Annotated in this window: 24 protein-coding genes; 12 read left to right on the top strand and 12 right to left on the bottom strand. The window is 49.5% G+C overall.

Features of this window, described 5'->3' with window-relative positions; all coding sequences use genetic code 11:
* Positions 1 to 9 precede the first annotated feature (9 nt).
* A complete protein-coding gene (locus NG833_RS08875; RefSeq protein ID WP_254564934.1) occupies positions 10 to 255 on the bottom strand; it encodes a hypothetical protein in 246 nt (81 codons plus the stop codon).
* A 13-nt stretch (positions 256 to 268) separates the two neighbouring features.
* On the opposite strand from NG833_RS08875, the gene uvrB reads away from it, so the two are divergent.
* The 5 genes from uvrB (at position 269) to NG833_RS08850 (ending at position 6,317) form a co-directional block, all read left to right on the top strand.
* Entirely contained in the window at positions 269 to 2,278 is a 2,010-nt protein-coding gene (gene uvrB, locus NG833_RS08870; RefSeq protein ID WP_254564933.1) for an excinuclease ABC subunit UvrB, read from the top strand.
* Between the two features lie 114 nt (positions 2,279 to 2,392).
* Entirely contained in the window at positions 2,393 to 2,959 is a 567-nt protein-coding gene (locus tag NG833_RS08865; protein ID WP_254564932.1) for a Uma2 family endonuclease, read from the top strand.
* Between the two features lie 93 nt (positions 2,960 to 3,052).
* Positions 3,053 to 3,277: a hypothetical protein gene (locus NG833_RS08860; RefSeq protein ID WP_254564931.1), complete on the top strand. Its 225-nt coding sequence runs from the start codon at positions 3,053 to 3,055 to the stop codon at positions 3,275 to 3,277.
* A gap of 94 nt (positions 3,278 to 3,371) precedes the next feature.
* Positions 3,372 to 3,740 (top strand): DUF2237 family protein, encoded by a 369-nt coding sequence (locus NG833_RS08855; RefSeq protein WP_254564930.1) that lies wholly within the window; start codon positions 3,372 to 3,374, stop codon positions 3,738 to 3,740.
* Between the two features lie 549 nt (positions 3,741 to 4,289).
* Positions 4,290 to 6,317, top strand: coding sequence for an acylase (locus tag NG833_RS08850; protein WP_254564929.1), 2,028 nt, complete (start codon positions 4,290 to 4,292; stop codon positions 6,315 to 6,317).
* 271 nt (positions 6,318 to 6,588) lie between these two features.
* Here NG833_RS08850 and NG833_RS08845 read toward each other — a convergent pair whose 3' ends face one another.
* From NG833_RS08845 to NG833_RS08795, 11 genes are all read right to left on the bottom strand, one after another.
* The gene (locus NG833_RS08845; RefSeq protein ID WP_254564928.1) at positions 6,589 to 7,362 is read right to left on the bottom strand and encodes a thioesterase II family protein; all 774 of its coding nucleotides are present in this window, start codon (positions 7,360 to 7,362) and stop codon (positions 6,589 to 6,591) included.
* A 65-nt stretch (positions 7,363 to 7,427) separates the two neighbouring features.
* Positions 7,428 to 8,828, bottom strand: a complete 1,401-nt coding sequence (locus NG833_RS08840; protein ID WP_254564927.1) for an aspartate aminotransferase family protein — start codon at positions 8,826 to 8,828, stop codon at positions 7,428 to 7,430.
* Between the two features lie 81 nt (positions 8,829 to 8,909).
* On the bottom strand, positions 8,910 to 14,690 hold the full coding sequence (locus NG833_RS08835; protein ID WP_254564926.1) for a non-ribosomal peptide synthetase: 5,781 nt from the start codon (positions 14,688 to 14,690) through the stop codon (positions 8,910 to 8,912).
* A 432-nt stretch (positions 14,691 to 15,122) separates the two neighbouring features.
* On the bottom strand, positions 15,123 to 18,533 hold the full coding sequence (locus NG833_RS08830; RefSeq protein ID WP_254564925.1) for an amino acid adenylation domain-containing protein: 3,411 nt from the start codon (positions 18,531 to 18,533) through the stop codon (positions 15,123 to 15,125).
* A gap of 67 nt (positions 18,534 to 18,600) precedes the next feature.
* Positions 18,601 to 21,672, bottom strand: a complete 3,072-nt coding sequence (locus tag NG833_RS08825) for a type I polyketide synthase (RefSeq protein ID WP_254564924.1) — start codon at positions 21,670 to 21,672, stop codon at positions 18,601 to 18,603.
* Positions 21,673 to 21,840: 168 nt separating this feature from the next.
* Positions 21,841 to 23,460 (bottom strand): pyridoxal-dependent aspartate 1-decarboxylase PanP, encoded by a 1,620-nt coding sequence (gene panP, locus NG833_RS08820; RefSeq protein ID WP_254564923.1) that lies wholly within the window; start codon positions 23,458 to 23,460, stop codon positions 21,841 to 21,843.
* Between the two features lie 53 nt (positions 23,461 to 23,513).
* A complete protein-coding gene (locus NG833_RS08815) occupies positions 23,514 to 26,831 on the bottom strand; it encodes an amino acid adenylation domain-containing protein (RefSeq protein ID WP_254564922.1) in 3,318 nt (1,105 codons plus the stop codon).
* Between the two features lie 31 nt (positions 26,832 to 26,862).
* Complete coding sequence (locus NG833_RS08810) at positions 26,863 to 33,186, bottom strand: non-ribosomal peptide synthetase (protein WP_254564921.1); 6,324 nt, start codon at positions 33,184 to 33,186, stop codon at positions 26,863 to 26,865.
* The gene (locus NG833_RS08805; RefSeq protein ID WP_254564920.1) at positions 33,176 to 41,977 is read right to left on the bottom strand and encodes a non-ribosomal peptide synthetase; all 8,802 of its coding nucleotides are present in this window, start codon (positions 41,975 to 41,977) and stop codon (positions 33,176 to 33,178) included. The genes NG833_RS08810 and NG833_RS08805 overlap by 11 nt, the downstream gene beginning before the upstream one ends.
* 66 nt (positions 41,978 to 42,043) lie before the next feature.
* Positions 42,044 to 43,090, bottom strand: a complete 1,047-nt coding sequence (locus tag NG833_RS08800; protein ID WP_254564919.1) for a TauD/TfdA family dioxygenase — start codon at positions 43,088 to 43,090, stop codon at positions 42,044 to 42,046.
* Positions 43,091 to 43,103: 13 nt separating this feature from the next.
* Positions 43,104 to 46,841, bottom strand: a complete 3,738-nt coding sequence (locus NG833_RS08795; RefSeq protein ID WP_254564918.1) for a condensation domain-containing protein — start codon at positions 46,839 to 46,841, stop codon at positions 43,104 to 43,106.
* A gap of 461 nt (positions 46,842 to 47,302) precedes the next feature.
* Here NG833_RS08795 and NG833_RS08790 point away from each other — a divergent pair, with 461 nt between their 5' ends.
* From NG833_RS08790 to NG833_RS08760, 7 genes are all read left to right on the top strand, one after another.
* Positions 47,303 to 48,571 (top strand): MFS transporter, encoded by a 1,269-nt coding sequence (locus NG833_RS08790; protein WP_254564917.1) that lies wholly within the window; start codon positions 47,303 to 47,305, stop codon positions 48,569 to 48,571.
* Between the two features lie 430 nt (positions 48,572 to 49,001).
* A complete protein-coding gene (locus NG833_RS08785) occupies positions 49,002 to 51,566 on the top strand; it encodes a TonB-dependent receptor domain-containing protein (RefSeq protein WP_254564916.1) in 2,565 nt (854 codons plus the stop codon).
* Between the two features lie 7 nt (positions 51,567 to 51,573).
* The gene (locus tag NG833_RS08780; protein ID WP_254564915.1) at positions 51,574 to 52,572 is read left to right on the top strand and encodes an ABC transporter substrate-binding protein; all 999 of its coding nucleotides are present in this window, start codon (positions 51,574 to 51,576) and stop codon (positions 52,570 to 52,572) included.
* Complete coding sequence (locus tag NG833_RS08775) at positions 52,569 to 53,600, top strand: iron ABC transporter permease (RefSeq protein ID WP_254564914.1); 1,032 nt, start codon at positions 52,569 to 52,571, stop codon at positions 53,598 to 53,600. The genes NG833_RS08780 and NG833_RS08775 overlap by 4 nt, the downstream gene beginning before the upstream one ends.
* Positions 53,597 to 54,661, top strand: a complete 1,065-nt coding sequence (locus NG833_RS08770) for an iron ABC transporter permease (RefSeq protein WP_254564913.1) — start codon at positions 53,597 to 53,599, stop codon at positions 54,659 to 54,661. The genes NG833_RS08775 and NG833_RS08770 overlap by 4 nt, the downstream gene beginning before the upstream one ends.
* Positions 54,662 to 54,666: 5 nt before the next feature.
* Positions 54,667 to 55,497: an ABC transporter ATP-binding protein gene (locus NG833_RS08765; RefSeq protein WP_254564912.1), complete on the top strand. Its 831-nt coding sequence runs from the start codon at positions 54,667 to 54,669 to the stop codon at positions 55,495 to 55,497.
* Between the two features lie 6 nt (positions 55,498 to 55,503).
* Positions 55,504 to 56,490: a sucrase ferredoxin gene (locus NG833_RS08760; RefSeq protein WP_254564911.1), complete on the top strand. Its 987-nt coding sequence runs from the start codon at positions 55,504 to 55,506 to the stop codon at positions 56,488 to 56,490.
* Positions 56,491 to 56,561 lie beyond the last annotated feature (71 nt).

The following is a 56,561-nucleotide window of genomic DNA, read 5'->3' as shown; positions in this document are numbered from 1 at the left end:
ACAAATAAATCATCCTTGCTTTGATGCGATCGCACCTAACAAGGCTCTTTTAGCCCGCGCAGGCACCGCTTTGTCCGTGTAGCCCCAGGCTTGAGCCTGCGGGTTTTTTGAAGGTTTTATTTTTTGGAGTTCCCTTAGAGGAGTGCGTTCGCACTCCTCACCGGATCCGCGAACGCACTCCCAAAATGTACGCGAATAACTGTGGGAAACGCTATATTTCCCTCCACAACCTTCTACAATAGGAAAAGAACTCATCCTCAATCCGACTATGCAACCCTTTCGTCTGGAAGCGCCTTATCAACCGACAGGGGACCAACCCCAAGCGATCGCCAAACTGGTTCAAGGTATCCAAGGGGAAAAACCCTTCCAAACCCTCTTAGGTGCCACGGGAACCGGCAAAACCTTTACCATTGCCTCCACCATCGCACAAGTGGGGAAACCCACCCTTGTCCTGGCCCATAATAAAACCCTCGCCGCCCAACTTTGTAACGAATTGCGGCAATTTTTTCCCCATAATGCCGTTGAATACTTTATCAGCTATTACGACTACTATCAACCGGAAGCGTATATCGCCGTCACCGATACCTATATCGAAAAAACCTCCTCGATTAACGATGAAATCGATATGCTGCGCCATTCCGCCACGCGATCGCTCTTTGAACGCCGGGATGTGATTGTCGTCGCCTCGATTAGCTGCATTTACGGGTTAGGAATGCCGACGGAATACCTCAACGCCGCCATTCCCTTACAAGTCGGACAAGAACTCGAACCCCGACAACTCTTGCGCGACCTTGCTGGAATCCAATATCATCGCAATGATGTAGAAATGGGTCGCGGACGCTTCCGGGTCAAAGGGGATGTCCTAGAAATCGGACCCGCCTATGAAGACCGGATCGTCCGCGTCGAGTTCTTCGGAGATGAAATCGAGGCCATCCGCTACGTTGATCCAGTTACCGGCAGTATTCTCGCCAGTTTGGATACATTAAGTATCTATCCAGCGCGTCACTTTGTTACCCCCGATGACCGTTTGGAAGCAGCTTGTCAGGCGATCGAACTGGAACTAGAAGACCGCCTCCAGGAACTGGAAAAAGCGGGAAAATTAGTCGAAGCACAACGGATAGAACAACGGACTCGCTATGACCTAGAATTGCTGCGAGAAGTGGGATATTGCAACGGCGTAGAAAACTATTCCCGCCACATGGCCGGACGGGAAGCGGGAGACCCCCCAGAATGTTTACTGGATTATTTCCCCAAAGATTGGTTATTGGTGGTGGATGAATCTCACGTCACCGTCCCGCAAATTCGGGGAATGTACAATGGCGATCGCGCCCGCAAATTGGTCTTAATCGAACATGGATTTCGTCTCCCCTCTGCTGCCGATAACCGACCCTTAAAAGCAGAGGAATTTTGGGCCAAGATGAATCAATGTATCTTCGTCTCCGCCACCCCAGGGGACTGGGAAATCGAACAATCTGCGGGAGAAGTCATCGAACAGATTATCCGACCCACCGGAGTGGTAGACCCAGAAATCTATGTCCGTCCTACGGAGGGTCAAGTGGATGACTTGTTAGGTGAGATTAAAGACCGAGTGAAACGCAACGAACGGGTTCTGATTACCACCTTAACCAAACGCATGGCGGAAGACCTCACGGAGTATTTCCAGGACCGGGGAATTCGGGTGCGTTATCTGCACTCGGATATTAATTCCATCCAACGGATTGAGATTCTCCAGGACTTGCGGGAAGGGGAGTTTGATGTATTGATTGGGGTCAACTTGTTACGGGAGGGATTAGACTTACCGGAGGTGTCTCTCGTGGCGATTTTAGATGGGGATAAAGAAGGATTTTTGCGATCGCATCGGTCCCTGGTCCAAACCATCGGACGCGCCGCCCGTCATATCCGGGGACAAGCGATCATTTATGCGGATAACATGACTGACAGCATGACCTTGGCGATCGAAGAAACCGATCGCCGTCGCGGAATACAGATGGCTTACAATCAGATGCATGGCATTACCCCCACAACGATTATCAAGAAATCCAGTAATGCCATTTTGGCCTTTTTAGACGTTTCGCGCCGCTTAAATGCTGCCGCAGCCGATGGAGTGGATTCCCTCACCCTCGCCCTTCAGGAATTGCCCTTAGAAGATATTCCAGAAGCGATTTCTAAACTGGAACTCCAGATGAAAGAGGCGGCCAAAAAGCTGGAATTTGAGGAGGCGGCCAAATTTCGCGATCGTATTAAGAAGCTGCGAGATAAACTCGTCGGTCATTCCTGATCCAATCCAGGTTAAGCGGATGGAAAACTCCATCCGCCTAACCTTAACTGCCGGATAATTCAAATCATGAAATCATGAAATGAGCACTGAAAAACAACTCAGGATATCTTCTCTATGAATACCATTAGCCTCAAGATTCCTCACCTGACCCCAGAAAAATTTGAGGAAATTTGTCAAGCGAATCAAGAGTTACAGTTAGAAAGAACGGCCACCGGAGAACTGATCGTCATGCCACCCACAACTCCTTGGACGGGGAATCAAAATTTCGGACTGATCGTCCAACTGGGAATCTGGATTGAGAACAGCGGATTAGGCAAAGGATTTGATTCTTCCACCGGGTTTACCTTACCCAATGGTGCAGTGCGATCGCCCGATGCCACCTGGGTGAGCGATCGGCGATGGCAGACTCTAACTCCAGAAGAACAGCAAACCTTTTCCCGCCTCTCTCCTGATTTTGTCATCGAGTTGCGATCGGGTAATGACTCTCTGGAAAAACTGCGAGAAAAGATGCAGGAATATATTGACAATGACGTGCAACTATGCTGGTTAATCGATCCGATCCGCAAGCAAGTAGAAATCTATCGACCCAAGCAGAATGTAGAAATATTGGTCTCGCCCAACTCCCTATCTGGGGAAGACATCTTACCCGGGTTTGTCTTGAATTTGAATAAAATCTGGTGAAAAAATTCCCGGGAAACCGGAGGCGACTGCTGGGTAAAACCATGCTAAAATTAGACTTCATTATCAGGATTGTTGTTTATCCCTCGAACCTTCATGGCAATTACTAGAACTGAAGCCAAACAGTTATTAGAACGGCTAATTTTTGACGAAGAACATCCCCGAGAATGGGTGCAAGATGTCTGGGAGATGAGTCCCACCCTGGGAGAAACCGCCGCTAAATTATGGGATGTTTATGAGGCGATCATTGAGTGCTGTCCCGAAGAAAAACTAGAGAATTTACTGCACAGTCTCTATCAAGCTTCTTTAGAAGAATCATAAACCTTTATCATTTCAATAACCGGAACCCTTGTCAACGGTCAGGTAATCCGGCTATTCTAGGAAGCAATTTACATCAAATGGAGAATAGGCACTCGTGACGGAAGCAACCAATGTACTGGGGGGAAAACTGGAAAATTGCTGCACCTCCCCGATGACCGGATATTATCGAGATGGAAAATGTAACACCGGAGGCGGAGACTACGGTGCTCATGTCGTTTGTGCACAAGTCACCCAAGAGTTTCTCACCTTCACCAAACTGCGGGGAAATGATTTGAGTTCCCCGGTTCCCCTGTTTAATTTTCCGGGCTTAAAACCTGGCGATCGCTGGTGTTTGTGCGCCTCTCGCTGGAAAGAAGCCCTTGATGCCGGAGTCGCACCCCCCGTTGTCCTCGCTGCCACTCACATATCCGCTTTGGAGTATGTCTCAGAAGAGGAACTCAAGCAATATGCGCTAGAGGAATAAAGTAATAACTGACCCGAGAAACGGTGCATCTATAGCAAACGTTCGTAGTGACTCCTTCAGCGAGTCAAAAAAATGTCACCCCTAAAGGGGTGACTACAAACGTTCGTAGTGACTCCTTCACCGAGTCATCTTCATGGCATCCCTAAAGGGGTGACTACAAACGTTCATATTGCTAAATATTATCAAAAATTACATAGACAGTTGAGACCGTTCTATCACCCCCCAACTCTCAGAATTCCAACAGTGCTAGGGCCAAGGTTCCTAAAAACCCAGGCAAAAACCCCCTAAATCAAGGCTTGACCCGGAATTTTCCCCCAGATAGCACGGTGGGGCTTCCTGGGCTTATAGAAAATTTTTGCCAATAACGGCTTGACAGGGGCAGGCGGGTTAGGCTAAATTAACTTAGCTGATGAAAATTTTTCTCAATAATATTAAGGCTGGTAAAAATTTTGAGTCAATCTAGCGAGGTTAATGGATAATCGGAATCGGCGGCATTTACGGCGAAAACTTAGCCAAGTTTTGGCTTTTTTATTCAGTTTAATTTTTGTAATGACAATTAATTCTACCACCCCAGCAACGGAGAACAATTCCACAGAAATTCTGTGGGATAGCTATGGCATTCCCCACATTTTTGCCCAGAATAACCCAGACTTATTTTATGCTTTCGGTTGGGCGCAAATGCAGAGTCATGGCAACTTATTGTTACGATTATATGGTCAAGCCCGAGGACGTGGGGCAGAATATTGGGGAGAAGACTACTTAGAGCGCGATCGCTGGATACATACAATGGGAGTTCCGGACCGCGCCCCAGACTGGTATGCCGCGCAAACCCCGGTATTTCGCACCTATCTCGATGCCTTTGCGGAGGGAATTAATGCCTACGCGGCACAACAGGGCGACTGCCTTGATGAAGCAGTCAAAGTGGTGCTACCCGTGACGGGAGTGGATATTTTGGCCCATCTTCAGCAGGTTTTGAATTTTACTTTTGTTGTCAATCCCCAAGAAGTGAGAGAACGGCTAACCAACCCCGAAGAAACTCCCGGTTCCAATGCCTGGGCGATCGCACCAAGGCGATCGCAAAGTGGTCATACATTGCTCTTAATCAACCCCCATCTGCCCTGGTCCGACTTGTATCACTGGTATGAAGCTCAACTCAACGCCCCGGGAATCAATGCCTCTGGGGTCGCCCTGGTGGGCATTCCCGTACTCAGTATGGCATTTAACGATGAAATAGGGTGGGCGCATACAGTGAATACCCACAAAGGCTGGGATTTATACGAACTCACCCTAAAAGAACAGGGTTATCAGTTTGATGGAGAAGTGCGAAACTTTGACATCCAGGAAAAAATCCTGTCAGTCAAACAGGAAGATGGATCGCAGGTGAACGTTCCTCTTGAAGTCAAACAGTCTATACATGGACCGATTGTAGAAGAATCCGAGGGCAAGGCGATCGCCCTGCGGGTGGTGGGATTGGATGCACCTGGCGCGCTAGAGGAATGGTGGACTATGGCAACTGCTACCGACCTCGCCGGGTTTGAAGCGGCCTTAAAACCCTTGCAAATTCCCATGTTTACCGTCATTTATGGCGATCGCCAGGGACATATTCTGCACCTGTATAATGGTCAGGTTCCCGTGCGTTCGGGCGGCACTTTTGAGGAGGGATGGGAGATTCTTCCGGGGGATACTTCGGCCACCTTATGGACGCAAATTCACCCCTATCAAGACCTTCCGCGCCTCCTTGACCCCCCAACAGGATGGTTACAAAATGCCAATGATCCGCCCTGGAGTACAACCTTTCCCCGGGCGATCGCACCGTCAGACTATCCCTCCTATATTGCGCCCTCAGAACTGTCCTTTAGAGCACAGCGATCGGTGCGAATGATTACTGAACGTGAGAAAATGACCGTTGATCGCCTGATAGAATACAAACATTCTACCCGCATGGAACTGGCCGATCGCATCCTGGATGACTTGATTGATGCGGCGAGAGAGAGTGATTCAGACTTAGCACATCAAGCGGCAGAACTGTTTAGTCGTTGGGATCGTCATGCCAATAGCGAGAGTCAGGGGGCGGTTTTATTTGCCCTGTGGGTCGGCGAAATGGAACTTTCCGAACTCTTTGCTACCCCCTGGAATCCGGATCAACCCCTGAGTACCCCCACGGGACTCGCCGATCGCGACTGGGCGGTTGAGGTCCTAGAAGCAGTTGCCCAAGAAATGAGCGATCGCCTCGGGAGATTAGATATACCTTGGGGAGAAGTATTTCGCTTTCGTTTGGATGAGTTAGACTTGCCTGCCAATGGCGGATACAGCTTTCTGGGACTGTTCCGAAACATCTGGTTTGAGGAAGCGGAAGATGGACGATTTGCAGCAGTGGGTGGGGATTCCTATATTGCGGCAGTCGAATTTGGCGACTCAGTTCAAGCTAAGGCGGTGTTAAGTTATGGGAATTCTAGTCAACCAGATTCCCCCCATAGAACGGATCAATTTACCTTATTTGCGAACCAACAATTGCGTCCGGTTTGGCGATTGCGATCGGATATTCTTAATCATTTAGAGTATCAAGTGAATCTATAAAAACTAGACCTGTCAAGGTGGTCAATTTAATAACGAAAAATCGTGATTTCTTGTAGGGGCTTCGATGCCCGGAACCCTTTGTAGGGGCCTGCACATTGCGCCCCTACAAATAGTTTACAGGGCTAGTTGCTGGTGCAAAATGTAGAGGCGATTCGCGAATCGCCTCTACAGGGGCCTGCACATTGCGCCCCTACAAATACACCTTAACAGGGCTAATCTATAAAAACCCACAGCTAAAATTAATCCACTCTAAAAGAGCGTCCTGCACCCTCTATCTGCCTAAACGAGTTATTCCTAATCCGGTGATTTGTTCAGAAATAGTAGCTAAAACCGGCAGGGGTTCAGACTTGATAAAGAAGTGGTCACCGGGGAAGATTTTTAAGGTAAATTTCTGACAGGTTTCTTGACTCCAATGCGAAATTTCTTCCGGAGTTGCTTCAGAATCTTTTAATCCGGCAAAGGCCGAAATGGGATAATTTAATGGGGGTTCGGCATGGTAATGATAGGTTTCATTGATGGCTAAATCTGCCCGGAGAATGGGTAAAAATAATTCCATGAGTTCGGGATTTTGCAGCAGGGTATCGGGCATCCCATTGTATCGCCGTAATTCTGCAATAAATTCGGGTTCGGGCAGTGGATGAATGGGAGGTGAAGCAGGACCACGATGAGGCGCTTCACGACCAGAAACAAATAGATGTACGGGTTGCGGATAGTTATGACGACGCAGATAACGGGCCCACTCAAATGCCACTAATGCACCGACACTATGCCCGAACAATGCAAAGGGGCGATCGCAATAGGGAAGTAAGTGATAGCTGAGGGTTTCTATCAAAGGGGAAATCTGGGTAAACAGAGGGTCACTAAGGCGATTTTCTCGTCCAGGAAATTGCACAGGAATCACTTCAATATCCGGTGCTAATTGAGCCGTCCAGGGACAAAAAATAGAAGCACCCGCCCCGGCGTAGGGAAAGCAAAATAAGCGGAAATTAGCATGAAAATTCGGTTTAAAATAGGGAATCCAAGGATTAGCAATGGTTCGATTCATTTGTACAGATAAAGTCTCCAGTTAACTTTGTATAGGGACAAGGCAGTGCCTTGTCCCCATGAATTTTAACCGATAGCAGTCAACTCAGAAGGATTCTCTGCCGGTGTCGGTAAAAAACCACCTTCTTGCAATTGAGTGACACTATTTTTAACGGCAGTGATGATAAATTGTACATCATCATCACTATGGGCAGTGGATAAGAATCCATTGCCACCGCGAATCATCACCCCGTGAGAAAATAGGTGATAAGTGAGTAATTGCATCGCCATTGAAGGTCCTGAATTGGTTGTGTTTCCGCCGGAAACTGGGCCAAAAAGCGAGCCAAAATTGGTCATCCGAATGGGGACGGCATCCTTGATAAAGTAGGCATTTAATTCAGCAACAAAGTCCGCAGTGCGTTGATTTAAACGGTCCTGAAGGGCTGACCCTTCTGCTTTGAGATGGGTTAAGACTGCTTTTGCTGCTGCGATCGCCAGGGGATGTTTGCAAAAGGTCCCGGCAAAAAAGGTGGGTTCTACGGATGGATAGGAATCATCGCCATAGTTCCAGGTTCCCCCATCAATTCGGTCCAGATACTCGGCTTTTCCGGCAATAATTCCAATCGGCATTCCTCCCCCTACTATTTTACCATAAGTGGCGATATCTGCTTGAACTCCAAACCAGGCTTGGGCACCGCCGGGGTGAATCCGAAATCCGGTGACCATTTCATCAAAAATTAAGGCAATTTCTGCCTCTTGGGTCACTTGGCGGAGTTGTTGTAAAAAGGCTTTGGGTTGCAATTCGGGACGGCGACTTTGGACGGGTTCGACGAGAACAGCGGCTAATTCGTGAGCGTGATTTTTGATGATTTCTAAGGAGTCGGGATGGTCATATTCCAAGACTAAAACATCCGAGATAAAGTTAGAAAGGATGCCAGGAGAGAGGGGGGCCGCATGAGGGGGAGAATCTGGGGAAGCAACAGCAAGCGTGCCATCAAAATGACCATGATAGGAACCGGAAAACAGGGCAATTTTAGGACGTCCTGTTTGCGATCGGGCTAACCGAATAGCAGTCATGACAGCTTCGGTGCCGGTATTACTAAAAGCAACTCGTTCGGTTTGGGTCATTTCGGCAATCATTTCCGCCACGATTCCCGCATCTTCAGATTGAGGACCAAGTTGTATTCCTTTAGCGAGTTGTTCTTGAATAGCGGATTGGATAAAGGGAGGATTGTGACCGAATAAATTCACCCCAAATCCCATTGTTAGGTCTACATATTCATTGTCATCTACATCCCAAATCCGAGAACCTTGGGACCGTTTAGCGACAATCGGATAAAAGATTTCTTTAAACGGCATGGGAAACTGACCCCCGGCCCGAATATCGGCTAAAACTGGGCGATAGGTTTGGGCCATTTTTTTGGAGGTATGGGTGCGCTGAATGTAGTTGTGAGCGAAGTTTCTTAGATACTGTTGTTGTTCGTTCATGATGGTGTAGATAGGATAGTTTAAGGGGGATAACCAGCGAAAATTACATCCCGCTGGTTGGTTGAAGAATGAGGTGACTGGTTAAACTCGCGCTGGTTTTTGAGCGTTTGGTAAATAACCCGAACGGACCAAATAGCTGAAGTAAGTGATTAGCAATTTTTCACCCACGGGAGGACAGGTAATATCCGTTCCTTGCAGTGCAGTTTGGGTATTGCGATCGCCGATTTCCAAGGGAGAGGAAGTGGCAGTGCGATCGCCGCTTCCGCTATCAGAGAATACCGACAGCAGGGGATAGAGTGCATTATCGGTGGAATTTGCTGCCTGTTGATGCAACTGTTCCCGCCATTGGGGATAAGTTACGGGTTCTAAGGGATAACCCTGCGATCGCACCCAGGAGACAAATTCACCCCAAGGCAAGGTTTGGGAATTGACCAGATGGAAGTTTTTCCCCATAGATTCCGGTTGTTGAGAGAGGTGAACAATCGCCCGACTCACATAGTCCACGGGCACCATTTCCACTTCTGTATTCCAGTTTGGAGCACTTCCCAGTTGGATACAACCTCCGATAATCCGATGGACAAAATCATTGATATTGCAAGCGCCGGTTTGACTATGACCCGTAATCCGTCCGGGTCGATAAATGTTAATGGGGAACCCGCGATCGCGTGCCGCCATTAACAGTTTTTCCGCTACCCATTTACTCTGAATGTAACCTCCCTCTAAATGGTCTATATTTGCCAGTTCATCGTCTTCTGTTGCTGTTGAATCAAACAATCCCACCGTAGAAATAAAATGCAGCGGTTTGAGCTTAATTTGATTGGCTAATTTCAACAGATCCAGGGTGCTTTCCACGTTAGCTGCTTTTACTGCTGAGTAAGGATAGGTGAAATTGACCAATGCGCCATTATGATAAATCACATCAATTTGATGAGCAAGGGCCTGGAATTGTTCTGCCGATAATCCTAAACGGGGTTTAGCTAAATTACCGACGAGGGGAATAATTCGGTCCCCTAGGGAATCCCGCCATAATTTATATGTTTCGAGATTGCTTTGAATCCGTTTTTTCGCTTCTGCTGCATTAGAAGCACGAACTAAACAATAAATTTCTGCGCTGGTTTTTTGCAGCAGTTCTTCCAGCAAAAATGCCCCTAAAAATCCGGTGGCTCCCGTTAAGAGAATATGAGCCGGATTGGGATTGAATTGGAACGTACCAACGGGAGAAAAACTGCCATTAAGTACGATTTCTGCTTGAAAATCTACGAAACTAATATTGACTACTGGGGACTCTTGTTGAGTGGCCCGTTCAATTTGTTGAGCTAATCCGGCGACAGTTGGGACAGCGAATAAATCCCGCAAAGGTAGGTCTACGGTAAAAGTATCCCGCACCCGGGAGGAGAGTTGGGTAATCAGTAAAGAATGTCCTCCTAAATCGAAGAAGTTATCCTCTATGCCGACTTTTTCTAGCCCTAAAATTTCGCTCCAAATTCCGGCAATTTTCTCTTCTAAAATCGTGCGCGGGGCAACAAATGTGCCTTGCATATCCGGTCGAGAAGTATCTGGGGCCGGGAGTGCCTTGCGATCGACTTTGCCGTTGGGAGTTAGTGGGAGATGTTCTAAAATCACAAAGGCGGAAGGGACGGCATATTCTGGGAGTTTTTGTTGTAGGTATTGGCGCAATTCTCCCACCAGGTGACGCCGCTGTTGTCCCTGGAGGGGATTGTTGGTATAACGGTTCCAAGGTTGGATAGAAATGGGGTGATTTTCATAGAGGAGATCACCCCAACTTCCCTTAATCATGGGGGCGTTATTTGGGTGGATAAATAGGGTATCGTAGCTGCCGTCACGACTGGAATTCAGCCAACTGAAGACCGTTAAATATCCTAATTCTGTCCCTAATTTTGCCAAGTTTTCGGGGTCGATACCGATGCCTGAAATGGCCTGTTTTACGGCTTTTTGTAACCCATCAACGGTATGAATGTCCGATGAAGTGACAAGGAGTTCAACGGCTTTGATATCCCCTAAAACCCGGGCGTTGGGGATACTCCGGAGGGCGAGAATATTGGGTCGATCGCAATCGAGGCGATCGCGCAGGGAATCCAAGGTTAAACCCTCCTGCTGCCAATCCCACTCGGAATACTGAGGAACTGCCGGAGTTTCAGGACCTAGATGCAGGGTGACATCATAACGAAACTTGTTCAATTCGTTGTGATAAATCCCCTGTTTGGGTTGAATTTCTACCCGGCTAATTTGGGGAAACTGCTGCTTCAGTGCGCGGAAAAATTCCGGAGAAATTGCCAGTTCTTCCTCTTCAATCAGGCGCTTTTTGATACGCTGTTGCAGCTTTTCAAGGGAAAGGGAAGCGGGGGCTTGATAAAGCTCAATCGAGGTATTAAAGGCTTCTAACAGCGGGTAGCTTCGCAAGTCTCCCAGGAAAATCATCCCACCCGGGGCGACGGCATTTAGAGACCCTTCAATCACCTGTAACAGATAATCAACGGTGGGAAAATATTGAATAACGGAGTTAATAATGACCGCATCAAAACTCTGAGATTCAATGCCCTCAAAATTATCCGCCATCCGTTCTAATAGCTTGACTTGCGGCAAGTTTTGACCAGGTTGGGCCAACTGTTGCCGGATATGATTCAGGGAAGCAGGGGAAAAATCACTGCCCCAATATTGGGTACAGTGAGGGGCAATTTTAAACAGCATTAATCCGGTCCCGCATCCAATTTCTAGGACGCGGTTGGGCTTTAAATCCAGAATGCGGCTGACGGTATTGTTCACCCATTCTCGCATTTCCAGTTCGGGAATGGGTAGGCCGGTATAGCTGCTATCCCAGCCACTAATATTAAAGGTGGAATCCCACTGAGAATCGGTTTCATTGAAGTTTTCATCATCATGGACGACTTGCCATTGGGAAAGGCGTTCCTCAATCAGGGTAGAGACTTGAGACTCCAAATTAAACTGGGGATTTAGGACGAAATAACTCACGAGTTGTTGAAGATTGGGGGTATCTTCTCGGCAAACTGCGACGCTTTCCCAAACCGCAGGATGTTGGGCTAAAGTGGCTTCAATTTCCGACAGTTCAATCCGATATCCTCGCAGTTTAATTTGGCGATCGCTACGTCCGATTACCTCCAATTTACCATCGGGCAGCCATCGCCCTAAATCCCCGGTTTTGTAGAGGCGGTCCCCTGGAGAAGTGCTAAAAGGATGGGGAATAAATTTTTCGTTTGTGAGTTCGGGACGGTTGAGATAGCCTCGCGCCAACCCTTTCCCCCCGATATGCAGTTCCCCGGGAACACCGATGGGAACAGGTTGCAAGTGCGAATCGAGAACATAGATTTCTGTATGGGGGAGGGGATAGCCGATGGGCACTTCTCGGCCATTACCAGCCTCTACCTGGGACAAATCGCACTTGGCTGCCACAATGGTGGTTTCCGTGGGTCCGTAGGTATTCAGGAGTTGTACAGTTTTGCCGACTTGTTGCTGCCAGGTTTTCAGGCGATCGGGAAGGGCTTTCTCACCGCCAATAATCACCATTCGCACCGCTGGGGGCAAAGTGAGGTTTTCAGCCGCTAGACGTGCGGTGAGTTCGTGCCAGTAGGCGGTAGGCAGATTCAGCACCGTCATCTCCCAATCCTGGCACTGGTGCAAGAATTCAGCGATGGATTGAATCATCGTTTCGGTTCGCAGAATCAGGGTTGCGCCACAAGTGAGACTAGGATAGATTTCCTCTGCACTGGTATCGAAACTGATGGAGGCGAACTGTAACAAGCGATCGCGCTGGGTAATTCCGTATTCGGTTTGGGCGACTTGGGTATAGGCAACTAAGGCCCGGTGAGGAACAGCTACGCCTTTGGGTTTGCCGGTTGACCCAGAAGTATAAATCACATAAGCTAAATGGTTCGGAGTGACCGCAGTGAGAGGATTCTCAGGGCTATATTCAGAAATGGCCTGCCAATCCGCATCTAGGGCAATCGCTTGGGCGGATAAGGGGGTAAATTTATCCCGGATCTGCTGCTGGGTGAGCAAAATCGGCACGGCGGCATCTTCTAACATCCCCTGCAAGCGATCGCGAGGATAGGCAGGGTCGAGGGGTAAATAGGCACCGCCTGCTTTGAGAATGCCTAAGAGTCCCACGAGCATTTCTAAGGAGCGATCGCAGCATAACCCGACCAAACTATCCGGTCCAACCCCTAACCCTTGTAAGTAATGCGCCAGTTGATTGGCTTTGGCGTTCAGTTCCCGATAAGTGAGATGAGCGTCTTGATACTGGACTGCCACCACATCCGGGGACTGGTTCACCTGGGTTTCAAATAAGTGATGAATGCAGGAATTTTCCAGGGTTTCGGGCTGCGATCGCCACCGTCCGGCATTACTCCAGTCCATCAGGAGTTGATGACGTTCCGCCTCGGTTAATAAAGAAATCTCACAAATTCTGCGGGTCGGATCCGCCACCATTGCTTCTAAAACGGTTTTTAAATACCCGAGCATTCTCACAATGCTCTCCCGTTCAAACAAATCCGTACTATACTCAATGGAAGCCGCCAGCCCCTCGGGATATTCAGTGAGACTCAAACTCAGGTCAAATTGAGTTGTGCCGCGTTCAATGGCGAGAGATTGTAAGGTGAGCCCCGGGAGTTCCAGGGTGGTGGTGGGTGCATTTTGTAAGACAAACATCACCTGAAAAATAGGCGATCGGCTTAAATCTCGTTCCGGGTGTAATTCTTCCACTAATTTTTCAAAGGGAAGGTCCTGATGGCTGTAAGCCCCCAGGGATACATCGCGCACCCGATGCAGCAATTCTTGAACCGTCGGATTGCCTCCCAGGTCCGTATGCAGGGCGAGGGAATTGACAAAAAAGCCGACTGCATCTTCGATTTCCGCCCGATTACGGTTGGCGATGGGTGAACCTACCACTATATTTTCTTGACCGGAATAACGGTAGAGTAAGGTTTTAAACCCCGCCAACAGGGTCATAAACAAGGTGACCCCTTCGGCTTTGGAAAGGGCTTTCAGGGCTTCCGTGAGGGATTTGGACAGGCGGGTTGATTCCGTCGCCCCTTGATAGGTTTGCACCGCCACCCGGGGGCGATCGCCGGGTAAATCCAGGGCTGCCGGTGCATTTTTCAGGTGTTGTTTCCAGTATGACAACTGGGCATCCAACACCTCACCTTGTAAATAACCGCGCTGCCAGACGGCAAAATCAGCGTATTGGATGGGTAATTCCGGCAGGGGGGAGGGTTTGCCTTGGGAGAAGGCTTGATACAAGGCGGCTAATTCTCGGATAATTACGCCGGTAGACCAGCCATCGGAGACGATATGATGGAGGGTAAATAAGACAATATATTCTGTATCGTCTAGCTGCAATAACGTCGATCGCAGCAAGGGTCCGGTAGTCAGGTTAAAAGGGGTCTGGGCTTCCCGGGTGGCAAGGCGCAACGCTTCCCCTTCCTGTTCCGATGGGGGAACCTGGCGCAGGTCAATCGTTGCCAGGGTGACAGGTTGCGCGGGGTTGATTATTTGCATGGGTTCCCCAGCCACTTCTTTAAAGGTGGTGCGAATCACTTCATGTCGTCTGACAATTTCAGTGAGACTCTGTTCTAAGGCGGGAATATGGAGAACTCCCGTCAGACGGATGGCGTAAGGCAGGTTATAAAACGAACTGTTGGGTTCCAGGCGATCGAGAAACCACAACCGCGCTTGGGAGAAGGAGGAGATAAAGGTATCTGTTGAACGCGGTTGACAGGCGATCGTATTAGTTGATGCCGTCCCCGGGTTTTTCTGTTGCAATCGTTGCAGCAATAACGCTCGTTTTTCAGGAGAAAGGGAGGCAATGCGTTGAGAAATATCACTCATGATTTTTAGGGGATAAATACTGGTATGTGGAAGACCCGCAGGCTGAAGCCTGGGGCTATACGGACGAAGCCTGCCTGCGCAGGCTGAAGAGTACAATAGGTTTTTAACAACCGAATTGGGATGATTTATTTTTTGAAATATCCCAACTGGGTAATAATCCCAAATTCGGCTGTTAAAAGTTAGCTTTTTTCTAGTTAGCCCGCGCAGGCGGGCTTTGTCTGTGTAGCCCCACCCTTTAGGGTGCGGGTTCTTATGCTAGGAAGCAGCTAACAGAGATTGCACCTCTTCAATCGAATTGGGATAATTTATTTTTGTAAATATCCCAACTGGGTAATAATCCCAAATTCGGCTGTTAAAAGTTAGCTTTTTCTAGTTAGCCCGCGCAGGCGGGCTTTGTCTGTGTAGCCCCACCCTTTAGGGTGCGGGTTCTTATTAGGAAGCAGCTAACAGAAATTGCACCTCTTCATCAGAGATTTGCTCTAATTCGGCTAGGGTTTGCGCCAATAAATCGCTATCGGCTTGTTCTGCTAATTTCTGAGTAATAATTAAGGAAAAATCCTCAATCGTGGGAGTTTCAAAAAAGTGCATTAACGGCACATCAACTTCAAAAGATTGACGCACCCGAGACATGACTTGAGTGGCTAATAAAGAATGTCCGCCCAAATCGAAAAAGAAATTATCTCGAATCCCCACGCGATCGCAGTTCAACACCTCGCGCCAAATTTGAGCCAATTGTTCCTCAGTCGCCGTCCGAGGGGGGATAAAAGTATTCCCAGGTTCCAGATGTTCTGGGGTGGGTAATCCCCGGCGATCGACCTTGCCATTGGGGGTTAAGGGTAGCCCCTCTAGGACCATCACCGTTGCAGGCACCATATAAGGCGGCAGTTTCTCACTCAGGTACTGGCGCAGTTCCTCAGCCAGTTCCGGAGTAGGCGCATCTTCGGGAACTACATAAGCGACTAATTGCTTGCGATCGGCTTGATTGCCAACCGCTATAACCACCGATGCGCGGACTGCTGGATGTTGCATCACCGTCGCTTCGATTTCTCCGGGTTCGATGCGATGTCCCCGAATCTTCACCTGGAAGTCTACACGGCTCACAAATTCGATATTGCCATCGGGTAAATAACGTCCCATGTCCCCTGTGCGATACAGGCGTTCGCCGGTTCGGGGATGGGTGATGAAATTTTCCCGGGTCTTTGCTTCATTGCGCCAGTACCCTTGGGCGAGTCCAACCCCGGCGCAATACATTTGCCCGGGAACCCAGACGGGGCGGTCTTCTAAAGCATCATTTAAGATGTAATACCGATTATTGGCGATGGGTTTGCCATAGGGAATACTTTTCTGTTGCGGGGCGACGGTTTCCACGGGATACCAGATGTTCCAAATTGTGGTTTCCGTAGGGCCGCCAATACTGACTAATTGCACATTCGGCGCAGCCGCCTTCAGGCGACTGGGAAGGGCAACGGGTATCCAATCTCCCCCCAAAATCGTCAGTCGTAAGTCAGGAAAAGTGAGAGTCGGCTGGTTATGGGTATATTCCAGTAACATTTCCATCATGGCGGGAACAGAGTTCCAGAAGGTGACTTGTTCCTGTTGCAGCAACTGTGACCAATGGGCTGGATCTCGCCGGTGGACTGCATCGGGAATCACCAGAGTCCCCCCAGCAGCCAGGATGCCGAAGATATCAAAGACCGAGAGGTCATGATGTAGGGCGGTTAAGGCGATCGCCCGGTCGGAGGCAGTAATCTCAAAGCGCTGGTTTGTCGCAATGACCGTATTCACAACGGACCGATGGGCGATTGCCACCCCTTTCGGTAAGCCTGTAGACCCAGACGTATAAATCACATAAGCTAAGTCATCCCCTGTATTTACCGAGGGCAATGGTGCAGAATTGGCACTGGATAAATCTTGTCCATCTACACAAATCGGCTGAATTCCCGCAGGCAATACCCGAGTCCCTAAAAGTTTAGACTGAGTGAGTACCTGCTGCACTCCCCCATCCTGTAACAGATAGTCGAGGCGTTCTTGGGGTAATTCCGGGTCGAGGGGTAAATAAGCCGCCCCAGCCGCTAGAATGCCCAATACAGCGACGATTTGCTCCCATCCCTTTTCCATGAATACCGCGACTAGGGTATTGGGTCGCGCCCCTAACTCCCGTAACCGATATCCCAAATGTTGCGATCGCTGGTAGACTTCTGCGTAAGTGAGGGTACAATCGGAGGTGGTGATGGCAACTTGTTCCGGTGCTTCTTGCACGCGATCGCAAAATAACTGATACAGAGTTATATCAGGCATGGGGGCATCGGTGGCGTTGATGGCAGCACGTTGCTGGAGTTGTTCCTCGGGAACCAGCGACTGGCCAATTTCCTGCCAGCCTTCCTCTCCCTCAGCAAGGCGACTGAGTAGCTGACTATAGGCTTGAAACATCGCTTCTACCACCCCAGGGGCGAATCGATCCTCTACGGCGTCAAAGTTAAAAATTAACGCACCATTACTCTCACGATACATAAAATCGAGCCAGACTTGCGGGGTTTGAGCCAGACTATAGGCGATCGCCCCCAAGTCTACCGGGGCATCAACGGGGGTGGTTTCCTTCCCGTTCACATCTTGGGGAGAACTGGTAAACACAATCGGCATGGTGACTCCCAGAGTATTCCCTTGATACCTTGCCAGTTCTCGCAGGACCCGCACCCCACTCACATATTGATGTTCTAAATCTTGCCAGAGTTGCTGTTGTAAGCGCTTTGCCCTCACTTCAAAGGAGTTGGGTTCGGAAAAATCCACCTCCAACAGGGTAAAGGAGGCGAATTCACCGATCAGGTGAGTGACTTGGGGATGGAGGGGAAAGCGATCGAACCGGGGCACATTAATCGTAAACCGGGGATTTTTGCTCCAGGTTGCCAAAACTTCCGCGTATGCAGCTAGTAACAATCCCGCAGGAGTAACATTTGCTCGCGCCGCCCGGGTTTTGAGTTTTTGCCAAATCTCTGCATCTAATGTGGACCGACGGCGCACAAACTGGGAACCCTGGGGCGCTGCGCCAGTGTTGGCCAGGGGCAGTTCTGGGGCCGGGGGTAAAGTGGGGATGCGTTGTTGCCAATAAGTGAGGGATTTCTGATAAATCTCCGAGGTTTGCAGGTCTAGCAATCCTTGCACATAATCTCGAAATGACAAGTCTAGGGGAGGGAGTGTACAGTCTGGATCTTGGTAGAGTTGGATCAGTTCTTTGGATAAGATTTGGTAACTGCGGGCATCGAAGAATATCCCGTCGATACTGATATGGAGACGATAGTGGCGATCGCCTAGCTGGGAGGCGCAAATTTCGTATAAGGGCCAGCGGTCCGAGGGAATGACTTGATGAGAGAGGCGATCGCGCACTGCTTGCAATTCAGCCGCAATCACCTCCTCAGATTTGCCCCGTAAATCCACAACTTTAATCTCGTAGGGGGGGAGATTTTCTAAGATTTGCTGTTGACCATCCGGCAGCACAATTGCCTTGAGCATATCATGACGCTCAATCAACCGTTGCCATGCCCGATTAAAGCGGTCTAAATCTAAATTTTGACTATCGGTTTCAAAATAAGCATGAATCGACACATTGCCCGATTCAAAAAAGCTATTTCTGCCAATCCAATAGGCTTGCTGCATATCCGTCAACGGAAAAGGCCGATGCCGCATTTCCGGATTTGGGGCAATTTGAGGCAGGGATTTGGCAGCCTCTCGTTCCTGATTTTCTGATTTATTAACCGCAGTCAATTGACCGCGCAACCGCTGGGCTAATAAGGCTTGTTTAGCGGCAGAGAGTTGAGAGCGTTTTTCGGCGTTGATAGGTTCAGACATGACATTATTTAGGAATAAAACAGGACAAGTTTCGCAGGGACAAGGCAGTGCCTTGTCCTTTTGGGCTTTAGGCTTGAAGCAGCAATCGTTCCGCTTCCTCTTCGCTTAACCCTTCCAGTTCGGCAATCAATTCTTCTTCAATTGCCACCGCTAACTCAGCAATGGTGGCGGTTTCCATTAACCGCCGCATGGGGACTTTGACATCTAATGTGGTGGCAATTCGAGATAACAATTGGGTTGCCAACAGGGAATGACCCCCGAGTTCAAAGAAGTTATCATTAATCCCGACTTCCTCGATTCCGAGCAATTCCTGCCAAATTTCAGCTAAGGCTTGTTCGAGGTCATTTTGGGGAGCAATGTAACTAGAACTCTGAACCGTTTTAAAATCAGGTTCTCCCTCCGGCATTGTCTCAAAATTGGCTGGGAATTTGGGCAGTTCGCTGGCAGAATTTTGTCGGTTAAATTGGGGTGGATCAATCCAGTAGCGCTGACGCTGAAAAGGATAGGTGGGTAATGGAATACGGCGAGGGTTTTCTTGAGAAGAAAATGCCATCCAATCCATTTGAACTCCGGACAACCAGAGGCGGCCTGCGGTTGCTAAAAGAAAGGCTAAGTCCGATTGTCCATCCCGGGGATGACGCAGAGAACAGAGAATCGTTCTGGGTGATTTGGGATGAACTTGTTGTTGGGTTAAGGTACTCAGAGTCCGTCCCGGTCCGACTTCCAGAAAAATAGAATTTTCGCGGGTTAATACTTCAGCAATTCCATCAGAAAACTGCACAGGTTGACGCAAATGATTGGCCCAATAGTGGGGGTCAATGGCTTCCTCTGGGGTGATCCAAGTGCCGGTGAGGTTAGAGATAAACGGGAGTTGTGGGGGGTTGCGTCTCACTTGGGCGACGCGATCGCGAAATTCATCTAAAATCGGTTCCATCATCGGGGAATGGAAGGCATGAGAGGTATGCAGGCGGCGACAGGTGACGCCGGTTGCGGTGAGTTGTCGTTCCAATTGGGCGATCGCCTCAGTCTTGCCGGAAACCGCGCACAGGGAGGGACTGTTGATGGTTGCCAGGGAAAGGCTGTCCTCCAGGTATGTTCGCACTTCCTCCGCTGATAAGCAGACAGCTAACATCGAACCCCCCGGCAATTGCTGCATCAGTCGTCCTCGGACTGCCACTAACGCTAAGGCATCCTCAAAGGAGAACACTCCCGCAAGACAGGCAGCAACATATTCCCCGATACTATGCCCGATCGCCCCAGTGGGTTGAATTCCCCACGATTGCCAGAGTTGCGCCGTAGCGTATTCAATGACAAATAAAGCCGGTTGGGTGAATTGGGTTTGTGCCAGTTTTTCCGTTGCTGCTGCTTCGGCATGGGGTTCGGGATAGAGTAACGTCCGTAAATCTAGTCCCAAGTGCGGTAACAGCAGTTCACAGGCGCGGTCCACCCATTCCCGAAAAATGGGCTGATTGTCATACAGTCCCCGTCCCATGTTCACATATTGCGACCCTTGTCCCGGGAACATAAACGTAACAGGAGGGTTAACTGTGGCACATTCGCCGCTAAATACAGATTGGGGTTCCCGACTAGAAAGGGCAATTGCTGCCGCTTCCGCTGTTTCAGCAACGACCATCCGGCGATAATTAAATCCCCTCCGTCCCACTTGTAAGGTGTAGGCGACATCGGCTAAATTGCAGTCGGAATGGGTTTTTAAGTAATCCGCTAAATTCTGGCTGGCTTGTTCTAAAGCAGATACAGTTTTTGCAGAAATAACTAACAGTTGAGTTTGGCGGCTGTTTTGTACTTTTTTGCTAGTAACAGGCGCTTCTTCTAAGACAATATGAGCGTTTGTCCCGCCAATGCCAAAAGAACTGACTCCCGCCCGACGGGGGGTTTCTCCCGCTGGCCATTCTGACAGTTTGGCATTGACATAAAAGGGACTATTCTCAAAGTCAATTTGAGGATTAGGGGATTCAAAATGCAAACTGGGTGGAATTGCTTGATGTTCGAGGGCTAAAACCGTTTGAATCAATCCAGCAATTCCCGCAGCAGTGTCCAAATGGCCGATATTACTCTTAACTGAACCCAGTGCACAGCAGGCTTTTTTATCCGTATGGCCGGAGAATACTTGGGTGAGGGCGGCGATTTCAATCGGGTCTCCCAAGGCGGTAGCGGTCCCGTGGGTTTGGATATAACTGACGGTTTCTGGATTAACATTAGCCACCGCCATTGCTTCGGCGATCGCCTCTGCTTGACCTGCAACACTGGGGGCGGTATAACCCACTTTTAAATGACCATCATTATTAATGGCCGACCCTTTAATAATGGCCCGAATTGTATCCCCCTCGGCGATAGCATCTTCCAATCGTTTTAAGACAACAATTCCTGCCCCATTGCCGAATACAGTTCCTTGGGCATTAGCATCAAAAGGCCGACAATGACCATCGGGGGAGAGAATACTTTCTTCTTGATATAAATAACCCGATTGTTGCGGAACTCGAATGCTGGCTGCCCCTGCTAAAGCCATATCGCATTCCCCATTCAGCAAACTTTGGCAGGCGATATGCACAGCCACTAAGGAGGTAGAGCAAGCAGTTTGGACGTTAACGCTAGGACCCCGTAAATTCAATTGATAAGAAATCCGCGTGGGCAGAAAATCTTTATCATTGCTAATTAAGGTTTGAAATACTCCCACGGATTCAATTAAATCCCGGTTGGGATATAAATTAAATAAGGAATAACTGCTTAATCCCATCCCCGCATATACCCCTATGCGTCCGGGGTAGGTTTCGCTATTATATCCGGCATTTTCTAGGGATTCCCAAGCGCATTCCAGCATCAGGCGATGTTGGGGGTCCGTGATAGCCGCTTCTCGGGGCGTAAATCCAAAAAAATTGGCATCAAATTGTTCGACATTTTCTAAGATAGAACGGGCTTTAACATAGCGGGGATTCTGGATTAATTCTGGGTTTAACCCCGCTGCAATCATATCAGCTTCGGAGAAAAAGGAGATAGATTCTACTCCTTGTTGTAAATTATGCCAAAATTGTTCAACAGAATCGGCCCCGGGGAAGCGAATTGCCATACCAACAATCGCTATGGCATCTAGGTTTTCTATGGGTTCGGAAAAGTTATTCATGGGTTCTACTTGTGGCAACAGGAAGGGATAAACTGCTTAATTTATATAGACCAAATCCGGTTGGTAAAAGTCATTTTTCTGAATTAGCCCGCGCAGGCGGGCTTCGTCCGTATAGCCCCAGGCTTGAGCCTGTGGGTTTTTATAGACCGATATCAACCGAATTCCGTATTAGGCTAAATTCAATTGGGTAGCGAGGGCAATTTGGTCGTCTAATACCGCATCGATATCGGCTTCAGTGGTGAGGGGATTGGCAAGGGCGGCCCGTAATGCCACAATCGCCATTGGTCCATATCGAGTGGTATGAGTAATGGTGCGGGCGATAAACGTGCGTCCCGCGTGACGTTGGGCTTTTTGTAACTGTTCGTTGACTAAATCAATGGCTTGATTTTGGGTTTCGGTTAACTGTCCTTTGGCGGCTAACTCTCGCCATTGTTCGGGAATGTAACGATAAATCAACAGATTAATTTCTGGTTCAGCTAACAGTTCAAATTCTGGACTTAAGCGAACCTGTTCAGCCATATACTGAGTTTTGCGAATCCCTTCATCAATTAAAAATTCATACCCTTTCAGCCCGATCGCGTGCAATCCAGCGTGCAGAAACAGGGACATGGCAGGGCGCGACCCTTCTAGCGATCGCTGACCCAAATCTGCCGACCCTTCACGGACTGTATAACAGGCGTGTTTTTCGATTGCTTTGGCCAGTTGGGGGTTCTGGAACATCACCATACCAATTCCCATCGGTGCATACAGTTGTTTGTGAGCATCGATTGTGACCGAATCCGCCTGTTCAATTCCTGCTAACTTATGACGATGTTGTTGGGAAAAGATTAACGGTCCTCCCCAAGCGGCATCCACGTGAAAATGTACCCCTGCTGCTTGGGCGATCGCTGCCATTTCTGCTATGGGGTCGATTCCCCCTGAGTCAGTGGTTCCGGCAATGCCTACAATGGCGATTATATGTTGCTTTTGGGCGCGACATTGGGCTACGGTTTCCCGCAGGCAGTCCAAATCAATTCGGTTGTAGCGACTGGCCGGAATTTTAATTAATCCTTGACTGCCTATTCCTAATAAATCCGCTGCCTTTTCAAAGGAATAGTGCATCAAACTCGACCCAATAATCACTTGTCCTTGGTATCCGTAGAACTCCAAAGCAGCGGCTAACCCTTCTTTTTCAATGCCTTTAAAATAACCTTTCGGCCCTAATGAGCTATTGCGGGCGCACCAAATTGCGGTCAAATTAGCGCTAGTTCCGCCGGAAACAACCATCCCCAGAGTGCTATGGGAATTTTGCAGGTGGCAGTCGTAAAATTTATCGGGAAATTGATACAGCGATCGATGTAAAATGCCTAACGCTTGCCGTTCATAAGGAGTGAATGCTTTTGCGGTTTCTGTCTTCACCAGATTTTGATTCAATGCCGTCATCAATTTAGCGAGGGGACGCATAAAATGCGGCAATGCTGAGGTCATGTGACCGATAAAACGAGGGGATGAGGTATGAATGGAATGGGGAATGAGGGTTTTTGTTAAACTCTCCAAGTAAGTATCAAAACTTGAGGCATCATCTGGCAGGTGAAACTCCTGAAATTGAGCCATCAAATCAGGAAGATCAATGTCGCTGCTGGCTTCAATTTGGCGCAGAAATTGATAGGCAATTTTTAAAATTTGTTGATCAACATTTTTTTCCCAGTTTTCCGCCTGGGGTGAGGGGTCAAAGAGGCTGAGGATAGTCCCTTCAATAGAAGGATTCCAAGTCTCAATAGAGGAATTAACGGGATGAATTTGAAGCATGATAGTGACTCAATCCAAATAATTTTACAAAGGGTTAGGGTTGTGATGAGGGATTAATCTTTAGAATAGGGGTCACTATTTTTAATAGAATTTCGCCGATGTTTGCGCCGATTCATGGCGGCAATTCGATGACTTGCCCGGTCTTCACTGGGATGATGAATCGTCGCCAAGTCTGCTGGGGGGACAAAATAGTAGGCTAAAGTGGCGATTGTGGGATATTGAAACAGGATAACGAGAGGAAATTCACGGTTTAAGGTTTTTTGTAAGTGATGATGAACTTGCATCAGCAGCAATGAATGACCGCCCATTTCAAAAAAGTTATCGTGAATTCCTACTCGTTTCACCGACAGCAATTGTTTCCAAACCGAGGCAATGGTTTCCTCGATTTCGGTCCTGGGTTCTTGATAGTTTACCCCAGAGTTAACAGTTGGGTGACTCGGTTTAGGTAAGGCATGACGGTCCACTTTGCCGTTGGGATTTAACGGCAGGGCTTCCAGGGGAATAAAGACAGTGGGAACCATGTACTCCGGTAACTTGTTCAGGAGGAATTCCCGCCAAATGTTGCTACTTAAATTCCTCCCCGTTTCCCGACAAACTAGATAGGCAACTAATCGCTGATTCCCCGGTTCATCTTCCCGGACTATCACCACTCCATCCTGAATTTCGGGATGGGTTCTTAAGGCGGCTTCGACTTCTGCTAATTCAATGCGAAATCCGCGAATTTTGACTTGATTATCTTGCCGTCCTAAGTATTGAATATTGCCATCGGGGAGATATCGACCTAAGTCCCCTGTTTTATAAAGACGCACTCCAAAAGAAGCATTCCCAGGCATTTTAATAAACCGTTTTGCGGTGAGTTCGGGCCGGTTGAGATATCCTCTCGCCAGTCCTTCTCCCCCCACATAAATCTCGCCTCGGACTCCGATAGGTACAGGCTGCAACGCTTCATCTAAAATGTGAATTTGCGTGTTAGCAATCGGACGACCAATCGGAATTCTGTCTGGAATAATTTCCCCAGGATGAGAGCAGTAGTAAGTCACATCCGCAGACACTTCCGAAGAGCCATATAAATTTAATAATAGACTATTTGGTAGACTATTGTGAAAATTTTGCAATAAATCCGCAGAAAGGGCTTCTCCACTGGTGACCCAAAAGTTTAAGGCGCTCAATCGTTGAGATAAATCGGGATAAGTTTCTAACAAGACGCGCAGGAAAGCGGGGACCAGAACCAATCGGGTGACTTGTTCCTGGGCCAAAATTTCGATAAATTTTTGGGGATTTTTAACAATTTTATCCGGAATAATGATGGTTTTAATCCCTTGCAGGAGTGGTCCAAACAGTTCCCAAACGGAATCCACAAAATTTAAGGATGTTTTCTGACAACAGACCTCTGTTAGAGCAAAAGGATAGGTCTTCCACATCCAAGCAAATCGATTGATAGCCCCGCGATGGAGACCTTGAACGGCTTTAGGAATTCCAGTAGAACCGGAGGTGTAAATAATGTAGGCGATCGCCTCGGGAGTGAGTTGACGTTGGGGGTTTTCTGGACTCTCTTGTTTTAGACGTTCTCCTTCACTATCCAGACAAATTGTCGGAACGGAATCAGTCGGTAAAACGGTTAATAAATGCTGCTGAGTCACTAACAGAGAAACTCCCGCATCTTTTAACATAAAGCCCAAGCGTTCTTGGGGATAGGCGGGGTCTAGGGGAAGATATGCGCCCCCGGCTTTGAGAATCCCCAGAATCCCGACTGCCGCTAACAGCGATCGCTCAATGGCAATCCCTACAATCGTCTCACTTGTAACTCCCGACTGCTGTAAAACATGGGCGAGTTGATTCGCCTGACGGTTGAGTTCTCGATAGGTCAAGGTGCGATCACCACAAACGAAGGCAACAGCATCGGGAGTCCGTTCTACTTGCGCCTCAAATAGGTCAGGAATCGTGCAGTGACGCGGATAATCGGCCTCTGTGCGGTTCCACTCCGTCAGTAGCGCTTGTTCTGCGGGACTCGCTAACGGCAACGCGGAGAGACGCTGGTGGGGGTTCGCGGCGATCGCGGTTAGCAGGTTCTGGAAATGTTCCCCCATCCGGGCCACCGTTGCCAGGGTAAACAAGTCCCGATTGTATTCTAAATTGGCATTGAGTCCCCCGTCCGTCTCCGTGACATATAAGGTTAAATCAAACTTAGCAGTCCCACTATGGAGTTCCACGGGCGTCATACAGAGTCCTGGTAACTGCACCACGGACATTGGCGCATTTTGTAAGACAAACATCACTTGAAATAACGGAGGACGACTCAAGTCGCGATCTGGCTGTAACGCTTCCACCAGTTTTTCAAAGGGCAAATCCTGATGGGCAAAGGCATCTAGGGCAATATTCCGCACCCGCGCCAGCAAGTCTACAACAGAGGGATTGTTTGATACATCCGTCCGTAAGACAAGGGTATTTACAAAAAAGCCAATTAGCGGTTCGAGTTCCTGGCTGGTGCGATTGGCAATGGGGGAACCGACGAGTATATCCTGATGTCCAGAATACCGCGCCAACAGGATGTTCAAGGCTGTCAGCAGGGTCATATATAAGGTAACCCCCTGTTGCTGACTCAATGCCTGGAGGGAGTCCGAGAGGGCTTTGGATAACCGGAAACTGTGACTCGCCCCCTGGAACGTCTGAACTGGGGGACGGGGAGAATCGCTGGGTAAGTCCAACATCGGCAGAGTGCCACTGAGTTGCTGTTTCCAGTAGGTTAACTGTGCCTCTAACACCTCTCCCTGTAACCAGTCGCGCTGCCACAGGGCAAAATCGGCATACTGAATCGGGAGTTCGGGCAACGGAGAGGGGTTGCCTTGGGAAAAGGCAGCATACAAGGTGCTGAGTTCCCGAATCAAAACGCCAATGGACCAACCATCGGAAATAATATGGTGCATCGTGAGAACGAGCATCCAATCGCAACGGTCAAATTGGATTAATGTCCCGCGCAACAAAGGTGGACGCGACAAATCAAACCCTTGTTGTGCATCCGTTTCAGCTAGTTGTCGCCCTTGAGCTTCGCGGCGGGATTCGGGGAGATGCTGAAGGTTGATCCGGTTGAGGGTAAACTCCACCGTTGGGGCGATCGCCTGGACGAGTTCCCCTGATGCAAGGGCAAATCCGGTCCGGAAGACTTCATGGCGATCGACGATCGCTTGCAGGCTGTTTTCCAGGGCCAGCACATCCAGTTCCCCGGTGAGTCGCACTGCGGCAGGGATATTATATACGGATTTTGTCACCCCTAGGCGATCGATAAACCACAGTCGCTGTTGGGCGAAGGAGGGCGGAAAAATTGTCACCTCTTCGTCTAACTGTTGCATCTGCTGATTCAGTTTCATAACCATTGCACCCTCTCCTGAATGTTACCTTATACCCTTAGTTCAATTCGGAACGCTTCACCTGCCGTCCCTGACGCGATGCCCGGGCGATCGCTGGTACTTTCACCGGGGCTTGTCCCTGGGCGACTGCTTCCCCCAATTGGGCGATCGTTGTGGCTTCAAATAGGGTTTTTAGGGGTAATTCCACCTGAAATACTTCTCGGATTCGCGAAATCAGTTGGGTTGCCAGCAAGGAATGTCCCCCCAATTCAAAGAAGTTGTCATACAGCCCTATCCGCTCAATTTCTAGCACTTCCGACCATAATTCAGCGAGTTGCTGTTCTAGGGGGGTGCGGGGTGCTACCCAGGTTTCTTTGGGTCCGGTGAGGTCCGGTGTCGGCAGTGATTTGCGGTCAATTTTGCCGTTGGGAGTGAGAGGCAGGGTCTCTAACTCCACGAAGACAGCAGGCACCATGTAGGCCGGTAATTTGGTTTTTAGAAACCCTTTCAAATCGGTAAAAGTCAGCTCAGTGAAGGCTTTCACCCAATACGCAACCAGTCGTTTTTCCCGCAAAACCACTACAACTTGCTGCACTTGGGGATGTTGTGCGAGGACTGCTTCAATTTCCCCTAACTCAATGCGATGACCTCTGAGTTTGACCTGGTTATCGATGCGTGCGATAAATTCCAAATTGCGATCGGCCAAATATCGCACTAAGTCCCCAGTTTTATAAAGGCGAGAACCCGGTTGGTAAGGATTGGGAATAAACTTTTCCTGAGTAAGGTCCGGGCGGTTCAGATACCCCCGGGCTAACCCATCCCCCCCAATATATAATTCTCCCGGTACACCCAGGGGAACGGGTTGCAAGTTGCCATCCAGGACGTAAACCTGAGTATTGGCGATCGCCCGTCCAATGGGCATCATCCCCTGGACCTGTTCTACCCGATAAACGAGAGACCAAATTGTAGTTTCTGTAGGACCGTACATATTCCACAATTCAGCACAACGTTCCTGCAACTGTTGGGCTAAGGCGCAGTCGAGGGCTTCTCCCCCACAGAGGATTTTCAGGCTGCTGCTACCTTCCCATCCAGCGGCGAGTAGCAATCGCCAAGTAGCCGGAGTTGCCTGCATGACAGTTGTACCCGAAGCATTCAGGGTTTGTGCTAACCGAATGCCATCGGTTGCTACATCTCGACTCACTAGAACCATTTTAGCGCCTACAATCAGGGGCAGGAACAGTTCTAGGGCAGCAATATCAAACGATAGGGTGGTGACAGATAACAGGACATCCTCACTCGTTAATCCCGGTTGTCGCTGCATGGAAGTGAGGAAGTTGACCAAGGCCCGATGAGGAATTTCTACCCCCTTGGGTTTGCCTGTAGACCCGGAGGTGTAAATCGTATAGGCCAAATCTTCCGCATGGACTGGGCTATGAAGATTTTTCGGACTGAATTGGGCAATGGTCCCCCAATCCGTATCTAAGCAGACAACCTCCGCCCCATGATTGGGTAATCCGGAAACTAAGTGCTGGTGAGTCAGTAAGACAGCTACTCCCGCATCACCTAGAGTAAACTCTAATCGTTCAGAGGGATAGGCCGGGTCTAGGGGAAGATAAGCAGCGCCAGATTTGAGAATGCCTAAGAGGGCAGTCACCATATTTAGGGAACGCTCAACATAAAGTCCGACTAACTGATTCGGTTGCACCCCCAATTCCTGTAGATAATGTGCTAAGTGATTAGCCTTTGTATTCAGTTCCCGGTATGTCAGACAGTCCCCAGCAAACTCTACCGCAACCGCATCGGGAGTGCGTTCGACTCGCGCCTCGAATAAGTGATGCAGGCAGGCCGTTTGGGGATAATCCGCCTGGGTTTGATTCCCTTGGACAAGTAACTGCTGTTCCTCGGCAGGAGTCAACAAGGGCAGGTGAGAAATCGGGGTTTCGGGGGCGGTGGCAACGGCCTCCAGCAAGGTTTGCCAATGTCCCTGCATCCGTTGAATGGTGGCGGGTTCAAATAAATCAGTGTTGTATTCCCAGGTGGCTTGTAGTCCGATATCGGTTTCTCGCACATACAAACTTAAATCATATTTCGCTGTACCATTGCTATGTTCTAAGGGTTCCAGGGTCAAACCCGGTAATTCCAAAGGAGTGACGGGAGCATTCTGGAAAATAAACATCACCTGGAACAAGGGCGACTGACTCAAATCGCGCTCAGGCTGTAACGCTTCTACCAACTTTTCAAAGGGTAAGTCTTGATGAGCATAAGCGCCAAGGGTCACCTCTCGCACTCGGTTCAGCAGTTCGCAGAAGCTGGGACTGTCTGACAGATTCGTTCGTAAGACAAAAGTATTCACAAAGAAGCCGATAGACTGTTCTATTTCCTCGTGGTTGCGGTTGGCAATGGGAGAACCGACCAGAATATCTTTTTGTCCCGTATAACGATACAGCAAGGTTTTGAAGGCTGCCAATAGGGTCATATATAGAGTAACCCCTTGCCGCCCCGATAGCTGCTTGAGGGACTCACTCAAAGGATGGGGGAGGGTGAGAGATTCGCTACTCCCTCGGAAGGTTTGGACTGGGGGACGGGGTTTATCCGTAGGCAACTCCAACACCGGCAGACAGCCTCCGAGTTGCTGTTTCCAATACCCAAGCTGGGTTTCCAGAACCGCACCTTGTAACCAGTTTTGATGCCACAGGGCAAAATCCGCATACTGGATGGGAAGTGCGGGCAGAGGAGAGGGCTTACCTTCAGAAAATGCCGGATATAGGGCGGCGAGTTCGCGAATTAGCACTGCTGTAGACCAGCCATCAGAGACAATGTGATGCAGGGTAAACAGCAATACCCACTCGGTTGCACTCAATTGTAACAGTTGACCGCGCAGGAGGCGATCGCATTCCAAATTGAAGCCTTGACGGGCTTCTGCTTCTGTAAGACAACGCACTTCTGCCTCGCAATCCTCCGGGGATAAGCCTTGCAGGTCAATCACCGGGAGGGTAAAGGGAGTTGCGGGGATGATCTGCTGCACCGGATGTCTGTTAACCGTGACAAATTGAGTTCTCAGGATTTCGTGACGGCGCACAATTTCTGTGAAACACTGTTCTAACGCCGTGGGATTTAGTTCTCCGGTAATTCTAACGGCGCGAGGGAGGTTGTATGACGGGCTGCCCGGGTCGAGGCGGTCCAAAAACCAGAGTCGTTGTTGGGCAAAGGATAGAGGCGCAGTTTCACCCCGAGAGGTGGGAACAATGGCGGGAATTTCTAAGCCGAGTTCCGCCTGAATTGCCTGTTCGATACGTTCGGCGAGAGTCGCGAGGGTGGTGGCTTCAAAGAGGGTTTTCAGGGGTAATTCCACCTGGAATGTGGCCCGTAATCGGGAAATTGCCTGGGTTGCCAGCAGGGAATGACCTCCGAGGGCAAAAAAGTCATCGTGGATACTGATATCCGGGCAATGTAACAATTCCGCCCAAATCCCGGCGATCGCCGCTTCTACCGGGGTGCGCGGGGCGATATACTCCGTCGCTGTTGCTAACTGAGTATCCGGGGTAGGGAGGGCGCGGCGATCGCGTTTACCGTTGGCAGTCAGGGGTAATCTGTCCATCGCCACGAATGCTGTCGGTATCATATACTCCGGCAACCGTTGTGCTAGAAACTCCCGAATTGCCTCACTATCTAGCTTTCCAGATGGGACTATATAGGCGACTAGGCGGGGGTTTCCCGGTTCATCTTCTCGCAATGTGACCCCCGTGTCGCGGACTGTGGGATGCTGGGCGAGGACTGCTTCAATTTCCCCTAATTCAATGCGGAACCCGCGAATTTTCACCTGTTCGTCAATCCGTCCCAGAAATTCAATCGTCCCGTCGGGGAGATAGCGGGCGCGATCGCCGGTTTTGTAGAGGCGATTCTCTGGGGAATTCTGGAAGGGATTGGGGATAAATTTATCCTGAGTGAGTTCGGGACGATTGAGGTAACCCCGGGCTACTCCGGCCCCTCCAATATACAATTCTCCGGTGACACCAATGGGGACAGGTTGCTGATGCCGATCCAGGATATAAATTTGGGTATTCGCAATGGCACTCCCCAGAGGGACTGTTTTCGCGTAGGGAGGATGGGTTTGGGGTACTTCGTAAGTCAGGACCCCGACGGTGGTTTCTGTGGGTCCGTAATGGTTGAAAATCCGGCAATGGGGAGCAGATTCGCGGATGGTGGCGACTGCCTCCCAAGTGGCGGTTTCCCCACCCAGGACCAAACAATGCCGAGGTAGGATATCACTTGGGCGATCGCCGCCTAACAGGGCCATCAGATGACTGGGGACAATTTTCAGGCAGTCGATGGGATGCTGCCGGAAATATACCGCTAATGCTTGGGGGTCTGAGGACCGCATTTTAGAAATAATATGCAAAGTTCCGCCACATAATGCTGGAAAAATTACTGTATTTCCCAAGTCTGCTGACAAGGTAGAGACTAAGGCAAAACTCCCGGAAGTGGGTAAATTCAGCCGGTCCTGAATGGCGTAACAGTAATTCAAAATTTGCCGATGGGCGATCGCCACCGCTTTCGGTTGTCCAGTCGAACCGGAGGTAAATAGAATATAAGCTAAGTTGTTCTCGGTGACACTTACGGCTAAATTTTCGGCACTTTCTCCCTGGAGGGTCTCTCCATCCAGACAGACAAAAGGACAGTTTGGTAAGCGATGAGATAGACTTTGTTCTGTCACTACAGCCACAGGCTGAATGTCTTGCAAGCGCAGGGATAGAGCTTCCGATGGCAATTCGGCATCTAAGGGGAGATACGCGCCCCCAGCTTTGAGAATCCCCAGCATGGCAATGAGGGAAAAGTGAGAACGATGGGTCAAGATGCCAACCACGGCATCGGGACCGACTCCCAATTTCTTTAGGTAATGTGCCAGTTGATTGCTTTGTTGATTTAACTGCCGATAGGTGAGTTGGGTTTCTTCAAAGACTAAGGCGATCGCATCCGGGGTATGGTTAACTGCTTCCTCAAATAATTGATGAATCCCCTCTTTGATGGGGTAAGACTTCTCTGTTTGATTCAGTTGTAAGAGGAACTGCCGCTGTTGTTCCGGGAGAATCGGTAACTGAAAAATGCCTTGATTGGGATGGGCGATCGCCTGAGTTAGCAGGGTCTCGAATTGTTTGGATAGTTGCTGGATATAATCGGCTGAATAGTGATTTTCATCATAACTTAATTCAGCCTCTAATCCATCAGTCGAAGCTGTAACAGTTAATTTAACTTGAAATGGCTCACTGTGGGTAGACTGCTGAGTAATAGAAAAGGAAACTCCATCCACAGAATGGGGTTCCGGGAGGCTGATAAACTCAAATCCAATGGGAAAGAATACCCGATGGAATTCTAAGGACTCGCTATGAACATAGTCTTGCCATTCCACCGATTCAGCCAAGGATTTTGCCGTTAAATTTGCTGCTTCTTTTAAAGACAATTCTGGCGTCAGAGGAAGACGAACCGGCAAGCAATGAGTTAACAGTCCGAAGACTGATTCTAATTCCTCATAATCATCGCGGATATTATAAATCGTTCCCACAAGAATTTCTGATTCCCCTGTGAGTCGATAGAGGAGAATCTGCCAACAAGTCAGCAACAAGATGGCAGGAGAAATTTCCCACTGTTGCGCTAAGGTTTGAAGTTGGGTTACCCCTTGAGAGTCAATCGTCCAGGAATAACTTTCGGGAGTAAAAGGTTCCTGAATAGGGGTAATGTTTTGTAACGGCAGTTTCATCCGTTCTAAGGCAGAAAAATCTTGTTGTTGCCAATAGGCTAAACCAGATTCCAATTCCCCTACTTCCCCTAATAATTCATGTTGCCATTCGGAGAATTGAACATATTGCACCCCCTCTTCCTCTGAGGCATCATCTAATTTATCCGAATAGGCGAGGCTAACTTCAGTTACCCAATTTTTGAGAGTTCCATTATCCCCACATAAAGCCGGTAGGCTAACCATTAACAGCAGTTGATCCGCTGCTAGAGTGATGGCCAAAACTCGCAGGGGAGAATCCTTTTTCCCATCAAAAGAGATGGATTTTTCTGCGGTAAAAATAGCTTGAATTTTGCCTTGGACATCTTCAGCAGACACCGCGCTAAAGTCAAGGGTTTGCCAATGAAACCCACTTTGATTGTCAATCACCATCACCGGGGTTTTCATCCCCGGGATGCGACGAAATTGGGTTCGCAAAATATCATGGCGATTCACCACTGTTTGGATGGCAGATTGTAACCGTTCTAGGTCAACCTTTCCGGAGATGAGAACGCTACATTGAGCGCGATAAGCTGGATTTTCTGCCTGATAGGACCACAAGCGTTTTTGTTGAGGGGAAAGCCGAAAAGCGGCTTGATGATTACTGTGCATGAGCTTCCTCCATGACTGGGAATTGAATATCTGCTCGCTGTACCATTTCCCCCATTGCTACGACTATTTTCCGGGGTCCTACGAAGGGGTTACGACTATGAGCAGCCAGCATATTATCTAACATGACTACATCTCCTTGTTGCCAGGAAAATGTGACGGCGAGGTTTTCATAGAGGGCGGCAATTTCGGCGAGGGTTTCCTCTTCTATTGCCGAACTATCTCCATAATAAACGTTGCGGGGTAATTTATTTTCCCCAAACAAAGAAAGTAATGATTCGCGCACAGAAGCATCCAAACAGCCAATATGATGTAACAGGATTTGATTGAAAAATACCCATTCTCCCGTCTGCGGATGCTTGGCGATCGCCGGTTGAATTTTTTCTGTTCTTAATCCATTATCCGGCAACCATTGGCAGCGAATTCCCGCTTGATTGCAGTAGTTTTCAACCAAAGTGCGATCGTCGGTATGGAAAAATTCTTGCCAACTGACATCTAATCCTTCCGTAAAAGTCCGGACATACATTAACTGTTTTTGAGCTAGTTTTTCCCGGATTTGAGGATTGAGATGTTGGTAGACTTTCCGACAATCCACAATCGGGGTTTCGCCCCCTTCCTGCGCCGGTTGAGCACAGAAAAACCAGATTTTCAAGGGCCAACAATGGAGATGAGAACTTTCATTATGAAAGAGAATAGCTTTATCGGCTGGATAGGGAGTCGAACCATAAACTTTACCGCTGATTCCCTCCCGAGGTAAATCTCCATATTCGCCAAAGAGTTGGGGACAAATTCCTTGGGCAAATTGTTCAAAATCCGCCGGAGTTTGCAACCCAAAATTGCGGAATAAAATGCCACCATGTTGCTGCAACTGGGTTTGGATAAACTCGCGGTTATGCGTCGCCCATTCCACGGCATCTAGTTCGGAAACCCGGGGGGTAATCACCAGGGGAAAGGTTTCCCCAGGGGTTAGATACTCGGTGTTGATTAATTGTTCTGGGGATAAATCCACGGTTTGCGCTTGCACCGCTTTAAAGGTTTTTAATTTCAGGGATTTACGCGCTTGTTTTTGCATAGCTTGTTGTTCTCGTTCGGATTCCGGAATGAAGTCGAGGGCGTCTAGGCGACTATCAGGTTGGGTGGAAATACTGCTGAGTAAGGTGACAAAATGATGGGAAAACTTGACAATTGCACCCTTTTCAAATTTGTCAGCATTGTACTGCCATTTTCCCGTAATTCCCGATTCAGTTTCCGTTAGAAATAGGGCGATATCAAAACGGGCGATTCCGGTATCCACTGCCACGGGTTCCAGGGTTAACCCTGGCAGTTGTAAGGGCGGCATGGGGGCATTTTGTAAGACAAACAGCACTTGGAATAAGGGATTGGCAGTAGACTGGCGATCGGGACGTAAGGTTTCTACCAATTTCTCAAACGGAACATCCTGATGGGCGTAGGCATCTAAGGTGACTTGTTTCACCCGAGCTAACAGGTCCCGAAATGAGGGATTTCCTGACAAATTTGTGCGTAAGACGAGGAGATTTACGAAAAATCCGATTAACCCCTCGGTTTCCAGGGGACTGCGGTTGGCGAGGTCCGTTCCCACCACCACATCATCACATTGAGTATAGCGGTAAAGGAGAGTCTGGAATCCTGCCAACAGGGTCATAAACAAGGTGACATTTTCTTGGTGACTGAGGACCTGCACCCCACGGGCCACTTCTGCCGGAATCTGGAAGGAATAGGTTGCCCCTTTTCGTCTGCTGGCAGGCAGTTGGGGACGAGAACCGGGCAAGTTGAGGACCGGCAGAGTTCCCCCTAACTGCTGCTTCCAGTATGCCAGCTTATTCTCCAACACTTCCCCTTGTAAGACATGACGCTGCCATACCGCAAAATCAGCATACTGGATGGGCAGTTCCGGAAGTGCTACGGATTTTCCGGTGGAAAAGGCGTCATACAGGGTGGCTATTTCTCGAATCAATACCCCCATTGACCAGCCATCGGCAATAATGTGGTGTAAGACGAGAACCAACAGGCGATCGCCCTCATGTTGAATTAGGGTAACCCGCAACAGCGGAAGCTGTTCTAAATCAAAGGGTTTAAGCGATTCTGCTACAGCAGTTTTCACCCCCTCTGCCTCCCAGTCTTCCGAGGCAACTTCCGACAAATCCACCGTCACGATGTTTACCCGCAATTGCGGCGCAACGGCTTGGATCGGTTGTCCATCAAGGGCGGGAAAGCTCGTCCGTAAGGCTTCGTGACGCTCAATTACCGCATTGAGACTTGCCTCCAATGCCGCTAAATCCAGGTTGCCTGTCAGCCGCAGGACTGCCGGTATATTATAGGTTGCCGTTCCTGGTTCTAATTGTTCCAGGAACCACAAGCGTTGCTGGGCAAAGGATAGGGGTAAATTTTGATTCCGAGAGACGGGCACTAGGGGGAAGCTGGCGGTTACGGTTGTACCTGGAATCCGGGGTGCAAACTCTCTCACGGTTGGCGATTCAAACAGACTCCGCAGGGGGAGTTCTACCTGGAATGTATGACGAATCCGGGATAGGAGTTGAGTTGCCAGTAAGGAATGACCCCCTAACTCGAAGAAATTCTCCTCAACCCCGACTTGTTCTAACCCCAGGACCTGCGCCCACATTTCGGTTAGCTGTTGTTCTAGGGGAGTTACGGGGGCAATGTGAGTTTCTTTTCCTTGGCGACTGGGTGCAGGAAGGGCTTTCCGGTCAATTTTGCCATTGGGGGTTAACGGCAGGCTGTCTAAGACGACAAAAGCAGCCGGAATCATGTAATCGGGCAATTGTTGCTTGAGAATCTGTCGCCATTGAGGGAGATTTGGTTCTGCTTGGGGATGTAATACGACATAAGCGACTAACCGCGTATCTCCCGGGATATCCTCTCGGGCAATCACGACCCCTTGGCGCACCTCGGGACTCTTTGCCAATACCGACTCTATCTCACCGAGTTCAATCCGGAATCCCCGGATTTTGACTTGATTATCGACCCGTCCAATATATTCCAACGTGCCATCCGGACGATACCGCGCTACATCCCCAGTTTTATAGAGTTTCACCTCGGGATTATCGGCAAAAGGACTGGGGATAAATTTCTCAGCGGTTAATTCCGGCTGATGCAGATATCCGGCTGCCAATCCTGCGCCTCCAATATACAAATCTCCGGGGATGCCGACGGGAACCGGCTGCAATGCCCGATCCAAGAGGTAAATTTGGGTATTGGCGACTGCCCGTCCGATGGAGACAATCCCCTCACCAGGAGTCACCGGATACAGAGTAGACCAAATGGTAGTTTCCGTCGGTCCATATAAATTCCAGACGGAACCCGCCCGATTACACAACTCATCCGCCAGCAGTCGCGGCAAGGCTTCCCCGCCACAGAGGATTTTAAGCTGCGGGCGACCCTGCCATCCGCTTTCGATTAACATCCGCCAAGTTGATGGCGTTGCCTGCATGACGGTTACCTGTTGCGAGTCCAAGAGTGAGGCTAATTGCTGCCCGTCGGTGGCAACTTCGCGACTGGCAATAATCACGCAAGCGCCCACGGTGAGAGGGAGAAACAGTTCTAATCCGGCAATATCAAAAATCAGCGTTGTCACCGCCAACAGGCGATCGCCAGCCGTCAAACCCGGTTCCTTCTGCATGGAGGTAAGGAAATTGACCACACTGCGATGGCGCAATTGCACCCCTTTCGGTCGTCCCGTAGAACCGGACGTATAAATAATATAAGCCAAATCCTCAGCCCGCGCAGGCGGGCTTTGTTCGTATAGCCCCACCCTTCCAGGGTGCGGGGTAATTGCATCCTCAGCCCGCGCAGGCGGGCTTTGTTCGTATAGCCCCACCCTTCCAGGGTGCGGCTGAATTCCATCCAAACACACCACCCGCGCCTGATGACTGGGTAACGTCGAAATCAAATGGTGCTGCGTGAGAATCACCCCTGCTTGGGAATGTTCCAGCATATATTGAAGCCGATCGCCGGGGAGTGCAGGGTCCAAGGGAAGATAGGCAGCCCCAGATTTGAGAATCCCCACCAGTCCCACCAGCATTTCTAACGAGCGATCGACGTATAGCGCCACTGCCTGATTGGATTGTACGCCTATCGATTGCAAATATTGGGCTAACTGACTGGCGCGATCGCTCAATTCCTGATAAGTGAGGGATTGTCCCTCAAAAACTGCCGCCACTGTATCTGGTGTTTTGGCAACTTGCGCCTCAATTAATTCATGAATACAGGCAGTTTCTGGATACTCTGCTGCCGTATCATTCCACTGGTGCAAGAGTTGCGATTGCTCACTTGCAGTCAACATCGGCATTTCCGATATCTTTGCATCAGGATAAGCAACCGCACTTTCCAGGAGGGTTTTGAAATGTCCCAGCATCCGTGAGATTGTCCCTGCCTCAAACAAATCCGTGCTATATTCCAGAGTCGCCAACAATCCTTGACGGGTTTGGGCGATCGCCAGGGTGAGGTCAAACCGGGATTTTTTGCTGTCCAACTCCAGCAGATTTAACCGCAATCCGGGCAGTTCCAACTCCGCCATTGGGGCATTCTGGAGGACAAACATCACCTGAAAAATGGGACTATGACTCAAAGTGCGACTGGGCTGTAATACTTCCACAAGTTGCTCAAAGGGCAAGTCTTGATGAGCATAAGCCCCCAAAGCTACCTCACGCACCCGTCCCAGCAACTCCCGAAAACTGGGAGTTCCGGATAAGTCGGTTCGTAAGACAAGGGTATTGACAAAACAGCCGATTAAGCCTTCAATTTCCCCCCGATTCCGGTTAGCAATGGGGGTTCCCACCCGAATATCACTTTGTCCACTATAGCGATAGAGCAAAGTTTGGAACGCCGCCAGGAGGGTCATATAGAGAGTCACGCCGGATTCCTGAGAGAGGGTATTTAGGGCCTCACTCAGTTCACTCGGCAGGGTGAGAGATTGGGTCGCCCCCCGGAAGGATTGCACCCCTGGACGAGGGTAATCCGTGGGCAAGTCTAATCCGGGCAAATCTCCCCCCAGTTGCCGCTTCCAATAGTCCATCTGCGCCCCTAATCTGGCCTGATTCAGCCATTGGCGCTGCCACAGGACAAAATCGGCATATTGTACCGCCAGGGCGGGCAAGGGGGAAATTCTGCCGGTAGAATAGGCACCGTATATCGTCCCTAATTCCTGAATCAGCACCCCCATTGACCAGCCATCGGAAACAATGTGATGAATGACAAACAGGAGAATAAATTCATCCGGTTGTAATTGGAACAGGGTCAAGCGGACTAGGGGAGGCTGGGTTAAATCAAAGGGTTGTTGCACCCAGGCAACTGCTAGGGATGGTACTTGGGACTCCTCACAGGAAATGACCGGCAGGGTGATTCTCACTTCGGGCATAATTTCCTGGATGACGCAGCCCTCGCCCTCGACAAACCGAGTCCGTAAGGTGTCGTGACGGCGAGCAATTTCGTTAAAACTCTCTTCTAGGGCGGCAATATTCACCTCACCCTGTAATCGCACAGCAGCCGCACTGTTATAGGTTCCCGGTTCCAATCCTTCCAAAAACCATAACCGTTCCTGAGAGAAGGAAAGGGGAATTGCGCCGGTTCGAGATACCGGGACGATCGCCGGTATATCCAGCTTTTCTCCTGCGGCAAGGGAGGTTTCGATGCAGTCGGCTAATTGTGCGAGAGTCGGGGTTTCAAAGAGACTCCGCAAGGGCAACTCCACCCCAAATGTATCTCGAATTTGAGAGACGAGTTGGGTTACCAGGAGAGAATGTCCCCCGACTTCAAAGAAATTATCGTCTCTGCTAATCGGATGGCGCTGCAACAGTTGCGCCCAAATCCCTGCCAGCAGTTCTTCTACGGGAGTTCGGGGTGCGATCGCCTCGGACTGACCCTGTAATTTCTCCGGTGTCGGAAGTGCCTGCCGGTTCACCTTGCCATTGGGGGTGAGAGGGAAAGCATCCAAGACAGCGAAGGTGCTAGGTATCATATAATCTGGTAAGCGTTGACTGGCAAACTGCCGCAACTCTCGCCCCAATTCTCCCGGGCGATCGCTCGTCACATAAGCCACCAACCGCTTTTCCCCCCCTTCTTCCCGCGCCACAACCACGGCATCGCGGACTGGGGGATGCTCACTGAGGACGGATTCAATCTCACCTAACTCAATCCGAAATCCGCGAATTTTGACTTGATAATCCCGGCGTCCGACAAATTCGATTGTGCCATCGGGGAGATAGCGAGTTAAGTCCCCAGTTTTATACAGTCTGGCATTCGGGTGATAGGGCTCTGGAATAAATTTTTCAGCCGTGAGTTCCGGGCGATTAAGGTACCCTTGTCCAACTCCCCAACCGCCGACATACAGTTCCCCCGTCACACCAATGGGGACAGGTTGCTGAAACTCATCCAGGATATAGAGTTGGGTATTGGCGATTGGGCGTCCCAGTGGCACAATTTGTATCCCCTCACTCAGGGTATCCGGGATCGGATAGGTGGCAACAATCCCGCAGGTTTCCGTCTGTCCGAACATATTGATAAACTGTGCCGGATGCTGGAACTCCTGCCGCCAAATTTGAGGCAGATCGGACCGTAAGGGTTCGCTGGCAGAGACAATCAGGCGCAAATGATTCGCCAACAGGTGCGATCGCCCTTGTGCCTCTAAGCGACTCAGGACATAAGTGCTATTCCGCCAAAATGACGGGACAATATCAATGACAGTCACATTTCGGTCCTTGACTTCCTGGAAGAGGGCGAGGGGGTCTTGCCGCTGTTGTGAGGTAGCAATATTCACCGTCGCCCCTGCTGCCAAGGGGACCATCAACTGTCTGACGGAGGAGGAAAAGGCAATGGAAGCGGTATGCAGGTAAACGTCATCACTTTGGATACCCAAAGCATGACCCATTGCCTGGACATAGTGACAAAGGTTGCGATGGCTGATTTTCACCCCTTTGGGTTTGCCCGTGGAACCGGAAGTATAGATAATGTAGGCAATCTCTCCCCCCGGGGTAGTCGCATTTTCTGGGGATTGGGCGGCAATGGCATCCCTGTCGCCGTCGAGACAGACAATTTTTGCCGGAATTTCTGACAGTTCTGCGGTCAAATTAGCCTGGGTGACTAGGACCGAAGGTTGGGCATTCGCTAACATAAACCCTAGCCGTTCTTGGGGATAGGCTGGGTCTAGGGGAACATAAGCCGCCCCTGCTTTGAGGATGCCTAAAATTGCGACAACCATTTCCAGCGATCGCTCTAAATACAGTCCGACTAAATCCTGAGAATTTACCCCCAATTGTTGTAAGTAACCCGCTAATTGATTAGCGCGGGCATTCAGTTCGCTGTAGGTTAGGGTTTCCTGACTAAAAATTAAGGCAACTTTATCGGGGTTAGCCGTTGCTCGTTCTTCAATGAATTGATGAATTGTCTGGTAACCGTTATAATCCCGATGGGTTGCATTAAATTGAACTAACAACTGATGCCGTTCAGTTTCGGTTAAAAGATTGAGCTGAGACAGGGGCTTTTCAGGTGTCGTAATAATGCTTTCTAATAAGCAAATGAGTTGGTTGCTGAATCGGTGAATTGTCTCGGATTGAAACGCATTAGTATCGTATTCAAAGACTAGAGTTAGACCCTTTTCATCCGGTTGAACTGAGAGTTTCAGGTTAAAGCGACTGCCAACCCAGCAAGGGCGATCGCAAGTCAAGGAAAGCTGCGAATCCCCGTGGGTTTGCGCCTGTCTTCGCCCTTCAAAAGCCAAAGGGAAAAACGGTGCAGTTTCTGGGGGTAATCCCGATAGAGTTTCCCAAGTAAAATACTCCTGCCACTTTTCCCCTTCTGCGACTGCCTGATGCACAACCGGCAGAATTTCTGCAAAAGTTGCTGATTCCCCGGCGGAATAATTTAAGGGCAAAAATTTAGCAAAAACACCGATTGCCGTTGATAATTCAGCGTATTTTCGACCTTCTGCTAAAACGCCCAGGGTAAAAGTTTCCTGTCCCGTGAGTCTTTGGATTAAACCTAGCCAAGCCGTCAATAAAACCGTTTGAGTTTCAACTTCATAGTTGTTGGCGATTTGGGCAATTTTTTCGGTTAATTCTACCGAGAGTTTCACAGCATAATCTTGAGGCTGAAATCTGTAAGAATTCCCCTCCAGTTCCCCGGGCAATTTCAGGGTTCCTAGACCCGAAACCTCTAGCTGCCGCCAATAATCCGCGCCAATTTCGGTTTCTGGGGATTCTAATAATTGATTTTGCCATTCGGCTAAGTCAGCATATTGTAAGGGTTCATCAGATAAGGTTTCCCCTTGACAAATTGCCCGATAAGCGGTGGCAATTTCTGACCCTAAATTCTCCAGAGATTGAGCATCGGCACAAACTGCCGGTAAGCGAATTATTAATACAGACTGTTCCACCCCCAAGGAAACCCAGGCGGCGTGAAATAATGGTCCTTGTTCCCAATTAAAGGGCTGTTGTCCGATTTCCTGGATGTAAGCAGCGAGTTTACTGTCTCTGTCTTCCGGTAAACAGGGACTTAAATCTAAGGGGTCATGCCATTGGAAGTCCCCCGTCGTAATTGCTTGAACTGGCAGGGTCATTCCCGGTAAACAGGGAAAGGTGGTCCGCAGGATTTCATGGCGTTGTATTACAGTGCCGATCGCGGTTTTTAAAATCCCGGAATCGCACTTTCCGACAATCTGCACCATTCCCTGACAACAATAGGCAAAGTTATCAATTTGTTGCAGTTGCCACACCTGTTTTTGCTGGGGGGAAAGTCGAAACCCCTCAATTTCGTTCATCATGTCTCAATCTCCGATTCTAGTAGATGCACCCCTAAGCGGGGTAAACGTAGCGTATAAAGTTCTGTATTACAAGTTTTGGGAAAATGCTTCTGACATCCCGACAACGATTTTTCTAGGTCCCGAAAAGGGTTGTCGTCCGTGGGCTGTCAGCATATTATCTAACATTAAAATATCTCCGGTTTTCCAGGGAAATAAAACCGTTTCTGCCCGATAAGCGGCGCGGATTTCTTCTAAAACCTCGGGTTCAATGGGTGACCCATCTCCATAATAAGTATTATGGGGTAAATCTTCTTCAGAAAATGCCTTTAATAACGCTTCGCGAATCGGGGGTTCCAAGGTGGAAACATGGAAGAATACTCCATGATTAAACCAGACGGATTCGCCGGTGAGAGGATGGGTGGCGATCGCCTGCCGGACTTGACGGGTACGCAGGCGATTTTGCCCTTTCCATTCCCACTCTATCCCATTTTGGCGACAAAAATCTACCACTTCGGAGGGATTTTCTGTTTGAAATACGGTTTGCCAAGGCAACCCAAACCCATCTCCAAAATTGCGGACATACATCACCTTTTTTTTAGCAAAACGGCGGCGAATATCAGTGGGAATCCGTTGCAATAACTTGCGGGTGTCGGCAATGGGTGTTTCTCCTCCAACTGCCGGGGGAATCAAACAGCAAAAGAAGATTTTCAAGGGCCAACTTGCTGCATAAGAGTTCTCGCTATGGAGAAAAATGGTTTGATTCGCGGGATGATCCGTCGAGGTATAAATATTGCCATTAACCGGACTCCGAGGGGATGAGCGATCGCGATAGTCCAGCAACTCCCCCGATACAGTTTGAATCAACTCCTCAAACTGTTCCACATCCCGAATCCCAAAGTTGCGGAACAAAATTCCCCCATGCTGTTGCAACGAAGTTTGAATAAACTCTCGGTTGCTATTCGCCCAAACTGTTAAATTCACCCCTTCGATTCGGGGCTGAATTAACAAAGGTAAAGACTGGTCCAAAAACATCGGCTTGGCTTCGACCAATTTGGTCGTTCCCACGCTAACGGAACGCCGTTTGACAGCACCGAATGTCGTTAGATTAGGAGTGGAGGAGTCTGAAAATTTCATGACCACAGGAGGGCTAAACTGTACGAGTTGCTTGCCGTTTGGTAAGCTTGAGTTTTTGTAAGCTAACGGCTTCTAAAGATTCGGCTTGGCGTTGTCGTTTTTGGTGGCAACTGCCATAAACGTTTAATTCAGTTAATCGTAGGTTAGGTTGATTCACAACTTGGTGCAACACCTTTTCATAATCCTCAACCATTTGGGCTATTGTCTCTGGGTTAAACAAATCCGTTTGATACTCAAAAGACCCTTTAAATCCGGCTGGATCGTCCCAAATACTGACCTTTAAATCAAACTTGGAAGTTCCTAAATCAACTTCTTGGGACTCAAAACTGAGTCCAGGAATTTCTACCGTGGGAATCGGCGCGTTTTGTAGAATAAACATCACCTGGAATAACGGATTATAACTTAAACTCCGTTCCGGCTGTAACTCTTCAACTAATTTATCAAACGGTAACGCCTGATGAGCATAAGCCCCCGATGCTACAGCCCGGACTCGCTGCAAAACTTCTCTAAAATTGGGATTCCCTGACAAATCAGTTCGCAAAACGAGGGTATTAATAAAAAATCCAATTAATCCTCTAGTTTCGGGCCTTTCCCGCCCTGCTACCGGCGAACCGACTGCAATATACTCTTGCTGACTGTAACAGCATAACAGGATTTTAAACCCTGCCAACAGGGTCATAAATAAAGTGACTTCTTCTTGGCGATTCAACTCCCGAACTGCCTCAGACAAGGTGGGAGAAAATTGGAAAAAGCACTTTTGACCGACAAAGGTGGGAATTTCAGGACGAGGGCGATCGCCAGGTAAGTTCAACCGAGATAAATTCCCCTGAAGTTGCTGTTTCCAGTAATCCAATTCCCGTTGGAATCCCTCCGTTTGTAACTGTTGCCGTTGCCATGCAGCAAAATCTGCATATTGGATGGGCAACTCTCCTAAATTCGGGGCTTGACCCGCTGTCAATGCTTCATAAATTGCGGCAATTTCGCGCACCATGACCCCAACGGACCAGCCATCAGAAATAATATGATGGAGGACTATTGATAAACAATGTCGCTGGTCCTGAACTCGGAATAAATGGACTCGCAATAAAGGCGCTTGCGAGAGATTAAACGGGGTTTTAGCTTCCTGTTGCAACCGGGCCGAAACTTCCGTTTCCAATACCTCAGAGATTGGCAATTTTACCGTTACCGGGAGCATCTCTATTTGTCCTAAAAACCAGTCGGACCTCTCCCCCCTGCCCCCCTCCCCTACAAGGGGAGGGGGGAATAAATCTCTTTCTCCCCCTTCCCTCGTAGGGAAGGGGGCTGGGGGGTTAGGTCTTTCTCCCCCTTCCCTCCTAGGGAAGGGGGCCGGGGGGTTAGGTCTTGCTCCCCCTTCCCTCGTAGGGAAGGGGGCTGGGGGGTTAGGTCTCTTTTCAAAATTGAGATGCTCCCCCGTTACCGAGGCTTGAATCTGCTGAGTCGGTCGCCCTTTGACTTCTGGAAATCCAGTCCTCAACCCTTCATGACGGTTCACCAATTCTTGGAGGCTGGCTTCTAAAATCTTGGTGTCCAGTTTCCCGACAATATTCAGGCAAAATGCCACATTATAAAATGGATTTCCTGGTTCCAAGCGGTCCAAAAACCATAACCGTTCCTGGGCGAGTCCCACGGGCAATTCTGCCGTGCGACAAACAGGCTGAATTGGGTTAATTGCCTGCTGAGTTTCCAGCAGTTTATCGGCTTTTTCCGACAACTCTACTAAATTGATGCCCTGGAAAAAGTCTACCACATCAATGTTGACACCCCATGCTAATTCAAGCTGATTTTTGAGGTCAAATGCCATCAGCGAATCGAGTCCAAACCGACTGAGGGGCTGTTCCGGGTCAATGTCGGAAACCGAAACATTCAATAAGCTAGAAACTCTGCTGGTTAAATCAGCAATAATCTGAGTTTGTCGCTGTTCCGGTGCAAGGTTAAGCAGACTTTCTCGGTCCCAATTTTTCTCTAATTCCCCGGACATCGATGACGCCAGAAGACTTTGACCCACAATTTGTAGTTCATGATTAAGGAAGCGATCGCGACAGGCACGGCGTTGAATTTTCCCACTAGAAGTTTTGGGAATCGTACCCGGTTTAATCAGCACAACTCCATAGACTTGCACCTCAAATTCTTCCGCCACTGCCTGCCGAATGGCTGCGATCGCCTCAGATAAATTCGGTTTAGCGCGAAACTCCAATTCTTGCACCACCACCAGCCTTTCTTCCTCTGCCACCTCCACGGTAAAAGCAGCAGTTCCCGTCATCCGAAATGCTGGATGACTAGACTCCGTAGCGCGTTCAATATCCTGGGGATATAAATTACGTCCCCGAATCAGAATTAAATCCTTAACCCGACCCGTAATATACAGTTCCCCATCCTCTAGGAAACCTAAATCCCCGGTGCGTAAAAATGGCCCTTCTCCACTGTCAGCCAGGAATGCTTGGAACGTATGACGACTCTCTTCCGGACGATTCCAATAGCCTTGGCAGACACTGGGTCCCGAAACCCACACTTCTCCCACTTCGTTCCCTGCACAGCGAATTCCCGTTTCCGGATGGGCGATCGCAATCTGCATATCCGGAACCGCCGAACCGCATCCCACCAGGGTTACAGCATTTTCCTGGGATTCAGAATCAGTAATTTGATTCCGTTCAAATGCAACTTTATCGATCGCCTTCCAGGGATAGGGAACCGATGTCATACTCCCCGAAACCATCAACGTTGTTTCTGCCATCCCATAACAGGGATAAAAAGCTTCCGGTTGAAATCCACAGTCCGCAAAGGTTTCCTGAAATCGCACTAAGGTCTCATGGCGAATCGGTTCAGCGCCATTAAATGCCACCTGCCACCGACTCAAATCCAGGGTAGCCTTTTGTTCCGGCGTAATCTTACTCACACATAAGTCATAAGCAAAATTAGGCGCACCACTTGTTGTCCCCCCATAATCGGAAATCGCTTTCAGCCAGCGATAGGGACGTTGCAGAAAGGAAGCCGGAGACATTAACGTGCAGGGAAATCCCCCATAAAGGGGCTGTAAAATCCCGCCAATCAGTCCCATATCGTGATACGTTGGTAGCCACGAAATAAATTGACTCTCAGGATGATGATCCATCACTTTGTAGGTAATCGCCGCATTATGCAGCAAGTTCCCCTGGGATACCATCACCCCTTTTGGCGTTCCCGTAGACCCCGAGGTGTATTGCAAAAAAGCCAAACTGTCTGACGTAACCCCCGGATCCTGCCATTGGGTTGCCAACTCTGGGGCTAAATCATCCGTACACACCCATTGCAACCCAGTCAATGCTGTTTTTTCGCTCAACAAGGATTGAACTTGGGCGGCAATTTGGCGGGTTGTGAGGGCGACTGCTGCTTTTGCATCTGCCAATACTGCCAAAATTCTCGGTGTATTACGCTGATTTCGGGGCGGATAGGCAGGAACGGCGACGACTCCGGCATACAGGCAGCCGAAAAAGGCAATCAAATAGTCGAGTCCCGGAGGATACAGCAGTAACGCCCGTTCCCCGCACAACCCCATTGCTTGCAATTGAGCGGCGATCGCCCGACTGCCTCGGTCTAATTCCCAATAGGTAAGGGTTTCCCCAAGGGTTTCCCCGTCGGTTAAGAACCGAAAAGCGAGGTTATCCGGCTGTTGGATTGCTCTCCCGCGCAGGATTTCTACATAAGTAGAACAACGGCGATCGAGTTGTGGAACGGTGTACTCTGCGTCATTCATCGTTAAACTCTACTGACTTCTTGGCCCCTGAACGGCGTAATCGCCCTCTTCCATAACTGGAGTTCAGTCTTTCTCCTTCTTGAGAATTCTTGTTAATAAGTAATAATTGGCATCCTATAGCTTTTGAATAGGCTTGTCAATAGGCAAAGGAAAATTTTTTTAAATTTTTCTGTGTTGGCTGCTACGGACTGGGCCGCAAATCTCCCAAAATGGCTATAAAACCAAGGGTTTATGGGGATTGCCGAAAAAATCAGGGACTGGAACTCCCTAATTTTTCAGCCCAGGGATTGGCATTTAGTCCCCATTTAATGAGAATATCTATAAATAAGCTGAAAAACCTATCCGAACTTCTTGATAAGATTCTCAATTAATTGAGACCGAGAGGGACCTATGATGACAAGCCGAGGGAGAAATCCACCGCGTCGATTCATCCCTTCCCCATTCTGTTACTCTAAATCACCATGCGTACTTTTATAACCGTTTGGCTGGGTCAGTTGGTCTCCACCTTCGGGAGTCGAATGACCAATTTTGCCCTGATTGTCTGGACTTGGGAAGTGACCGGATCAGCCACCGCCCTGGGTTTGGTGACCGTCTTTACTCAACTGCCGAGTTTAGCCGTGGCCTTATTTGCCGGGGCTATCATCGATCGCAGCGATCGCAAAGTCGCGATCATTGTGGGTGACTCCATTGCCGCACTTTCAACCTTGACCATTTTACTGTTAGCCGCAGTCGGTCAACTGCAACTCTGGCATCTGTTCGTCATTAATGGCATCAATGGTATTTTCGGGGAAATCCAACAATTAGCCTATTCTGCGTCGGTGAGTTTAATGGTCCCGAAACAGCACTATGTGCGGGTTAGCAGCATGAAATCAATGCTGCATTACGCGCCAAATATTCTAGCCCCCGCCTTTGCCGGGGCCCTTTACCCCATTACCGGACTGGTGGGAATTGCCGCTATTGACTTACTCACCTTTGCGGTGGGGGTGAGTACCGTGCTTTTGGTTAAGATCCCCCAGCCTCCGCGAAGTGAGTTAACGTCTAATCAGCCGAAACTCTGGCAGGAACTTACGTTTGGTTGTCGTTATATTCTGGCCCGTTCTTCTTTACTGGGATTTTTCGCTTTAGAGTTACTATTCTGGTTTGCTCACGATTTAGGCGCAGTGATGCATCGGTCCACTATTTTAGCCCGCACCAATGGTAATTCTGAAGTATTTGGGATGGTGAGTGCAGCGGCGGGAATAGCGGGAATTATTGGGGCAGTTGCTTTGACGGGGTGGGGTGGACCCAAGCGCCGGATTCAGGGATTTTTAGGGTCCGCGATCGCCGTGGGTGTGAGCAAAACCCTATTTGCTCTGGGTCAATCCCTGTCAATTTGGATCCCGATGCAGTTATTATCCTCTCTGAATTTTCCCCTGTTAACCAGTTCCAGTACCGCAATTTGGCTGGAAAAAACCCCGCCAGAAGTTCAGGGACGAGTGTTTGCGGCCCAATCCTTTGGGATAGGCGTCGTCTCAACTTTGGCAATAGCAATTGCCGGTCCCTTAGCCGACTGGTTCTTTGAACCCGCCATGCAACCCGGTGGTGCATTAGCGCCCTGGTTTGGCCGGATCTTCGGCACAGGTCCCGGTTCCGGGATGGCCCTGTTATATGCAGTCGCCTCCCTCGGTTTGATTCTCGTCGGAATTCTCGGATACAGTTGGCCCCTGGTGCGCCAGATAGATCAAGAGTAGCGTCTAGTTGAGAGTCTTTTCCCTTATTTGATAAGAATTATCAAGAAAAGGTTCAGCATTGAGAAACAGCACCCCCCCAGTCAACCCTGAATTCTCCAGGGTCCAGGGCTGATAACAAATCCGGAGTTCAAAAGTCGTTTTTACTCTTTAGCCCGCGCAGGAGAGGCTCTGTCCGTATAGCCCCACCCTTGAGGGTGCGGGTTTTAACCTGAAAAATCAAGCAAAACTTCTGGTCCATCCCGAATCAAGGAGGGGTTTCGCAGAAATTACCCGGCCCCATTTCCTCCCGTTACCAAAAATTTTTAGCAATTACCTATTGACAGTCATAGACCGCTTAGGGTAAATTGACTTCGCTAATGCAAATTACTATCAATAACTGAGATGAATTGCAAAAACTTCTATTGTATAGATTAGGTCTAAGGAGAGGAAATTGAAATTTGAGCCGTTATTGCCCGGAGCTTTGCTGTCGGGTGCAACTATCCTGGTACTGGCTTCTCCAGCGATTGCCCAGGTGGTAGAAGTCACTGGAGTGCGAGTGGAATCTACCCCGAGTGGGTTACAAATTATCTTGGAAACAACCGGCGATCGCGTTCCCCAAGTCTTTAGCTCTAGTTTTGGTGAGACGACAATTGTTGACATTACCAACACTCAACTGCGATTGACCGATGGGAGTTCCTTTCGCCAGGACAATCCTGCCGAGGGAATCGAGTCAATTGCCGTCACGAGCTTAGATTCCAATAGCATTCGCCTCACCGTTACCGGAACTAGCGCAATGCCAATGGTACAGGCAACCGACCCGGCGAATCCACTCACATTTGAGGTGGTGACCTCGACGGATGTTGCCGATGACCCCTTCCCAGATAGTGAACCCGAAGCCGTTCCTGAGCCTGAAACGCCTACCACATCAGAGACTCAAGCGGATCGGGAACTGGATATCCTAGAAATTATCGTTACCGCCACGCGAACGGCTGAACGGTTGATTAAAGTTCCGCGATCGGTCACCGTCGTTGATACCCAAGAAATCGATACCCAGACCATAGTTTCCACGGACTTGGGGGATGTTTTAGCCAAAACTGTCCCGGGATTAGGACCCCCGACCAGTGGTAGTACCCCGAGGTCCATAACCCAAACCTTACGGGGACGAAGCGTCGCCATTTTAATCGATGGCATTCCCCAAACCTCCAATTACGGACTGGATCGGGAACTGCGGACCGTAGATCCTAGCACCATTGAGCGTGTGGAAGTGGTCCGGGGACCCACCGCCATTTATGGAAGTCAGGCAACCGGGGGAGCCATTAATATCATTACCCGACGCCCGACACAAGATGCCTTTAGCATTGATAGCGGCATTAGTTTTACAGGGTCTCTCACTAATTTATCCGATAGTATCGCCAACCGGCAATATTTCGGACTCTCGCAAAAAGAGGGGGTCATTGACTATAGCGTATCTGTCGTCCGGGAAGATAATGCGGGAATTTTTGATGCATCTGGCGATCGCATTCCGGAAACTAGCGGGGGTGGGGTGATTGATGCCCGAGAATACAGCGCTTTGGGTAAATTGGGATTAGATATCACCGACACCCAACGCCTGCAACTCACCGGCAGCTATTTTGTAGGACGGCAAGACAACAACTATATTTCCGATCCGATTGTTCGAGAGCTAGAGGGTCAGCCAAAAGCCCGTGCTCTGAGAGTTAACGGCAATTTTGAAGGGACTGACGATGCGGGAGACGAGAATTTTATCGTCAGTTTGCGCTATAACCATGACGACATTCTCGGCAGTCAATTACAAGCGCAAACTTACTACCGAGAATATACTTCAATTGTTGGAGCCTCGGACTTTCGCGGCGGATTTTTTGATACGATCGCCCGTCAGCGTGCTCAAGGCGACAAATGGGGGGGACAACTCCAAGTAGAAACGCCCCTCACTTCATCAGGAAGCGCCCGTCTGCTGTGGGGTGTGGATTATGTCAATGAGAACAATGAAGCCCCCTTTGAGGAATTCGACCCCGTAGCCTTTGATGAGCGCGGTGTGTTTAGAAAAATCGGCGATCGCACCTTTGTTCCCCGGTTTAATGTCACCCAACTCGGGTTATTTGCTCAAGGTCAGTGGGATGCAACGGAGTGGTTGAGACTTACCGGAGGGGTGCGTCACGAACGAATTGGCCTAAGTGTTGATGATTACACGACATTTTTTGGAGACCCAATTCGAGGAGGCGATCGCGACTTTAACGACACCGTATTTAATGTCGGTTCGGTGGTCAATTTAACTCCAGAATTTGGGATATTTGCCAACTTTTCCCAAGGGTTTTCAATTCCTTCTTTTGGAGGTATTCTTCGGAGTCCTCCGGAGGATTTTACCAGTGTTAGAAATGACCTAGAAATTACTGAACCCGTCAAAGTTAATAACTATGAAATCGGGGTGCGTGGACTCTGGCCGCAAATTCAGGTTTCTCTAGCGGGATTTTACAATACCTCGGAGTTAGGAGAAGACTATACCTTTGTCGATGGAATTTCCCAGCTAGTGCGTGCGCCCCAAAGGATTTATGGCGTAGAAGCCACAGCCGACTGGCAACCGGGGGCTAACTTTACATTAGGGGGAACGATAAGCTGGACCGAAGGAGAAAGTGACCCAGAAGATTCGGGAGATTATGTAGCCATTTCCAGCTTTAATATTTCTCCGTTAAAAGCCACCGCTTACCTCGAACATCAAACGACGCCTAGCTGGTCAAACCGTTTGCAATTTCTCTACTCCGGTAACCGCAGCCGTGCCTTTGATGATGAGGTAGACAACACCGACATTGATGCCTACTTTCTGGTAGACTATATTGGCAGCATCCAACTTGGGGCAGGCAGTTTGCAATTTGGGGTCGAAAATTTATTCAACGCCCAATATTTTCCGGTCCAATCTCAAGTGTTTAGCGGCTTTAATAATACCTTGAATGCGGCAGGAGATGGGCGGACGTTAAAAGTTGGGTACTCGTTGAGGTTTTAAGTTGCAGATGAGGGAAGCAGTCGCCAAGCTACTCTATTCGGGGTTATTAATCACCGTTTTAATGGCCTGTCGGGGGACTTTGGTCCCTGAGGATTCTGTTGGGAATCGAGCAGGGGTCAACCCAGCCTTACCCACACAGCGGGTTCAAACGGTGACCGATGCTACCGAAACCGTAGTACAGGTGAGGGAATCTCCCAGTCGCCTGGTCTGCTTACATTTAAGCTGTATCGATATTTTAGCCGAACTAGAGCGCGAACCCGTGGGAATGTATGGGGTCTTAACGGATTTTGCCACCAGTCCCGTGTACTTTGGCGATCGCGCCCATAGTTTCGGCAAAATTAGTGGTCGAGGGGAACCGAATTTAGAACAGTTACTCGCCCTAGAACCAGATTTAACCCTCGGACATCAGATCCAGCTTGCCCATCAACGGCAAACCCTCGAAGCGATTACCCCCTTGTATCTGGTCAAGGTAGAAAATTACACCGATGCGATCGCCAATCTCCAGGCCGTGGGTAAAATTTTAGGGGAGTCAGAAAAAGCCGAAGCAGCAGCTTGGCAATTTTTGGATAAATTTAGGGCTTATCGTGCCAAATCCCCCCGCACTCAAACGGTGATGGTGATGCGCGGAACCCCCAGTAGCTTCCATGTGGCCACCGCCCAATCCCTCGTGGGGTCTACCCTGGCCGAACTCACACCCTATCCCTGGCGTTTGGGCGATCGCTCTCCCAGCGCCATTGATTGGGCGACTTACTCCTTTGAGGAAATCCTCGCCGTCGATCCGGATTTCATTTTCATCATCAACAATTCCCGCGCCCCGGATTTGATTTCCGGTTTAAAAACCCATCGTCTATGGCAAACCCTCACCGCCGTACAACGGGATCAGGTATTTGCCCTAGATGAAGACCAAATTGGCGGGTTTACCAGCGGCACCCGGTCCCTGGGCCAATTACTCGATGAAATTATGACGACCCTGTATCCTGACGTTTTTCCCAAACCCTTACCATGAGTGCGACTCAGCCGAACCCCCCGATCCTGAGAGCGTCCCGCTTTTGGGTGGCCGTCGTCGCCCTCACAGCGATGCTTTTGGCCCTTGCCCTCCTCTCCCTGCAATTGGGAAAACCGTCCCTCAACTTACCCCAGTTGTGGGAGATTGCTATTGCTGGACAAGGGGAACCGATTAAGCGCTTGGTATTTTGGGAAATCCGCTTGCCTCGCCTGATTCTCGGCACCCTCACGGGCTCACTCTTAGCCCTCGCCGGAGTCCTCCTCCAGAATGCCTTACGCAATGTCCTGGCAGGGCCGGAATTGTTGGGAGTCCAATCTGGGGCCGCAGCCGTGATGGCGGCGCTCGTTGTCTTACAGTTGCCTATCCCTCTTTCGGTCTATCCCTTACTGGCGTTGGTCGGGGGGGCGGTAGGGGGGGCGATCGTCTTACTCTCCTCCAAACGCACCTCGGACCCGGTGCGTCTGGTCTTGATTGGTGCAGCCATGACCGCCCTCTTGAACGCCGTCACGATTGCATTAATTAGCCTAGGGTCTGCCAGTAGCGTCAGTCTGCTGTTTTTATATTTATTGGGTTCTCTCGCCGGTCGCACTTGGGACGAAGTGCAGATTGTCTTATCTTGGGCGATCGTGGGCATTCCCCTGGCCTTGCTGTGCGCCCGTCCTCTGAATATCCTGCAACTGGGGGATGAACTGGCTGAGGGACTGGGATTAAAAGTGTTACCCACCCGCTTTGCCATTGGGGTATTGAGTGTCGTCCTCGTCGCCCCGGCGATCGCCACCTGTGGCCCGATCGCCTATATTGCCTTACTCGCCCCCCACCTCTCCCGCAATCTCTTAGGCACTACCGATGCCAGACAAGTCCTGGTCCTAGCCATTCCCATCGGCGCGCTTTTGCTCGTGGGTGCAGATTTGCTGGCGAGGGAAGCCTTTGCACCCCTGGAAATGCCTGTGGGAGTCTGGACCACCCTCATTGGTGGACCGGCTTTATTACTGCTGCTGCAACAACAGATTCGGAGGCGGGGATCATGACAGTCTTACCGGGACGGAGAATTCAGAACCCACAGTCGGGTCAACTCACATTTGCTCAGGGGATGACGGCGGTCATCCTCGCCCTGGGGGTCGTCTTTGTCTTGCACGTTTGTGTCGGCAGTGGCACCCTTTCCCCATCGGAAGCCGTCGCCGCTTTGGTGAATCACCCGTTCCAAGCGGTACATGGGCGGATTGTCTGGGAATTGCGCGTCCCCAGGGCGGCAATTGCGACCCTGGCTGGGTCGTTATTTGGACTTTCTGGGGCGATGCTACAGGCAATTATCCGCAACCCCTTAGCGGAACCCAGCCTCACCGGGGTGACTTCTGGGGCGGTGTTATTCTTAATCCTCTCCCTCACCTTCTTACCCTTGGGGTTGATTCCCCCCGTCTGGTTCCCGGCGATCGCCTTGCTGGGAGGATGCCTAACCAGCAGTCTGGTGTACTTCCTGAGTCGGCAACCCAATCGCCCGAGTGACCCGTTACAACTGGTCTTAAATGGGGCCGTTGTGGCGGCGATCGTTCAATCCTGCAATTCCTTACTATTATTGCGAGATGAGGAATCCCTCGGCACCATTTTATTCTGGCTGGTTGGCTCCTTGAATGGACGCACCTGGGTGCATTGGCAGGGGATTTGGGCAGTCGCCCTGATTGCCTTACCCTGTGGACTCGCCTGCGCTAGGGTTGCCAATCTGCTTCATCTCGGCGATGACGTTGCCGCCGGATTAGGAGTCCCCGTGGGTCAAGCGAGAGCCACTTTATTTTTTATTGCCGTTTGGCTCAGTGCCACGGCGGTTTCCGTCGTCGGTGCTGTCGGCTTCATCGGCTTAATCGGCCCCCATTTAGCCCGTCAATGGGTCGGAAACGATGCCCGTCGCTTGTTTCCCCTGAGTACCGCCATCACTGCCCTATTACTGTTAGGATCTGATTTATTTGCCCAAGTGCTCACCCTCACCTTTGGTAATCATGAAGCTGCCCTCCCGGTTGGGGCCGTCACTGCTCTGTTAGGTGCACCCTTCTTTTTATATTTAGTTCTCAGAAAAACCCCGATGGGTTCCAGATGATAATTATGTCAGTAAACCCCCCGATTCTCGCCGCCCAAGATTTACAAGTCGGTTACGGTAACCAGACTATCCTCAAGAACCTGTCCATCGAGATTGAACGGGGGAAAGTTACGGCATTAGTCGGACCCAATGGGTCGGGCAAATCTACCCTTTTAAAAACTTTAGCTCGATTGTTGTCCCCGAGTAGCGGACAAGTTTATTTGAATGGGGTGGCACTCACGCGCCTTGCTACCCGAGATATCGCCCGTCAATTGGCTATTCTGCCTCAAAATCCAGTTGCACCTCCGGGATTAAGTGTAGGCGAATTAGTGGAACAGGGCCGGTTTCCCCATGTTGGACCGTTAGGAATGTTACGTCGCCAGGACCGGGAGGCGATCGCCGAGGCCCTGACCCTCACCGCCATGACTGAATTTGCCCACAGGCGTCTGGATAATCTCTCCGGAGGGGAACGACAACGGGCTTGGATTTCCCTGGCTTTAGCTCAAGAAACGCCTTTATTATTATTAGATGAACCGACGAGCTTTTTAGATATTGGACATCAGCTTGAAGTGTTAGAAATTGTCCGTCAACTGAATCGCGATCGGGCGATGACAATTATTTTAGTCCTCCATGACTTGAATCAAGCGGCCCGGTACAGCGATCGCATGGTGGTTCTCAAACGGGGACGGATTATTGCTGATGGAACTCCCCGTCGCGTCTTAACCCCGGAACTATTAGCCGAAGCCTTCGGCGTCCGGGCCCGAGTCACCCTGGAACCGGAAACAGGAATTCCCTTATGTTTTCCCTATGCCTATATTGGCAATGCTCCCCTGCCTGTAGATGCTCCTCAATCCTAGCCTCCTATGAGCCATATTTCTTGTTCAGAATTAACTCGCCAGTCGGGGAATTCCCTCAGTGGCACTGCCTTAACTTATGAGAATTATCTCTTAGTAGAATGTCCTCCCCCTTGGAATTCCTATGATTTAGAAACGCCAAAAATTCCCGATAATCTCCGGGCAGTGGGAGATGAAATTTATGGAAATAAGCCGGTTAAAAATAGAATTTTGCTCATTTATAATCCCCTTTATCACCAGGAAAATTCTATCCGCGTCTTAACCTTTCGGAAACCTCCAGGATGGACGCGGGGATATGTGGGTCAAGAATTCTTTGTTTCTAACATCAATGAAGTTGCCTCCCTTGCTCACCACTGCTTTACCAGTCCCCCGGAGGAATTAGGAGAAAATCGTCTTAAAACCAGAGATATTTTAATCTGTACCCACGGCCAAAATGACCGCTGTTGTGCGCGATATGGCAATCCATTATATCGCCAAGGGTTAAAAATAATTGAGGATTTATCGTTAACCAATATCCGGATTTGGCAAACCAGTCATATCGGGGGCCATCGCTTTGCACCGATTGCGATCGCCTTTCCCGATGGCCGCTATTATGGTCAAATTGACTCCGCTGCTTTACAGGCTTTACTGATGCAGTCCGGTTCCCTTCATGAATTAAACAAAGCCTATCGCGGCTGGGGAATCTTACCCAAACCCGTGCAACTGTTAGAAAAAGAACTGCTAACAAAATGGGGGTTTCCTGGATTCAATTTTACCATGAATGGGCGAATTTTAATTGAAACTCCCAACAGATTGTATTATCGGGTTGAATTATCCGTAAACACTCCCAACCAGGTGATAACTTATCAAGCCGACATCATCGGAGATGAAACAACTCGGATCGACTTACCCGAATCTTGTGTAGGGGATTATCAAGAAACCGTCATGAATTATCAGGTCAAAGGGATAGAAATTATTGAAACAAGGGAAGTATCAATCGCTTCCTCAACAGTCTAATTTTCTTGGACCAACCCCATTGAGTTAGAATAGACAGAACCCTGAAATCCTCTCTAGCTCTCCATCTCATC

The organism is Oscillatoria sp. HE19RPO (genome assembly GCF_024220515.1).
In the GTDB taxonomy this organism is placed as follows: Bacteria; Cyanobacteriota; Cyanobacteriia; order Cyanobacteriales; family Laspinemataceae; genus Laspinema.
This window is presented reverse-complemented; position numbering and strand designations above follow the sequence as displayed.

Bases quoted from the DNA above. Each gene is read 5' to 3' on its own strand.
- NG833_RS08875 (WP_254564934.1), bottom strand. From the start codon at position 255: ATGAGTTCTTTTCCTATTGTAGAAGGTTGTGGAGGGAAATATAGCGTT.
- uvrB (WP_254564933.1), top strand. From the start codon at position 269: ATGCAACCCTTTCGTCTGGAAGCGCCTTATCAACCGACAGGGGACCAA.
- NG833_RS08865 (WP_254564932.1), top strand. From the start codon at position 2,393: ATGAATACCATTAGCCTCAAGATTCCTCACCTGACCCCAGAAAAATTT.
- NG833_RS08860 (WP_254564931.1), top strand. From the start codon at position 3,053: ATGGCAATTACTAGAACTGAAGCCAAACAGTTATTAGAACGGCTAATT.
- NG833_RS08850 (WP_254564929.1), top strand. From the start codon at position 4,290: ATGACAATTAATTCTACCACCCCAGCAACGGAGAACAATTCCACAGAA.
- NG833_RS08845 (WP_254564928.1), bottom strand. From the start codon at position 7,362: ATGAATCGAACCATTGCTAATCCTTGGATTCCCTATTTTAAACCGAAT.
- NG833_RS08840 (WP_254564927.1), bottom strand. From the start codon at position 8,828: ATGAACGAACAACAACAGTATCTAAGAAACTTCGCTCACAACTACATT.
- NG833_RS08835 (WP_254564926.1), bottom strand. From the start codon at position 14,690: ATGAGTGATATTTCTCAACGCATTGCCTCCCTTTCTCCTGAAAAACGA.
- NG833_RS08830 (WP_254564925.1), bottom strand. From the start codon at position 18,533: ATGTCTGAACCTATCAACGCCGAAAAACGCTCTCAACTCTCTGCCGCT.
- NG833_RS08825 (WP_254564924.1), bottom strand. From the start codon at position 21,672: ATGAATAACTTTTCCGAACCCATAGAAAACCTAGATGCCATAGCGATT.
- panP (WP_254564923.1), bottom strand. From the start codon at position 23,460: ATGCTTCAAATTCATCCCGTTAATTCCTCTATTGAGACTTGGAATCCT.
- NG833_RS08815 (WP_254564922.1), bottom strand. From the start codon at position 26,831: ATGGTTATGAAACTGAATCAGCAGATGCAACAGTTAGACGAAGAGGTG.
- NG833_RS08810 (WP_254564921.1), bottom strand. From the start codon at position 33,186: ATGCACAGTAATCATCAAGCCGCTTTTCGGCTTTCCCCTCAACAAAAA.
- NG833_RS08805 (WP_254564920.1), bottom strand. From the start codon at position 41,977: ATGATGAACGAAATTGAGGGGTTTCGACTTTCCCCCCAGCAAAAACAG.
- NG833_RS08800 (WP_254564919.1), bottom strand. From the start codon at position 43,090: ATGAAATTTTCAGACTCCTCCACTCCTAATCTAACGACATTCGGTGCT.
- NG833_RS08795 (WP_254564918.1), bottom strand. From the start codon at position 46,841: ATGAATGACGCAGAGTACACCGTTCCACAACTCGATCGCCGTTGTTCT.
- NG833_RS08790 (WP_254564917.1), top strand. From the start codon at position 47,303: ATGCGTACTTTTATAACCGTTTGGCTGGGTCAGTTGGTCTCCACCTTC.
- NG833_RS08780 (WP_254564915.1), top strand. From the start codon at position 51,574: ATGAGGGAAGCAGTCGCCAAGCTACTCTATTCGGGGTTATTAATCACC.
- NG833_RS08775 (WP_254564914.1), top strand. From the start codon at position 52,569: ATGAGTGCGACTCAGCCGAACCCCCCGATCCTGAGAGCGTCCCGCTTT.
- NG833_RS08770 (WP_254564913.1), top strand. From the start codon at position 53,597: ATGACAGTCTTACCGGGACGGAGAATTCAGAACCCACAGTCGGGTCAA.
- NG833_RS08765 (WP_254564912.1), top strand. From the start codon at position 54,667: ATGTCAGTAAACCCCCCGATTCTCGCCGCCCAAGATTTACAAGTCGGT.
- NG833_RS08760 (WP_254564911.1), top strand. From the start codon at position 55,504: ATGAGCCATATTTCTTGTTCAGAATTAACTCGCCAGTCGGGGAATTCC.